Below are 46,479 nucleotides of genomic sequence, written 5' to 3' on the forward strand. Positions count from 1 at the left end.
ATTGCTTCTTTGACGGGATGGGAATTTATTTTAGAGGCTATATCTGTAGCAGAACTTTAGGAATTTGGTATTACAGCGAGTCCGTAACGCCCCCAAACCCAAAGCGTGAGATTCATAAATACCTGCTCAAACAAGACCTGGTTAACCGGTATCATAGTCGATCGCAGCTTATCAGGTGCGCTTTCCCTTCCTGCGTGCCGATTACATCGGGGGCATATTGTGCGATCGCACCCGCCGCTGCACGTAGTGCCACATCCTGCAAGGGCGATCGACCGCCTCGGATTTGCCTCCGCGAAGGTTAAAAGTCATAATTGTAATTTTTACGCTATTCTCAACTCAGTATTTTTAAATTAACGCTCCCAAACCTAGCATCTACTATTTTTTGATGTTTTATGAACCCCAACAAAAAACAATCCCACAAATCTATTTTTGTTTTTGCCCTGGGAATGCTCGGTGTGTTCCTCTTTTCCTTAACTCTGCGATTTTGGGAACTAGAACGATTTAACACTTTAGTATTTGACGAGGTTTATTACGCTAAATTTGCCAACGATTATCTCACAAAAACTCCTTTTTTCAACGCTCACCCGCCTCTGAGCCAATACATAATTGCGATCGGCATTTGGATCGGCACTCACCTTCCCTTCGGCAAAACAGCCGTCAACAGTATGGCTGGCTCCCTGCTTTCTCCTTGGGATTACCGCTGGCTGAATGCTCTTACAGGTTCCTTTATTCCCCTAGTTGTGGGAGGCCTGGCTTATCAGCTAGTTCGGCGCCGCACCTTTGCTTTTCTTGCTGCTTTGTTTATCGCCTGCGACGGTTTGTTTTTAGTTGAGTCTCGTTACGCGCTGAACAACATTTATCTAGTTTTGTTTGGAATTTTAGGTCAGTTATTTATTTTAAAATCCGTAGAAGCAGAAGGCAAAAAGCGCTGGCTTTTGCTGGTGCTCGCCGGTACTGGATTCGGCGCATCTGCGGCTATCAAATGGAACGGATTATGGTTTCTTTTCGGTACTTATCTAATTTTAATCTGTGCTTGGGCAGTTCGTTTTATCCAGGGTAACAGAGGAAATGAAGAACAAAGCCGCGAGGTAGATTCACCTCTAATTCCTGCCGAAAGTCCCGTACAAAAACTGACTAAACTCAATTTTATAGAACTCTGCTTAAGTCTAGCTATTATTCCTATTCTAGTTTACAGCATCTCTTGGATTCCTCACCTGCACTTTAATCCAACTCCCAATTTCTGGCAGATGCAAACGGAAATTTTGACTTATCACCAGCGGATTAAAAGCGGCCCAGATGTACATCCTTACTGTTCCACGTGGTACAGTTGGCCTTTGATGCTGCGCCCCATAGTTTACTTCTACAAAACTGCTAGCAGCAATGCCCAACCAGATCCGGTTTTGCCACCTTTACCTGAAGGTGCAACTCAGGCAATTTTTGACGTTCACGCAATGGGAAATCCATTGCTTTGGTGGCTGTCAACCTTAGCTTTACTGCTAGTAATAGGAGTTTTAGTTCACCGGATTTTGGTGTGGCTGCAAACGCGCAGCGAGGCTTCTGTTGACACGATAGAACAGCAGCGGCCAATTTTGTTTCCGCCGACTGCCCAAATGTGGCTGGCGTTATATTTAATAGTTAATTGGGCCGCTAATTTGCTGCCTTGGGTGAAGGTGACTCGCTGCATATTTTTGTACCATTATATGGGCTGTTCTGTGTTTGCAGCCTTAGCACTTGCTTGGTGGGTTGACAGGTGGCTGCACAGCCCTCAAACTCGACTCCGAGGGATGGGGGTAACAATTATTTTTCTGGTTTTGGGTGCTTTTATTTTCTGGATGCCTATCTATTTGGGACTGCCTTTGTCGCAAATGGAATGGAAAATGAGGATGTGGCTGGCGTCTTGGGTTTAAGTTAAAAATAATTCTTTTATTAACGGGCAAGATGCCCGTTCCACAAGAAAATTAAGTTTTGTGGAACAGGCAAGATGCCTGTTCCTAACAAAGGTGCAAGATGTAAGTTATAACATTTATGACAAAGGTGAGTTTGCAAAAGCGAGCATTATTTTTGATAGAGTGCTCGATAAACTGGTTCGCCCCGTTTCAGAGTAGCAATTTCTCTTTCAGTAGCAACAGGTAGGGGATTTTCGGCTAACCAGTTGTCGCCGTTTTGACGTTTAAAACTGGGGTGAGATGAAAAGCGATCGCACATTTCTCTTTCTACTTCTTCAATATCTGACTGAATAAAAACTTCGCCACCAATTCCCAGATAAATTGCCAATTCATTAACTAATTCCTGCTGCACCACGCGCCGTTTGTGGTGCTTTTTCTTGAACCACGGATCGGGAAATTGAATGCTAACTCGCTGCAAACTGCCAGCGGGAAAAGTTTCTAAAATGGGCTTCAGAGAACTATTCGCATTGCAAAACAAATAGTGCAAATTTGTCAAGCCTTTTTCGTCCCGCCAAAGATTCGCCTCCTCTACCAGAGGTTCCCGAATTTCTAATCCGAGAAAATTCCAGTCAGTTTGTACTTGCGCCATGTGCCACAAAAACCGTCCTCTGCCACAGCCGATATCTAAATGCAGCGGTAAATTTAAGTCGGCATAGATTTTAGCCCAATCCGGGGGACTTGCAGATGCTTGATATCTAATTGATAAGGGATTGACGTGTTCCCGCACTCTTACTCTTGCCAATTTTGCTGTCTCCTGAATGTAATTTTGAACCGCTGATGAAGGCAGATGAACGTGGATTTACGCAGATAAATATTGATTTTTGCGATGTTGTTCAATACTTTTTAGTTAATGAGCCATTAAAAATTTCAGAGGGACAATTTTAAATGGCTCATTATTGCATTAGACTTCTGGTTCAATGCCTGCAGCCCTTAATTGCGCGGCTAGTCGATCGGCCCGCTGTTGAACAGTTGCTTTTTCCTGCCTTTCCCTTTCTACCATCTCTGCTCCCCACAATAACATCTCTCCGCTCTCATCCCACCACCGCAACCAATATCCCGTTCTTTCGGCTTTTGTTCCCTGCCAAACCCCCAGAAATAACCCAACTCCTGCAATCCAATAACGGCCGTTTAAATCTGGTGGTTGTACTTCATACTTTCCTGATGAACCCAACTGGTAGATTTCTAGCAATCCTGCCGCAGGCTCAAAAAGTGCATAGATTGGAACTCGCAATACTTGTTCGTAAAAAAACCATTTACCGGGGGGATAAGTTTGTTTACTAGAATATTCATCGTTGGGACTAGCTGACAAAAATTCCATGACAATCGCCGGGACTTCCCCTTCTAAGTTGGGAGTGTAACTGCGGCGAATTTCTTGACTAGAAAGTGGCTGGACGTTGCGGGCATAAAACCAATCGGGAGCTTTGATAACTAGCTTGCCGTTTAATGTAGCGCAAATTCCCATGTTTGGGGCAACTAATATTCCTGCTACTATTAGCCTCGCGATTTCTAAGATTTCTCGCAAGGCGGCGGCTAGCAAGGGTTGGTCGATATTTTCCACAGGTTCCTCGTCTAAAATGAAGTCGTCTGGCAATTTTTCCCAGGTAATTTTCAAGTCGGCTGTAGTGGCTGTCACGGTATTTTACCTCTTATTCTTTTAGGCTTCTGGTTCAATGCCTGCCGCCCTTAATTGTGCGGTCAATCTTTCCGATCGTTCTCGTTCATGTTCTGCCCGTTCTCGTTCATGTTCGGCTTGCTGTTGAGCGATCGCCCTTTGCTGCCTTTCCCTTTCTACCATTTCTGCTCCCCACAATAACATCTGTCCGCTCTCATCCCACCAGCGCAACCAATATCCCGTTCTTTCGGCTTTTGTTCCCTGCCAAACCCCCAGAAATAACCCAACTCCTGCAATCCAATAACGGCCGTTTAAATCTGGTGGTTGTACTTCATAATTTCCTGATGAACCCAACTGGTATACTTCTAACACTCCAGCGGCGGGTTCAAAAAGTGCATAGATTGGAACTCGCAATACTTGTTCGTAAAAAAACCATTTTCCCGGCGGATAAGTTTGTTTACTAGAATATTCATCGTTGGGACTAGCTGATAAAAATTCCATGACGATCGCCGGGACTTCCCCTTCTAAGTTGGGAGTGTAACTGCGGCGAATTTCTTGACTAGAAAGCGGCTGGACGTTGCGGGCATAAAACCAATCTGGAGCTTTGATAACTAGCTTGCTGTCTACTGTCGCGCAAATTCCCATGTTTGGGGCAACTAATATTCCTGCTACTATTAGCCCTGCGATTTCTAGGATTTCGCGCAAGGCAGCAGCGAGCAAGGGCTGGTCGATATTTTCCACAGGTTCCTCGTCTAAAATGAAGTCGTCTGGCAATTTTTCCCAGGTAATTTTTAAGTCTGCTGTACTGGCTGTCACGGTATTTTACCTCTTACGGAGACTGCTGGAGCGCGGCTCGCAATACTTCGCGATGAAAGAGCGATCGCTCTACTATAAATTTTATCCTGTCTGGCGATAAGGCGTCGCCGTTAGCATAGTGTTCGATCCAGGTTTTGCTGATTAAATAAGGATCGTCTGGCAATTCTGATAATAAGTATCCCGGCATTTCTAGCTCTTCCATTAACTGGCTGACTTTGGGATCGTAGCTGAGAGCAAAACAGCGGCATTCTTCGGATGCGGCCATAATTAAACTGTGGTAGCGCATCCCGATCGCCATTTCGACTCCCCGGAAGACTCCTTTCAATTTTCTCGGATCGTCTAAACTGAGGATGCGGCTCCTTTTCGGCAGCGCTTCGTGCAAATGTTGGGCAATTTCTAAGTCGTGAGACGCTTGAAAAGGCAGCAGCAAAATTAAGGTGCGAGTTGCTTTTTGAAAGTCAACTAAAGCTTGAGTTAAGATTGACAAACGCGCGGGAGTTAGTGTAGAATGAGAACGCAAACAAACAGCAACTCTGGGCGCAGGTAAATCCCACAAACCCGACACGGGAGAATTCTCCAAAGCCCACACGGGATCGGGCGCTAAAGTAAAGGGAATTTGCCAATCTGCAAGTAAAGTAGCTGAACCTTTATCCCGCACGCTGACGGCGGTGCATCCAGCAAAACAGCGCTGAGATAACTTGCGAGTGATTTCGCGCTTCAAAGGCCCAATTCCCTGGGCCCAAGCAACAGTTTTTAACCCCATCCGCTGCGCTATTCCCATCAAACCCCCATAATAGAAAGGGCTCGCTATGCTAGTAGCGTCTTGGATTAAACTGCCGCCGCCCCAGATTAGGGCGTCGGAGGTGCGGAGTGCTTCGAGAACTTGAAACGCATTCATGCGATCGCGCGCAGCTACCCCGTACCGCTGATTTGTCTCGACAGGATTGCCAGACAGGACGATCGGCGTCACGCCATCTGGTAACATTTGCAGTAGCGATGCCAACAGCGCCTCGTCGCCGCCGTTGCCTTTACCGTAATAGCCGCACAAAATTGCTCGCATTTCTACTCTTTTGTTTGTTTGTGATGGGGAATGTAACTATTTTAGATTTTAGATTTTGGATTTTAGATTTTTTTGAGATTTGAAATTTGATAATACTAATACCCAAAAAAATGTTACTGTCAGCAAACTTCAAGGCTTTATGTCATCAGTCAGCTCAAATCGCCAATCTAATAAAATCTCAAATCGCTAATCTAAAATTGTTGTATGACCAGCCCAAAAACAGGTACAAGCCCCGACTTAAGTCGTGGATGCTCCTAAAATTTTAGACCAAAGCTCAAGCTCCAAGATTCATCTGTGGAGTAAATCTAAAATCTAAAATCTAAAATCTAAAATCGACTGACTCATCATACTTTATATGACAGTTGCGTAAGTCCCGATCGATAAATCTTTCATCTTCGTTCACGATACAAAAAATGCACGCTTTGTCAATTCCCACCTGGATTATTCACATCTCTAGCGTCGTCGAGTGGATTGCCGCCATCTGGTTAATTTGGACTTACGGCGAAGTCACTCAAAACCGAGCTTGGTGGGCCCTTTCCGCCGGAATGCTGCCCGCTCTTGTCAGCGCTATGTGTGCCTGTACATGGCACTATTTTGACAACTCTCCCGCCCTAGAATGGATCGTTACCCTTCAAGCGGCGATGACTCTCATTGGCAATTTTACTCTATGGGCGGCGGCTTGGTGGATTTGGCGATCGGCTCAACCAGAAAAAATTAAAGATTGAAAAAGAGGTAAATATTTTGAAAAAAATCACTATTTGGGTCAAATTAGCCGCGAGTTCGCTGTTGTTGACAGCCGGATTTTTGCTTCCCAGCAAAGCCAGCAACACTTCCTTGCAACTTGCCCAACAGCCTAACTGCAAAAGTCCTCAAACTACACAGGATCAGAATGCGTGTTCCAGTCAAGAGTTTCAGGCAGCAGACAGAAAACTCAATCAAGTATATCAGCAACTTCAGCCGAAACTCAACAGCAAACAAAAGCAAAGATTGATAGTAGCACAGCGTAGTTGGCTCAAGTTTAGAGATGAATCTTGCAATTATGAAATGGGGCAGTTTGAAGGTGGAACTTTGGCTGCTTCTACCTACGGTTATTGCAGAGCTAGGGTGACACAAGAACGGGTTAAAGACTTGGAGCGTTATTTGCAACAAGCAAGTTTGTAAAAGTTAGATCGATATTTAGTAATGCAATCGATACCCACCCTACGAGAGAACAACGATTGAGTCCCAAATTTTTTTATTTGATCTTTCTCTATCCGGATGGTGTACAATCTAAAATCTAAAATCTAAAATCCAAAATCGCTATGTCCTTCGTTGGTTTGCACATTCACAGCGATTATAGCCTGCTGGACGGGGCGTCTCAGCTACAGCAGCTCGCAGAACGGGCGGTGGAATTGGGGATGCCCGCGATCGCCCTTACAGACCACGGAGTGATGTACGGGGCGATCGAGCTAATCAAAGTTTGCCGAAATAAAAATATTAAGCCGATTATTGGCAATGAAATGTATGTCGTCAACGGCGACATTGAAGTAAAAGTTCGAGGTAGAAGAAAATACCATCAAGTTGTTTTAGCTAAAAATACCCAAGGTTATAAAAACCTCGTCAAACTAACCACAATTTCCCATTTAAAGGGAATGCCTGAAAGAGGTATTTTTGCCCGACCTTGCATCAACAAGGAACTGCTAAAACAATACTCCGAAGGCTTAATTGTCACCAGTGCTTGTTTGGGCGGCGAAGTTCCCCAAATGATTCTGCAAAACAAGCTAGATACTGCCCGCGAAGTTGCCAAATGGTATAAAGAAGTATTTGGGGAAGATTATTATATAGAAATTCAAGACCACGGTTCCCCGGAAGACCGGATTGTTAATGTTGAAATCGTCAAAATTGCCCGCGAACTCAACATTAAAATAATTGCCACCAATGATTCTCACTATATTTCCTGCAACGACGTAGAAGCACACGATGCTTTACTGTGCATTAACACCAACAAACTGATTGAAGAAGACAAGCGGATGCGCTACAGCGGTACTGAGTATTTGAAGTCCGCAGACGAGATGGCCCAACTGTTTCGAGACCATTTGGATGATGAAACAATCAAAGATGCGATCGACACCACTTTAGAAGTCGCAAATAAAGTAAAATCTTACGACATCATGGGGGAATCGCGCATTCCCAACTATCCAATCCCCCCAGAACACACAGCAGACACTTTTGTCGAAGAAATATCATGGAAAGGACTATTAGAACGCCTCAAAGCTAGAAGTCGCAATGAAATTACCGCCGTCTACAAAGAACGGCTGGAATACGAACTAAAAATGATTCAGCAGATGGGTTTTTCCACCTACTTTCTAGTAGTTTGGGACTACATGAAATATGCGAGGGACAACCAAATTCCCGTAGGCCCAGGACGCGGTTCAGCCGCAGGTTCCCTAGTTGCTTACGTCTTAAAAATTACCAATATTGACCCCGTACATCACGGACTGCTATTCGAGAGATTTCTCAATCCAGAACGCAAATCCATGCCAGATATCGATAGCGATTTCTGCATAGAAAGACGGGACGACATGATTAAATACGTTACTGAAAAGTATGGCGAAGAGCGCGTAGCGCAAATTATTACTTTCAACAGAATGACCTCAAAAGCTGTCTTGAAAGATGTTGCCAGAGTGTTAGGCATTCCCTACAAAAAAGCAGACGAAATGGCAAAATTAATTCCCGTGTCGCGGGGAAAACCGGAAAAACTAAAAGTGATGATTTCTGATGCAACACCTGCACAGGAATTTAAAGACAACTACGAAAATACAATTTGCATCAATGAAGAAACCGGGACAAAAGTCCCTGTTCGTCAGTGGATTGACATGGCAATTCGGATTGAAGGGACAAACAAAACCTTTGGCGTTCATGCGGCCGGCGTAGTGATTTCTTCAGACCCGCTCGATGAAATTGTACCGCTACAAAAAAATAACGAAGGTGCTGTGATTACGCAGTATTATATGGAAGATTTGGAAGCACTAGGTCTTCTGAAAATGGATTTTCTAGGATTGAAAAATTTAACAACGCTCCAGAAAACTGTTGATTATATTAAGCAAACCCAAAATCTAATTGTCGATCCAGAAATGCTACCTTCTGATATAGAGCGCAGAGCTCAAGAGACTTTTGGCAGAATCAAAAAGTTACCCGATGATGTAGATAAAACATATAGACTTTTAGAAAGAGGAGATTTAGAAGGTATTTTTCAGTTAGAATCATCGGGAATGCTGGATGTAGTCAAAAAACTCAAACCTTCCTGTCTGGATGATATTTCTTCTATTTTGGCACTTTACCGACCCGGCCCGCTGGATGCAGGTTTGATTCCTCAGTTTATTGACTGCAAGCACGGTAAAACAGTTGAGTACGATCATCCGCTATTAGAACCGATTTTAAAAGAGACTTACGGAACGCTTTGCTTTCAAGAGCAAATTATGCGGATGGCTCAAGATTTGGCGGGCTATTCTTTGGGTCAAGCTGACTTGCTGCGGCGCGCAATGGGCAAGAAGAAAGCTGATGAAATGCAGAAGCAAAAGGAAACATTTATCGACGGCGCAACTAAGAATGGAGTCAGTCAAAGAATTGCTGAGAAACTGTTCGCGCAGATGCTGCAATTCGCGGAATATTGCTTGAGCTATGACACGAAGATATTGACAGTGGAATATGGGGCGATGGCTATTGGCAAAATTGTTGAGGAAAAAATTGAATGTACTGTTTATAGTGTTGATAGCAACGGTTATATTTATACACAGTCAATTGCACAGTGGCATCGCCGGGGGCAGCAGGAGGTCTTTGAGTATTGCCTGGAAGATGGCTCGATAATTCGCGCCACAAAAGATCACAAGTTTATGACTGTTGGCGGTCAAATGCTGCCCATTGACGAAATCTTTGAACAAGGATTAGACTTAAAACAAATCAACTCTAGCTCAGATATATAAAATGTATCTCGACTATAGGCAGCTAAAATCGGAACACAAGGAACAAATCATTTCTGCTTTTAATCAGGGCATGGAGTGTCGAGACATTCCTAACTACCTTGGTGTGAGCGAAAGAGCAGTTTCAAGGGTTTTAAAAGAAGCGGAAATTAATACTAAGCGGCGAAACCGCTATACTTTAAATGAGAGCTATTTTGATGTAATTGACTCTCAAGCTAAAGCTTATTTATTAGGATTGATAGCTGCTGATGGCTGCGTTACTCAAACTAATTATGTAGCTTTTGAATCTATTGACAAAGAACTTACAGAAATGCTCAGCATAGAGCTACAATACTCTGGTGAAATTAGAGTTATTCAGCCTCAAAATTATGCTCCTCACTACCGAATAAATTTTTCTTCTGAACAACTGGCAAGCTCTTTACAGGGCTACGGCATCATAACAGGAAGAACTTTTTCGGAAGTTACCTATTTCCCTAACTTAAAATATTTAGGGTCTTATGTGTTAGGCTATTTTGACGGTGACGGTTGTGCTTATGCAAACAAAGGTAGAAGTGGCGGTTTAGTCTGCATTGTGGGTTCCTTTGAATTTGCCTGCGGACTAGCAAGGCGCCTAGGTATGGGTTCTGTACAAGAGCATCAATTAAAAAAAGTTTATTATTGGAGAATCTTTAGTCGAAAAAATATACAAGCATTCTATGATTTTGTGTATCAGTATCCCCGCTTGGGATTGCAACGAAAAAAGACTAAAATTGAGGATATTCTAAGGAGTTACAAACATGGTTAAAATTATTAGTCGAAAATCACTAGGAACTCAAGAAGTCTATGACATAGGCGTTGAACGAGAACATAACTTTATCCTAGAAAATAGTTTGGTGGCATCTAACTGCTTTAATAAATCCCATTCAATGGCCTATGCCTATATCACTTATCAAACTGCCTATTTAAAGGCGAATTATCCTCTAGAATACATGGCTGCACTGCTGACTGCTAACAGGGGCGATCAGGATAAAGTACAGAAATATATCGCCAATTGTCTCAAGCTGGGTATTGAGGTTGAACCGCCGGATGTTAATAGCTCTGAACTTACTTTTACACCGCTGCCCAAACAGATGACGGGCTCTGCAAAAGATAAAATTTTGTTTGGGGTTTCGGCGGTTAAAAATGTGGGAGAAGCGGCAATTGAAAATATTTTGGCGGCGCGGCAGGAAGGGGGTAAGTTTAAATCGCTGCCGGATTTGTGCGATCGTGTAAATCTCCATTCTGTCAACCGCCGCGCTTTAGAAGCATTAATTCAATGCGGTGCTTTTGATAAAATTGACAACAACCGCAATCAATTAATAAACGACCTGGAAGGGGTCATTAAATGGGCGCAAGACCGCAAAAGAGATCGAGAAAGTGGCCAAGGCAATCTATTTGATTTGTTGGGTACGAGCTTCGGAAAGTCGGCAAGTACGTATGACTCTGCTCCCAAATCAAAGCCTGTAAAAGATTTGGACAAACAGGATAAATTGCGTTTAGAAAAAGAATTACTGGGCTTTTATGTATCAGAACATCCCCTAAAGTTTCTCATGCAAGTAAACCCAGACCCCGATGTGGTGACTCTCGAACAGTTAGCCGATAAAAAGGGAAAAGTATCAGTTATTGTCATGCTCAGCGCTATCAAACTTGTAGTGACAAAAAAAGGCGATGCAATGGCAATTTTGCAATTAGAAGATTTGACACATCAAATAAAAGCTGTTGTGTTCCCCAAGGCTTACGAACAAGTGAAACCTTACATTGTAGAGAATGCTATCTTACAGATTAGTGGAAAAATCGAGAAAGATGGGGAGGAAATTCAGATAATTGTAGACACTGCAAAGCCGGTTGAAACAGTACAGGTTGCAGAGGAAATCGAGAGGGCGGAACCGGAAATAAACAACCCTTGGCCGGCGAAACCAGTCAACATTGTACGATCGACAAAACCTGTGGAAGTTTTAGAAATGGTCATTGTCAAGCTTACACTGCAGCAAGTACAAGACGGGGAAAAACTCAATGACCTCAAAGCCCTTTTGGAAGAACTTTCCTATCGGGGAGAAGATGCTAGCGTTTCTGTGGGGGGAATTGTTGTCGGTGAATATTCCTGTCAACCCTTTCGCATTAACCGTCAATTGTGGGTGCAAGATGGCGAGGGAACTGTTAGCCGTCTCAAGTCCGCTAAATTTGATGCTTGGGTTTTTCCTCTAGACAATGCCGGGGATGCTGCGGTGTTTCGAGAAATGCGATCGCAACTTAATGTACATTCTTGGGCCAGTCGTTTACTTGACACTGACGCCGATCGCCTTCACAAGTATCTCAATTATCTCGCCCAATTAAACAGACGCCCGCCAAACTAACACTTCGCCGCCATCGCCACCGGTGACTAAAGTTTGACCGTCAGGACTAAAAGCCACCGGATTGCACCCAGCCAGACTGCACAAACATTCTCCTGTTTCCAGATTCCAGAGTTTCACCGTACCGTCTCGACTGCCGCTAGCCATCGTTTCGCGATCGGGACTAATCGCCACCGAAATCACCGCCTCAGAATGCCCCCTCAAAGTATTAATCAATTCCCCTGTATCGGCATTCCACAATTTAACAGTAGCGTCGGCACTTCCACTGACAATCATCTTTCCATCTTGACTAAATGCGATCGCATAAACCCAATCTGAATGACCGACAAAAGTCCGTACACTCTCCCCAATACCTACAAACCACATCTTGATAGTTTTGTCAGCACTGCCGCTGGCAAGCATCATACTTTGAGGGCGAAAACTAACAGATAAAACCTTGTCAGAATGTCCCGAAAGTTTTTGAACCAATGCTCCGTTGCGCTGGTTCCACAATTTAATACTCTGGTCGCCGCTAGCACTCGCAATCGCTCCCGAGTCGCAACTAAAAGCCACCGAGTACACGGAGCCGTAGCGGTGACTGTAGGGCGAACCAAAATCGCTGTAAAATTCGCGAATCATCGCCTTTTTATCCAGCTTCCACTCAATGACTTTTCTGTCAAAACTGCCGCTAACCATCATTCTCCCATCTGGGCTGATTGCCACAGCATCAACCCTGGCGGAATGGCCGAAAAAAGTATGGATGAATTCACCTGTTTGCAGGTCCCACAGCTTAATTGTTTTATCGTCGCTGGCGCTAGCGAGAATATTGCCTTGAGGATTAATAACAACAGCATTAACCGAGTCTGAATGACCGTGGAGAATGCGCGCGCGCCGCCAGTTATTAGACAATAATTTCGGATTGCTAGCGGATGGCGCAACATGAACATTTTGGGCAGGCGCGGCCGATACGGCGGTTGCTGTATTTGGCTGCGAGTTAGTTAATGGCGAATTTATAGCTATTTTGGTTCGATAATTATAAGAAATTTGAGAGCGGGGATATTGCCCAAATTTTACCAAGTCTTGCAGCACTTCACCAGCGGACTGATATCGATCTTTTACCGAATCTTTGAGCAATTTATTCAAAATAGTTGCTAATTTTTGGCTGACTTTTATGCCTTTTTGCGCCAAGTGCGATCGCCAAATCCATTTGCATTCCAAAGCATCGAACAAATCATTCAGTACCGCCCCAGTTAGCAGGTGAATGCAGGTAACGCCCAAACTGTAAAGGTCGCTCGCCGGATACGCTTTGCCGCTGCGAATTTGTTCGATCGGCGCATAGCCAGCAGTTCCAGTTATCGTCCCCGTTTTCGCTTCAGAAATGCCGGTAATGTGCTTAGCAACTCCAAAATCTACTAGCACAAACTGACCCCCCCTCGCCTTCCCCTCTACAGCAGGAGATTCAGCGACAATTATCCCTTTCATACCACCAGAAGATTGAGGTAAATTTGCCCCTCGTTTTTCTTTACTAGGAGTTGAGGTGCCATATCCCGCCGCAGCCCACAAGGTTTGGGGAGTTCTTCGCACAATATTTTCCGGCTTAATATCCCGATGAATCACCTGCTGTTCGTGAACAAATTGCAAAACAGGCAACAAATTGATCAACAATTCCCAAATCTGTTCCTCGCTAAAAGCTCCCTGCTGCTGCAACTCCTGAAACAAATTATTTCCCTCGATTAACTCTTCCACAAGATACAGACGTTTTGCTTGTTCAAAAGAAGCCAGCAAACTTGGAATCTGCGGGTGTTCTCCGAGTTCGTGCAACCGGTGAGCTTCTTGTTTGAACAGTGCAGTTGCCTTTTCTAATTCGGCCTTTTCTTGCACTTGGGGGAAAAATTGTTTGATGGCGCAGCGAGTTTTCAACCTATCTTCATCGACAGCTAAAAAAGTTCTGCCAAATGTTCCTTCACCGATAGGTTGAATGGCGCGGTAACGCTCTTTCAGTAGCAATTTAGAGCCGCACGCCAGACAAAAATTGCTTGAGTCAGCATTCTGCGGCTTTTGGCAATGGGGATTGAGGCAATAGCTCATCTTTTTTCCGGCCTGGAGATTCCCACCACAGCTAAACTTAGCAACATGGTAGTCTGTTTCCACTCACGCCCAGAGCACCATTCTCGATAATACCTGAGAAACTCGCTTTCTAAACCCAAAATCTCGGCTCTCAGGTTGAGCCCGTGGCAAGAAACCAAGGTGAGGACACTAGAAGTGCTTGATGTGAGTTTCCATCTATTCTAATGCTTTCCTAAAATTTTGCAGGTTGGGGGAGCACCAAGTGGTATGTCAACAGTTCACTGTTAACTGCGGCTATTCTGGAGCATTTCTGCGGAGAGTAAATACAAAACTGAGATGATCCCGGCTATTCTCCCCCATCTAAAAGACACTCTTGCTCCTCGCCGCCCTTTTGTGACGATGCTTTGGCTTTAATCACCGCTTCTCTAAAGCCTAAAACTAATAAAATATTGGCAAGTGTTAAGAATAGTTCCGCAGAACCGTGCAGCCAATCGACATTTGCTAGCGACTCGTTGTAGGCAACTTTTGCGTAAATTGCGGCGGGAATAGTCACAGCCACAAAAACGAGAGTGCCGTAAAATCCCATCAGAGCTAAACGGGGTGTTTTTCCCGATCGAGTCAAAAACCAGAGAAATCCCAAGTAGGGAAATAGAGAGAGAACAAATAAAGTTTCTTTGGAAATCATTAGTAATTGGTGAGCAACCAGATACTATGATAAATTAAAAAATCCCAAATTAGTGTGAATAATTTTGAACTTTTAATTTTGAGTTTTTAATGTTTAATTCGACAGAGGCACCGGTTGCTCTCGAACCGCTAGAGAATCACCCAAGCCCATAGCTTTTAAGCAAAGCTGCCGCAGGTCGGAAGTATTCAAAACCCCTCACGCACATGGAGACAAAACCCGTCACTCGTCCCCTAACACCGTTTTTAGCATAACACATTTTCAACCGTGCCAGTCTTTTAATTGTCTCTCACTCCAAAGCTATCGAGCAATTATAAACTGAGAAAGTTCCCAAGTCTTCGGTCTGCTAAGCATTAAGCAAGCATGGTTCAAAACCTCTAAATCCAAGCAGCGTTTTCTATCTGCTGCGATAGTTTCCTTCAGCTTAGCATCAAAATCAAAATACGGGCCACAATCCAAAATTTTGAGTTCCAACCGTCCCTTAAACACCATAATTTCCAGTTGAACAGGAGTTTCAATTGGCAGATTTTTGTGAGCGTGGCGAACTGCATTAGTGAAACCTTCAGCCAAAGCTAACTGAAACTTCCACCAAACCTCATTAGGTATCGATAAATCTTTCAACTGCTCAAACCACTCCAAAACTAGAGTTAAAGCATTCACATCTGTGTTGACTTGCAGGCTAATGTGTTGAACATAACTGTCATGCAGTTCTTGTTCCTGCTGTATTTCATTCTGCCAATCCCAGGTATTTAAGCAATTCATTAACCCATCTAAAATGCTAGCATTTTTTATATTTTGCGATCGATTGCGACCTTCTACTTCGTAACTTTTGCTCAGCGACAAACAATTTCGACCGTCGAGAGTCCGGGTGTAACTTAGCTCGTCTGCAATCTGCCACATGAGTGTGATCCCCCTGCCGCCTTCTGCAAGTTGATCTATGCTGTTCGACATCTATTTTCCTCGTCTGAAAGTGTTAGCTGTACCCAATTTTATCACCCGCCGAGACACGTGGTATTTTTTTGATACTTGTTGGCTCGGTATTATTTCGGGGATCACACCAGAATGCTATCTTTTTTACAGAAGGTAACGCATCAGCAATATGTCTTAAAAGTCTAAGCCAATTGGCTTATTTACCGATCGCCTGTACGGAGAACGATCGCCCTACGCAGCACAATCCAACTGCACTGAGTACAAATACTTATCCGATGTCGGAGTCAGCCACTTGCTGCAGCCGTCGCAAGCTCCAGAATCCCTGGCATTCAGCGCCGGCTTCGGGCCGTGGGAAGCTGCAAGGGAGCCTTGAAGTGCGCGCTCTCATCCCCAAGGCGTAGGTAATATCCGCAAGCGTGAGCGCGATCGAACCTTACACCGTCGAGTCACGTCCATCCACTAGACTAGGACTTACGCAAACAACCCAGTTTCTGCTCAGAATATTGGGTTTGACAGCGAGGAATTAACGAGGAAACCGGGTTTTTGATCCCCCGCACGTAAGTCCAGCAGACAAATCGGTGATGAAAGGCAGTTACAGGACTTACCCAAACTATGACCAAAATCAACCTGAAAATTCTCGCTGCAGCGATAATGCTACTCCCATTGTGCGCCGCACTTCCCTTGCAAGCTCAAAATCTGTCTCTAGTCAAGCGGCTGCTAGAAACAAGAGGATGTCCCGGATGCGACTTATTTGGCGCTTCCTTAAGCCGTGCAGATTTGTTTGGCGCTTCCTTAAGCCGCGCCACTCTCAGCAGGGCTGACTTAGTTGATGCCGACTTGACTGCGGCTGATTTAATGGAAGCTAATTTAAACAACGCCAACATGAGAAACGCCTTTTTGGCCGACGCCGACCTCAGCAAAGCCGACATGAGCAGGGCAGACATCAGGGGAGCAAACTTAGAAAATGCCAACCTCAGCGAGAGTTTTCTGCGAGACGCATCCCTTCAGTTGGCTAACTTAAAATGCAGTAATTTGAGCGCCGCTAAACTCAGTCGAACCGACCTGAGAAATGCCGATTTAAGCGGTGCAAATCTCAGCGGTGCAGACCTCCAAGAAGCAGATTTAAGCGGTGCAAATCTCAGCGGTGCAGACCTTAGATCGGCCGACTTGAGGGATGCGAGATTGAACAAAGCTAATCTCACAGATGCCAATCTCTGCGGCGCCCGGATGCCGAACAGAAAAATATCTCGGCGAGGCTGCGAAGTTAAGAATGAACAAGCTATAAGCACGAACAATTACTGCAATTACTGCTATGCCTTAAATGATTGGTGGCTGAATGTATTAAGGTTGCAGTAAGCGGTATCATCGGGATAACTGCTCCGCTTTAGATATGTACAGTGAGAAGGGCGAGCAGGCGGTACAGATATCAAACTTAACCTGTTACCGCCAACAGCTTTTATCTAGTTTGAAGAACCTAAAAATTGGCTCAGTATTTGCAGATATTCTGCGCCCCCGATATGTGCCACATTAGTGTGACCTCCATCAGGAACTATGTAAAGCTGTTTGGGATCAGGTGCTGCCTCAAACATTTTTTTGCTCATTTCCACTGGAACTACATTGTCAGCAGTCCCGTGAATAAAGAGCACGGGGATTTGCAGGCGATCGACTTTTGAAAGAGAATCAAACCGCTGCGTCAGCAAAAAATCGATCGGAAACATCCAAAACAGCCCTTTTTGGAAATCCACCATCGCCCGCGTCGAAGTAAAAGAGCCTTCTACAATTAACCCCGCCGCCTCCGGGTGGCGCACGGCTAGATCGATCGCGATCGCCCCTCCCAAAGAATGACCGTAGATATAAATTTGATTCGGGTTAATCCCCCGCTGTTTCACCAAATAATCCCAAGCAAGTTGAGCATCCTCATAAACCTGAGATTCACTCGGAAAATCGCCCTGGCTTTTTCCATAACCGCGATAATCCATCACAAATACCGACAAACCTAATCGATGAAATCGATAAGCGTGTTCGACATTTGATCCCACATTTGAAGCATTGCCGTGCAGGTACAAAACTACCCCCCCTAACCCCCCCTTGTTAAGGGCGGGAACCGCAGCGATGACCCGTTTGTCACTTTGGGGCGTAGCCAGAAACGACTCCCCCTTTCTGGCTCCACCCCTTGCTAAGGGGGGGCTGGGGGGATTTTCCGAGGCAGGAATCCACCACCCGTGAACGCTTTCCACCGCGCCTTTTTTAGTTGGAATTGGCAGCCAAACATCTTGATATCTCAACTGAAAATCGTCAGGGGTAGTTTCGATCGCGCGCGCGGGAAAAAAGATAAACTTACCTTGGGCTACAAAGAGGAATACACAAGCAGCGGAATAAGCGACCGCCAAAACTATCCCAAAAGCTATTAGCGATTTAGACAAAAGGAATACTAGCAACTTGTTCATAGATAGAGCACGCGGGAAATTAGATATCGGTCAAAAGCTAATGGCAAATGATTAATTCAGACAATTAGCCAAGATCGATTACTAACTTCCGCCGCCGTATTCCGCCGATTTTCAAAAATTAATCCAATTCCGGGTGGTGCAAGTGCCAATTCGTAGACTGTTCGTAAGCGTGAGCCACTTGAAACAGGCGAGATTCTTGCAAAAGATTACCAATCAGTTGTATGCCCACCGGCATTCCTTTATCATCAAATCCGCAAGGCAAACTCAAAGCTGGCAAACCAGCAAGATTCACCGGAATAGTCATCAAATCTGACAAATACATACTCAGGGGATCGTTAAATTTTTCGCCTGCTTTAAATGCGGTAGTAGGAGCTGTGGGACACACTAAAACATCAACTTGAGAAAAAGCTTTTTCAAAGTCTTCTTTAATCAAAGTCCGAACTTTTTGAGCTTTTAGATAATAGGCGTCGTAATATCCAGCCGACAAAACGTAAGTGCCGATCGCAATCCGGCGTTTAACTTCCGCACCGAACCCTTGAGAGCGAGTTTTGGCATACATATCCAAAAGATTATCGGAGTCTGGAGACCGAAAACCGTACTTGACTCCATCATATCGCGCCAAATTTGCCGAAGCTTCCGAGGGAGCAATAATGTAGTAAGTGGGCAAACCGTAGCGGAACCGGGGACAAGAAATGACTTGAATTTCTGCGCCCAATTGTTGAAATTGCTCGATCGCCTTAGTAACAGCGTCTTTAACCCCCGAGTCCAACCCGACACCAAAAGTTTCTTTAATTACACCAATTCTAATCTGACCCTTCGGTCGCAAACTGGGTCTTAAAGCTTGGGCGTAGTCAGGAATTGGGACATTCAGACTCGTGGAATCTCTCGGATCGTAACCGGCGATCCCCCCCAACAAAATCGCCGCATCCTCAACAGTCCTGCCAAAGGGCCCGATTTGATCGAGAGAAGAAGCATAGGCGACCAAACCGTAGCGAGAAACCAATCCATAAGTCGGTTTCAGCCCCACCAAACCGCAAAAAGCAGCAGGTTGGCGGATTGAGCCGCCTGTATCCGAACCCAAACTCACGACACATTCTCCGGCGGCTACCGCTGCGGCAGAACCGCCAGAAGACCCTCCGGGCACGCGCTCCAAGTCCCAAGGATTCGCGGTAACTTGATAAGCAGAAGTTTCTGTCGAGCTCCCCATTGCAAACTCGTCCATATTCGCTTTACCCACAATCACCGCACCGGCTGCTTGGAGTTTCGAGACGACGGTTGCATCGTAGGGAGGCACAAAATTCTCCAAAATCCGAGATGCACAGGTTGTGGGAATGCCCTCGGTACACATATTGTCTTTAACGGCGATCGGGATGCCGGCCAACAGGCCAATTTGCTCTCCGGCTGCGATTTGGGCATCCACTTTGTGGGCCTGCGCCAATGCGCTGTCTGCTGTCACGCACAGAAAGCTTTTCAACTTCGGCTCTAGCTGGGTAATTCGGTCTAATGCTTCTTGAGTAATTTCCACAGCCGAGCGTTCTTTATTGACCAGTTGTCGGTGCAACTCGCGGATGGATGCCATGCTCGTACCTTTATCATTTCTACTTTGAGACAATACAGTTAATATAGCTGGCAATTGCACGCACTTACAGCTATTCGGCAAAGTCCGTTATTTTTGTGGCTTTGTTCGATCGCGCGATCGACCCTTTTACATACAATAGATTAAATTCTCAAAATCGCACCAGACAAAAAATAGCGCTAGAGCTTTTTACCTAATGTTTTAAACAACAAAGAATGCAACTGTATTATAACTTATGCAAAAAGTAGTTTGACGTGCCAATTATCAGGGTAAGGCGCGCAAGGCGCAGCCTACATAATTAGGTTCTGCTTCCACACCTATGTATGCAAGATTAAAATCCTTAGAAAATCACCCATTCCGAATGTTTTAATCTAAAACATCAAAGAAAATTAGTCTTTTTTCATTATTTAATCTAAAATATAACATTTAAAATATCTCACCCAGGTTATCTTCTACGCAACAATGATTTAGCGTAGAAAAATATCAAAATAAATAAATTCATTCCCGATTATTGCTGCTACCCTTTATGGGGAATGTAACCAGATAATCTTGGCAAGATCGATCCTGAACTCTTACTCCTTTCGCTAGATACAATTAATCCATGGTTTAAAACCATATTTAGATATCAAGCGGATTTCAACTTGGATTACCCTCCTGATAGCCCTGAAAAAACTCAAGAAGAAATAGAAACTTATTAGCCAATACGCTTGGGTCACACTGTTTATTGCCCGCAGATCCCTCTCGTATACCCCCAATCGTTGGGGGGATGCAAGATCGAGTTCTTGTTGCCTCCTTGGTTCGGGGGGCTAGCGAGGATCGGGCTTAACTGAACCGTATTGACTTATGAGCAACAAGGTATTAGCTTGTTGCTGCAACTTCAAAAAGAATTATCCCCAGATAATAAAGTGCGCTATTCTAGCCAAAAATTACGAAAAGTTATCAGTCATCCGAGTGAATTAATGGCTGCAGCGTAATTACAGAAAAGATCGAGCTTTTCGCATCCACGCCCATTGTGCCACGGGTCAAAAAGCCGCTCAGAAATGTGGGGTTCACAAAAAAGCTCGGAACGCTCACCGCCACGCCGAGGTCTTTTGTTAGGCGCACCTGCAAAAAAACAGCAGTGCTTCCTCACCTGTATCTATCTGCGTGCATCAGCAGCAAAAAAAGCTAAGTATTTGCCCCCACGATCCCCAGGAAAACAATTTCATCCGGAATTATCCCCAAAACCAAAGATATATGGTAAGAAGTTCCCGATGCCCCGTTGGAGGAATGCCACCTAAAGCTCACTTAGAATCCCACCTGACGGCAGAGGAACTCAAACTTCGCTACCGGCAGGCACAAAACACCACAGAGTCGCGCCGCTGGCACTTGCTGCTCTTAGTTTCCCGAAATTGGACTATCAAACAAGCAGCCCAAGTCGTAGGTCTCAACTACGACTACGCCAAAGAAATTGTCCAGCGCTACAACCGAGAAGGCCCTAACTCTGTCAGGAACCGCAGCGGAGACCGCCAGCCCCCTCCTGCGAAATCCTTGCTGGATCCTGAACAGCAAGAAGAACTGCGACAAGCGCTGCAAGGATCTGCCCCCGACGGCGGAGACTGGACAGGCCCCAAAGTAGCTCGCTGGATTGCCGAAAAAATCGGTAGCGATCATGTCTGGCCCCAACGCGGCTGGGATTACCTCAAGCGGTTGGGTGCTGACTGGCGACGGCGGCGCAGAAAGTAGATAGTTTGCAATATTTAGAGGGGGTTGATTTCCTTCGTGCGATCGCTCCCTTTATTTTGGTTATCTTAGCGCAGTGGCGCGATCGAACCATTTTAGATTTTAGATTTTAGATTTTAGATTGGAGAACAAATCTAAAATCGTTTGACTCCTGTAACAATAGCTGCTTATATTGAATTTGGTTGTGTTGAGGATGTTGAATATGCGAGGGATCAGGCCTTTTTTGTCGATCGCCAACAAGACTTTGGCAGTAGTAGCTGGCATCGGACTGGTTCAGATGTTAACAATCGCAACTTCATTCTCTCAATCATCTAACCCGCGTTCCTTAGACGAACTCTACAAAATTCGCGATCGGCTCGTCAGCGAATTAGAACAGCCCCCCTCTCCCTCCCCAGAACCAACCCTGCTCTCCCGCTTAGTTCCCGTCGCCACAAATCCTCAAGAACAAGTCCTACAGCAGTTGCAGGCGGTGGAAGCTCAAATATTAGTAGAACAGAGGGCTAACGACAACTTACAGCAAGCAGTCCGTTTAGCCAACCGAGCCGTAGAAACTACACGGCAGCAAAATCAGTCGATCGAATCTTCGCAGCAAACTCAATTTTTCTGGCATCAGGCCCTCAACAACTTGCAGGAAGTTCCTCAAAATTCATTTTTAGCTTCCCTCACTGCCTCAAAAGCTCAAGAATACCGGGAAAATTTAACGGCAGCAACCTCTCAAGTGCAGCAAGCAAAATCAGATTTTTTGGCTGCGGTTGCCCGGGAAAGCGGTTTGTCTGGGCAAGCTTCGATCGGCATTTGCAACCTTTCTAGAGAGTGCGTGCACCTGCGGGGTGATGTACCTCCAGTGAGTCCAGCCAGCTTAATTAAACTGCCGATTGCTGTCGCCCTGATGCAAAAAGTGGAAAAAGAGAAAATAAGTTTGAACAAGGAAGTATTTGTCAATCGCGGTAATTTTACCGAAGACTCATCGACGCAGATTTTGTCCCCTAAAAATTACCCGCTACAGCTACTGTTAGAAGAAATGATCGATCGCAGCAGCAATACCGCCACCAATCAACTTATTGATTATTTGGGTTCCGATTACATCAATCAATTCTTAGAAAATCGCGGCTACCAAGTCACCCGGGTAAACTTCAAATTAATGGGGGAAAAGATTATGCCCGCCAACCCCGGTTCCGGTCCCAACCGCTTGACTGCTAACGAACTCACCGAAATGATGGTGCAAATTTACAATGGCGAAACACCTGGTGCTAAACTGTTAATAGAAACTCTCAACCGCCAGTACGATCGCGCTCTGGGATTTGCAGCCTTGGAAGGAACTAAAGCTCAGTGGTTGGGCGAAAAAACAGGCCAAAATTCCCTGGTTCTGGGCACAACTTTAGCGATGAGCATTGATGGCGAAGCCTATGTGATGACTGTGATTGACACCCGCAGCAGCGATCTGCAAATGCGCCAGTCTATTTCTAAAATTGCCGATTACATTGTCCGAAACCCCAGCTTTTAACGGCTGGAATATAAAATTTATAGCTGGGGAAAACGCACCGCCCAAACAGTTAAAAAATGCCGCATCAAAAACTCAGCGTTTCCGTCAAAGGCGAAGGATTTCCCATCCTCTGCTTGCACGGCCATCCAGGTTCCGGCGATTGTATGTCCGTCTTTACAGAACACTTATCCAAGCGGTTCCAGACGATCGCCCCAGACTTGCGCGGATATGGCAACAGCCGCACCTCAACTTTCTTTGAAATGACCGACCACCTCCTTGATTTAGAAGCACTTTTAGACAGATTGGGAGTCGATCGGTGTTTGGTGATCGGATGGTCTTTGGGAGGGATTTTAGCCCTGGAATTAGCCATGAAATATCCCCAGCGAGTCACCGGTTTGATTCTACTGGCATCCGCAGCCAAACCGCGAGGAAGTCACCCTCCCATCTCTTGGCAAGATAACCTTTACACCGGTTTAGCCGGAATTATCAATTGGGCGATACCCGGTTGGCAGTGGAATATTGATACTTTTGGTAGGCGATCGCTCTTTCGCTACTTGATACAGCAGCAGAAAGCCACCCCTTACCGCTACTTAGCACAGGCAGGTACCCCCGCCTACCTCAAAACTTCCAACACGGCCACCAAGGCTTTAAATACCGCTCTGAGGGCTGGATACGATCGACTGATCCACCTCGGCGACATTCAATGTCCGTCCTTGGTGTTGGCCGGAGAGGGCGATCGGCACATCACCTCGGCATCGAGTTTAGAAACAGCCCGCCACCTCCACAATAGTCAGTGGCAGTGCTATCCAAATACAGCCCACTTGTTCCCTTGGGAAATTCCCGATCGGGTACTCGCAGACATCGATCGTTGGATTGAGAATTTCCCCCAAGCAGTTGGTAATTGCTAGTCTTAAGTTTGGAGTTTGTCAGAAGCAATTAATCACCCAACAGTCAAGAATTTTGAATTTATATCGTTGCCGTTTACCTCCGAATCATCATTTTCGGAGTGCAGTGCGAGCTTCCCGCTCCCTATCAGGGCTCGCAAGCAAGGTATAATTCCGTAGTTACCGGATTTTAATTTACAACTCAAAACTCAAAACTCAAAACTCAAAATTCCCCTGCTTCTACTGACCGCTCAAAACAGGCAACAGCCCTCCCTCACTCAGCTTTCCCAAATCATCTGCAACCGTCAAAGTAAGAGGTTTGCAGCGATGAATTGAAACACGAAGACCTTCTGCCCCTTCATTTTCTATGTCTTCTACATATCCTGCTTTTGCAGCTTCCGCTTCTGGAGCCGTCAAAAACGGCCCAAAATAGTAAATGCACCGTGGCGCTGAAGTTTTCACTTCAACCCACCAAGCCAATCCGAAAAAATTGAGCAAGCTAATCAAGAATTCTTTCATGTGCTTTTCTAATGTATTTGACGGTGTTTTCAGGGTGCTGCGAACACGCCTAGGCTTTTGTTATTTACACGTGGCTGACTGCTACCAAGAACCTATCCAAACCTATTTAAAGCTGATATTTAAATAGATTGGTATTGAATTCCTGTTTGAACTTAGGGAAGGCCCCTTCTACTTTCGCCTGTCCGTAACGAAAGCCGATCGGCTTTCATTACTTGTTCAGGGTGTGCTGCCGCTCAATTCTGGGCGGCATCCACAATAAACTACTCTGTTGTGCTCTTTTTTTCAACCACCTTTAGGAGCCGTGTACGTGAAACTTTTTGGGCCCGCGCTGGCGGTAAATTTCGTATAAAGCCATCCCCGTTGCTACCGAGACATTCAGGCTAGGAGTCTTCCCCCTTAAAGGAATTGAAACTAATCCGTCACAGCCGCGCTGTATCAAAAGGCTCAAACCGTCAGCTTCACCCCCCACAACTAAAACAGTAGGCCCAGAGAACTTGATTGTCTCTACCGAGTCACCCACGCCTGCGGCAGTGCCATAAATCCAGAATCCAGCCTCTTTCAATTCTTCCAGCGCCCGGTTAAGATTGACAACCCTCGCCACTGGCAGGCTTTCCAATGCCCCTGCTGCCACTTTTCTCACTGCCGACGTAATCCCAACAGCCCGCCGCTGCGGAATCACCATGCCCTGAGATCCCAATGCTTCTGCGGTGCGAATGATCGCCCCTAGATTGTGGGGATCGTTGAGTCCTTCTGCCACCACAATTACTGGATCTTCGCAAGCAGACTTAGCCTTTGCGATCAGTTCGCTCAAATCCAGGTATTCGTAAGCTGATACTTGAGCCGCTACGCCTTGGTGGTTGGCTTTGCGCGTGATGTAGTCGAGGCGCAAATCGTCAACTTCATCAATGATGCTGCCGTTGGCCTTGGCTTCGGTTAGCAAGCTGTGAAAGCGGGGATCGTACCGCAGGTGCGGGACAACCCAGATCCGGTTGAGGACTTGGTTTGTTTCTAAAGCCGCTTGCACCGCATGGCGGCCGTAAATCATGTCTGTGTCTGTGTCTGGTTGCACGACTGTATTTGAGGCCGTGTCAACAGGGCGAGTGTCTCTGTCTTTGTCTCTGTCTCTGAAATGGTTGCCCCGAAATTCCTGCGGGCTGCTGTCTCTGTCTCTGTCTTTGTCTTTGTAATAATTCCCCCGGGATTCCTGCGGGCTGCTGTCTCTATCTCTGTCTTTGTAATAATTGCCCCGGGATTCCTGCGGGCTGCTGTCTCTGTCTCTGAAATTGTTGCGGGCCGGCTGCGGGCTGCTGTCTCTGTCTCTGAAATTGTTGCGAACTGGCTGCGGGCTGCTGTCTCTGTCTCTGAAATTGTTGCGAACCGGCTGCGGGCTGCTGTCTCTGTCTCTGTCTCTGTCTTGGTAATAATTGCCCCGGGATTCCTGGGGGCTGCTGTCTCTGTCTTTGAAATGATTATTTCTGCGAATTTCCGGTTGGCTGTCGGAATTGGCTCTCCGTTTGAAAATTGCTCGCACGGGCATTTCTCGGGATTGGGGGGCGAAGGTCGATCGCTTTTGAGGCGCATCTACTCCGCGAGTGTCGGGACGGGGCTTGCGTTCAAAGCGGGGAGAGGACGGTTGTGAGTCCTGACGGCGGCCTTCGCTTTTGAATGGCTTGCTGTCGGAATTTGAGCGCGAGGAGCTTGGTTTGGTAAATTTTCTCATGGGTTTTTTGTGGCAGTCAAAACGATTTTTGATTTTCGATTTTTGATTTTCGATTGAAGAATTGACGGAGCAATCTTGTTTGGGGCTGTGAGATTTTAGTTGGGCTGGGGAGGAAGCATCGATTGAAGAATTGAAGAATTAACGGATCGATCTTGGGGCTGTGAGATTTTAGATTGGGTGGGGAGGGAGCAAGGATTTTGCTGTGCTAAAGTTGCTAATTAATGGCTGATAAATCCTGTTTGCCCGATCGAGATTTTTGCTGTTTTAGGTGGGCCGCCGTGCAAGGGTTGTTAATTAATCCCTCCTCATTCCCAACTCTTAACTGCTAAATCATTTCATTCTCAAGTTCTAAAAGTGCCAAAAGTTCGGTCAATCTTTCGGGATCGGTGAGGTACAAATATCCGACCAAGGTTTCTAAGCTGCTGGCTTGTTGGTATATTTCTGGATCGGCTCGCTTAGAACGGCCCGATGCGGCATTGCGGCCGCGCTTGACAACTGCTAATTCTATACTGTTCAAGTAAGGAGAGAGCGATCGCAAGTGACGCGCTTGAGTTTCGGCTCGTACTTGCCCCACCACCAATTCATGATAAGCTTGCAATCTTCTGGGCGGCATTAAATACAAACTCCGAATGTAGAGTTCGTATACTGCATCCCCCAAATATGCCCAGGCTGCGGGCGAAATTCTTTCTATTTCTGCTGGTGTAGCCCTCGCAGGATGCACTCGATTTAAACTGATATCCGTCAGACTCAGTTTGAGCCCGTCATCTGCGATCGGCAACATACTTTTTTAAATAAAACTTCCGCACAGCTTGGTTTTTCTAGTCACTGACTTATTTCGTCTTTCGTCACTTCAGCAATTATAGCTTTCACAGGAGTGTTCGCTGTCAGAGCACGAAGCGAGATATATAGGCAAAGCTTTGCGCGACGCTCGCAGTCCTAAAAAAGGCTTTTTACACTCATCGGGATGCTCTACTTCTTATACCATTTTTCCGCGTTTTTGCAACACATATTTTACTGCCCTGCCACCGGAGTTCAAAGCATCGGGGGAAATAGCGGTAACACTTGTCGCAGCTTCTGGGAAAATCGGTATTTTTACCAGCACAACAATAAAAATTTGCTATCCAGCGTTGAGAACCGGATAGCTAATTTAATCCACTTTGGCGTCAAGCATCCTTGACGTTTTTTACCGCCTCATCAACCGAAGGCTGCAAAGACAAAAATTTCTCTAAGCGAACCAGTTTAACAGTCTGAGTTACGCGGGGATTTGAGACAATTTGCAATGTCCCCTCCAAGGTTTGGGCTTTTTTGACAAGTTGCACAAGTGCGCCCAAGCCTGAACTATCCACAAAGTCTATCTGAGACAAGTCCAAAATTACGTGTTTTGGGCCCTCGTCAATACATTTGCTCAGTACCTTCCGAAAAGTTGCCTCAGAAAAAGCGTCCAGCAGGCCAGTCAAGCGAAATAACTGATAGTTATTCTTGACTTCCCGAGTGCCTCTGAGGCTAACGGTCAGGGTCAATGACTCAGGAATGACACCCTCCTAGCTAGATATGGCTTAAAGTCGAGGCTTCATTATAGGAGTTTTTTGGTCTTTTGTCTACAGTTTTTTTAGTCAGCGGTTTTGAGTTTTTTTTGAGGCAGCAGTCATTAGCGGACTGCTGACTGCTGACTGCTGACTACTTTCTGCTGGCTACTTTCTGATTGTCTCGCATTGACTGCACGAATCGATCGAACAAATAGTCAGCATCGTGCGGGCCGGGACTGGCTTCTGGGTGGTACTGGACTGAGAACAATGGCAGAGTTTTGTGCTTCAATCCGGCTACGGTGCGATCGTTCAAATTGAGATGAGTAATTTCTACTTCGGGGACTAGGGAATCGGGGTCGATCGCAAAACCATGATTTTGGCTAGTAATTTCTACTTGCTGAGTTAAACCCGCTGGATGATTCAATCCCCGGTGCCCGAACTTAAGTTTAAAAGTTTCTGCACCCAAGGAAAGTCCCAAAATCTGGTGTCCCATGCAGATGCCGAATACGGGTTTGTCCGACTTTAACAAAGCTTTCGCAGTCGCGATCCCTTCCGTTACCGCCGCCGGATCTCCGGGACCGTTGGACAGAAAAATGCCGTCCGGGTTGTATTTGAGGATTTCCTCTGGCGACGTGTCAGCCGGTACAACGATGACCCGACACCCGTAACTCGCCAGACGCCGCAGGATGTTGCGCTTGATCCCAAAGTCTAGCGCCACCACCGTCCACATTTCGCCGTTAGCAGGTTTGACTGTAGGACTGAACTCCCAAACCGAGTCCGTGGCTTCAGACCACTCGTAAACCTTGCGGGTGCTGACTTCCTGGACCAGATTCAGCCCGTCCATGCTGGGGGCATCTTGCACTTGCTCCAAAAGCTCCGCCTGGTCGAGAATCGTGGTCGAAATGCCACCGTTGATCGCTCCTACCGTGCGAATTTTGCGAGTGAGGGCCCGGGTGTCGATGCCGTAAATTCCGGGGATATCGTACTGTTTGAGGTAGTCTTGCAGAGATTGCGAGCAGCGCCAGTTGCTGGGGCGGCTGCATACGTTCCGGGCGATCGCACCTCGAATTTGCGGGCGCGAGGATTCTTCGTCTTCGAGATTTACCCCGGTATTGCCCAATTCTGGATAAGTAAAAGTTACAATTTGCCCGCAATAGCTGGGATCTGTCAAGACTTCTTGGTAGCCCGTCATTCCGGTATTGAATACTACCTCCCCGACGACGGTAGCGTTAGCGCCAAAGGACCAGCCGCGGTAAGCAGTACCGTCAGCCAGGACTAGGAGAGCGGGTTGTGCAGTTGAAAGTGACATGGCATCCTTAATTACTTTCGTTTGGTTTAATTCTTACCACTGCCTGGGATTTGATGCTAGCCGGCAATATACAGATATTATTTGAATTTGTGCAAGGGCTCGCGAAAGCAAGGCACTTATGCCGGAGGCCGGAGTTATGCAACAGGTAATCAAAAAGCAGCAACAAGTGCAAATTCTCCCACTCCCCACTCTCGGCATCTCCTACTCTCTCCCTCTCCCCCCGCGCCAGCAATTTATCTACCAGCAGCTTATGAGGGCGGGCGGAAAGTCTAAATCTATACCAAAAGGCAGTTGTCGCTGTTACGATCGAGCTACACCGTTTAATCAAACTATGGCTAGCAAATCTCCCTTGCCTTTACTCTCAAACTTATACAAGCATCTACTGAACGCTCAAAACCTGCGCCAACCGTTACTGGTGTTAACAACAGTTATTTCTCTGAGCAGTTCAATTTTAGTAGGGACTGTTGCCAACTCCTCGCGAGCAGTGGCTCAAGAAAGTGAGGGATGCTTCATGCGGAGCTCCTCAGGCAGAACCCTCAACCTCAGCCAATCAGTCTGCGGTTTTCTCCCCGAAACATTGAATCCCGCTACTTCGCGCGCGGCGGCCAAGTCTGGAGTATTTCAGGCAAAAATCAAACGCAGAGAGGCTAATATTCCCGTCATAGAAGTCACATTTAACGGCAAACAAAAGTTTGAGATGATGGTAGATTCGGGAGCTAGTGGCACAGTAATTACACCAGCAATGGCTCAAGCCTTGGGCCTTGTTCTCCAGGGAACAGTGCAAGCACAAACTCCGAACGGAGTGGCTACTTTTCCCCTCGGTCGTTTGACTTCTATTGAAGCTGGGGGTCTGGCGGTTCAAAATGTAGTTGTTGCCATCTCGCCATCCCTAGAGATCGGACTGTTGGGTCACGACTTTTTTGGTAATAAAGACATAACGATTAAGCAAGATGTGATTGAATTTCGATCGCGCTCTTAACAAGAAGTCAGCAGTTAGTTGTTATTTGTTAGTTGTTATTTGTTATTGGTTACTGGTTATTTGTAGCAACTTCTTTCCTAACAACTACCAACAACTTTCGGGTCAACTAACAACTAATATCATGTCCGATAGATCGCGCATCATACATAGTAGGGGCTGGTTTTTGAGATTGTCGGTTTTTGGCGACTATTGCTGGTGAACCCGCCCCTATAGGAATCATGGTCAATCGATCGAATATGATATAACAACTGTCAACTCCCAACTGTCAACTCCCAACTGCCAACTCCCAACTGACAACTGACTTCATTTCAAAAACTCAATCAACTGCTGCAACTTCACCCAAGATTCGCCGCTCAATAAAATGTCCTTAGCCAGAGAAACTCCTGCTGCGTGAGAACCCATAGGAATTGCACCTCCCACCTGAAAAGCCAAAGACGCATTCAAAGCTACAACATCCATTTGTGCTGGCGTACCTTTGCCTTGCAAAACATTCCGCAAAATCTCGGCGTTTTCCTCAACATTTCCGCCTTTTAACGAGCCGATCGCACTTGGTGTCAATCCTACCTTTTCAGGATCTAAAGTAGTGAGTTCGACTTTGCCATCCGACAAAACCGCCAAATCAGTCACATCACCCAAACCCGCCTCGTCCAATTTTTCTCTGCCGTGAACGACTACAGCTAACTCAGTCCCCAACTCGCCCAAAGCTTGAGCAATAGTTGATACCAGACTGGGATCGAACACCCCGATTACCTGCCCTGTAGGGCGCATAGGATTGACGAGAGGCCCTAAAAGGTTAAAAACAGTCCGCACCTTCAAAGTGCGCCGGAGCGACGCTACAGCCTTAAGTGCTGGATGCCACCCCGGCGCAAATAAAAAGGTGATACCCACGGAGTCTACCGCAGCTCTTACCTTCGCGCCATCGGCGTTGAGGTTGACTCCGAGTGCTTCCAACACGTCAGCAGAGCCCACTTTGCTTGATGCCGATCGATTTCCGTGTTTGGCGACTCGAACTTTGCCGGCGGCGGCCACAAAAGCTACAGCAGTGGAAATGTTAAACGTGGATGCGCCGTCGCCGCCTGTGCCGCAAGTATCAATTAATTTGAGATTGGAGATTGAGGATTTGGGATTGAAAATGCTCTCCGACTCGCCTGCAAGCGACTGAGAATGCAATACATGAGCCATTCCTGCCAATTCTTGCGCAGAGATGCCTTTGGCTTGGAGGGCCGCTAAAATTGCTCCTGAAAGGACGGGGGGAATAGATTCTGCTAGCCATCCCTGCATCAAGTCGGCTGCTTGGGCGCGTGAGAGAGATTGTCTGTCTAACAGTTGTTGCAGCAGGGCCGGCCACAGAGGAGAATCCGCCGTCTGGGTTGAAGCAGGAGATAACTCTGGCGTTGCTAGTAGAGGGGAATCTGTCATTTATTAGTTCGTTCTAGTCAAATTTAGCCCGATCGAGCTTGGCGGCCAAACCGAGAATCGATCGGGATTTTACCAGACTTGCCGACCAAATTTTGCGCGCCCGGGCCCAGGTTTTTGCCCAAATGCCAGCACCGCAACAGAATTTGTCCGTCCGCAGTCGCCGAATATGAATTTTTTGATACAACAATTACCCTCTTGTTGTGCCAACTTTACAGAGAAACCCCAGATCGTACAACTGCCAGCAGTCCGCTGTAATTATCTATCAGCAAGAATACTTAACAGTAACTCAGAGCACCCAAAGACCGATAAAAGTTTCCGACAGGAGTTGTGGAGAACCAAAAATTTTAGACTTTAGGAGAGCCCCAGATTCATCTATGGAGTCAATTCTTTAATCTCAAATCTCAAATCTCAAATCGACTGACAGCACGGACAGGGAGTGTTTAGCTTATACAGGCGGGTTAGTTGTTTTGGGTAAGAGTCGATCGCACTCTCACCCAAATCATAAAAATAGACTTTTGCGGTTCTAGAAGTCCCTGCTTTTTATTGTAACAACAGCCTTGCCACTAATTTATTTCAGGGTATTCAACTGCTAATATATTTCAGGGAGATTTCAACGAGCGGGTTTTGCTCGAACACCTGCAACGCAGGCCGATGGATTTGCCAGTGCGATCGTGACAGCCAGTCAAGCCTCAAACAAAGACAGACCGGATCAACTAAACTTTCATCAACAACAACTAACAACTAACAGCCCAGTAGGACAGATGAATAAACACACTCATGTCCGGGCGGCACAGCATCTTTCTGCCTAATTAATGGCTCAAGAATAACAGGCGCTAGACCAAAAATATTCAACTCAAACGCAAGAGCAGGGTATTCAAAAGTGGGAAATCAAAAATTAGGAAATAAAGCGATAGAATGCCTGAATGTCGCGGAGGCACTGCACGAAATGGAAGCCAAATATTATAGTATGTTTGAAAATGCTGTGTCGGGGATTTTTCAAACAACCCAAGACGGTCGCTACATCAGCGCTAACCCAGCTTTGGCCCGCATCTACGGATATAATTCCGCCGAAGAATTGAGGGGCTGTCTGACTGATATCAGCGATCAGCTTTACGTCAACCCCGATCGGCGCGATCAGTTTGTTTCTGCTTTGCAAAAACAGGGCATCGTATCTGATTTTGAGTCGCAGATTTATCGCCGAGACGGAACAATAATTTGGATCGCTGAAAATGCGCGGGCTGTCTGCGATCAAGCGGGGAAATTGCTCTACTATGAAGGTTTTGTAGAAGATATCACCCAGCGCAAGCAGGCCGAATCTGCACTTCGAGAAAGCGAAGAACGCCTGCGCTTAATAATTGAAGGCGTTAAGGATTATGCTATATTTATGTTAGATACAAGTGGATATGTAGCTAGCTGGAATTCTGGTGCAGAACGCATTTTGGGATACAAAGCTAATGAAATAGTCGGTAATAATTGCGAGTGTTTTTTCACGAAAGAAGATCTTGAAATCGGCAAGCCCCAAGAAAAATTAATCAGGGCGGTGGCAGAAGGTCGATACGAAAATGAAGGCTGGCGGCTTCGCAAAGACGGCTCGCGATTTTGGGCGAATATTATTGTTACTCCTTTGCGCGATGAAAGCGGAAAGTTGCAGGGCTTTTCTCAAGTAATGCAGGATATTACCGAGCAAAAGCGGGCGGGTGAGGAAAAGATGCAGTTGATTGCTTCTTTGCAGGCGTCGGAAAAAAAGTTTCGCACTTTGTACGAATCGACTACTGATGCGGTTATGCTGCTAGATGAAGAGGGTTTTTTGGATTGCAATCCGGCAACTTTAGAGTTATTTGGATGCAGCACTTTATCGGAGTTTTGCGGCAAGCATATTTCAGAATTCAGCCCGTCGTTGCAACCGGATGGACAAGATTCTATGAGTCTGGCTCAAGAGCGAATTAATATGGCTCTGCGATCGGGAAATTGCCGTTTTGACTGGCTGCAATGCCGTTTGGATGGTTCCGAGTTTCCGGCGGAAGTGCTGCTAAATTCTATGGATATCGGCGGCCAAATGGCACTGCAAGCGGTGGTGCGCGATATCACTTATCGGGTGCAGGCTGAGGAGGCTTTGAAGCAGGCTAATGAGGTATTGGAATGCCGGGTTAAAGAGCGGACAAGTCAGTTGGAAGAGGCTATTAAAAAGTTGAGTTTATCGGAAGAAAAGTTTTCTAAGGCTTTTCGATCGAGCCCAGACCCGATGATTATTACTACTTTTGCTGAGGGTCGTTTTATTGAAGTTAATGATAGTTTTCTGTCGATGACTGGTTATGCTTTAGAAGAAACGACCTGCAATACAGTACCGGGGTTAAATCTTTGGGTAAGCTCTCAAGACCGACTTAATTTTAGGCAAAGTTTGCACGAACAAGGTGTTGTTCGCAATCAGGAATGCGAGTTTCGGATGAAGTCGGGATCGGTGGTGGTGTGTTTGCTGTCAGCGGAATTGATTAACTTGGACGGCGAACTCTGTATGCTGGCGGTGATGACGGATATTACCGATCGCAAACACGCCGAAGAAGCCCTACGGGAAAGCCAGCGGGCCTTGGCGACGCTGATGAGCAATTTGCCGGGGATGGCCTACCGTTTTCGCAACGATGCCGATCGCAGTATGGAGTTTGTCAGCGAAGGTTGCTATCAGTTAGCAGGCTATTCTCCTGAAGAATTTATTGGCACTCGGCAAATTTCTCTCTCGGAATTGACTCACCCGGACGATCGCGATAATTTGTGGAATGCCGTGCAAGTTGCCTTGCAAGAAAATCGACCCTATCAGCTAAATTACCGAATTACTTCTAAAAACGGCGAATTAAAATGGGTTTGGGAGCAAGGTTTGGGGGTGTTTTCCGACTCTGGAGAGTTGATAGCTTTGGAAGGGTTAATTACTGATATTTCCGAGCAGAAACGCAGTGAAGAAGCTTTGCTGCGATCGCAAATAGAGTTAACCCAACAAAAACTTCAGCTCGAAAATACTTTGCACGAGTTGCAGCAAACTCAAGCGGTATTGATTCACACTGAGAAAATGTCTACACTCGGTCAAATGGTAGCTGGTGTTGCTCACGAAATTAACAATCCAGTTAGCAGCGTCTGCGGCAATCTCGTCCACATCGGCCACTACACGGAAGATTTGCTGAATTTGATCGATATGTACCAGAAGCACTGCCCGCAGCCGCCGGCAGCAATTAAAGATAAAATTCAGGATATCGAGCTAGAGTTTCTGCTAGAAGATTTGCCGAAAGCGATGTCTTCGATGCAGGTTGGGGCCGATCGCATTCGGGAAATCGTGCGATCTCTCAGGAATTTTTCCCGCAAAGACGATTCTCAAATGAGCAAAGTTAACCTGCACGAAGGGATTGAAGGAACGCTGCTGATCCTGCAAAGCCGCCTGAAAGCCAGAGGCAACTATCCGGAAATTGCGGTAATTAAGGACTATGGAAATTTGCCTTTAGTTGAGTGTTATGCGGGGAAAATCAATCAGGTATTTATGAATTTGATCGGAAATGCGATCGACGCGATCGAGGAATACAACGAAGGGGATTCAGTTCCCGAAGCCAAAGCTAATCGCAGCAAAATTAAAATTAGGACAGAAGTCCAAAACTCCAATGCTGTAATTAGGATTTCTGACAATGGCCCCGGTATGCCAGAAGAAGTTTCCCAGCAGCTATTCGAGGCTTTTTTTACCACCAAACCTGCCGGCAAAGGCACCGGTTTAGGCTTGTCAATTTCCTACAAAGTTGTCCAAGAACACGGTGGCAAACTGAGCTGCGTGTCTGCACTGGGCCACGGAGCCGAGTTTATCATAGAATTGCCGATCGAACAAATTAGCGATCGTTGACCGACTGAACCGGGAATTAGATGATAGTGAGCGAGACGCGACAGCAGGACTGAACAAATGGTTCTTCCGTACTTAGTATGCTAAAGTTTTAGGAAAATGCCAAAACAATAAGGCGCGAGCCTGAAAGTTATGAAAACTCCTAAATCCAAAGTCACAGCGTTTTAAGAGCTTTAATTTATTATTGATTCCTTCGACAACGCCTTTGGTGGTTCTTTGTTCAGGCATACCCAGCTACCTCTGCCGATCCTTCGCTCGATGGTTTTCACGGTTTTTTTGTAGTAAGGTTCTGCCTTCTTTAACCAATCGATTCATTCTCTAATCCCTTGCCCTTTGTTGAATTTTTTCTACTACAACTCCAGGTAGATTAAGAATTTTGGTTATTAATTTGTTCACAATCATTTAACGGATGAGGGGGGATGACTTGACTGCAGTAGTGCAACAATCTGTCAGTCCTGCCCGAGTGCGGGACTGACAGATTGTTGCACAAAGAGAGGATTCAGATTGGCTAATATTTTAGCACACTAAGTAAGGAAGAACCTGGCTCTGGTGCAAGATGTGAGCAGACACAAAAAAAACAAGGTATGTCAACGAATGTTTTGAGCCTAAAATCTTCTTCCCTTCTGCCTTCTGCCCTCTGCCTTGCCTCAACAGTCAATATTAATGCCGACCTACTTAATTATCTCTGTGCAAATTGTCGATCGAACACTGACTTGAGCTTGCTGCGTAATAACCGTTGAATATATAGATGCTTGCCTGGTTTCACCCGAGTCATGGTTCGGATAACCAGATTGTCGGCATCAAAATTTTCTAGTCCTTCAATTCGCGTGGGTTCCAATACTTCTGGGCATTCACTCTGAAGCTGCCGTCCGGCCTCATTAATTAATGCATACACTGCATCCAGATCCAAACCTGGTGGAACTGGAACATCTACCTTGGCATAGCTGTATTGTTTGGAGTAATTGACGATTGAGCCGATTTCTCCGTTGCGGATAATCTGTAACTGTCCGTCTGGGTGACGAACATGAGTAGTACGGAGTTCGATGGCTTCAACTTCTCCCTCCAAAATCCGGTCTTCTCCCTTCCCTACCTCTATGTAGTCACCCACAAGATAGTAGTTTTCAAACAAAATGAAGAAGCCGCAGACAATATCGTTGATTAAGTTTTGTGCCCCAAACCCCACAGCTAAACTGACTATACCTGCTCCAGCCAGAATGGGAGCTGGATTGATGCCGACTAAATTCAGAACAATAATTCCTCCGACAAAATAAGTCAGATACTTTAAGATACTTTTGAAGAGGGGAATGATAGTAAGACGCCGCTGCCGCTGCAAATCGGTAAGATGATCGGTTTTGAGGACTAAATCTTCTAAGATGATATTAGTAAATTCAATAAAGACTCCGCACAGGAAATAGAGTCCAATTATCTGGATGATTTGACCTGAATAATTCGTAATCCAAGCGATGGAGTCGATGTCTTGAATAATTAGAGTTGCGATCGCAACATACAAAATGTATTCCAGTGCCTTCTTCAGTCCTGGCACTAAGTGTCGAAAGCGTTCATAGTGACGCAATACATTTTCGCTGCTGGAGTAACGCAGACTCAGAGCATCCAGCGTGTCGATCAGCACAGACAGCACTTTGATGAGCAACTGCCCTAGAGAAACTGCCAAATAAGCTTTGAGTCCGACTCTGAGATACTTGGTGACGACAGCCGGTGCGTTCAGAAAATTGCTGCAAAAAATCAACGCCAGCAGCCAAGTTCCATTTGATACAACCTTTTTGAGCGAGTTGAAAAATACCTCAACGCTTTCGTCGTTGGCGGTGATCTGATCCGAGCCTTGAGCCAGCACGCTGCCCCGATCCAGCACCTTTAGTAGATAAGGTAGACTGAGCTTGACCAGCAATAGTAGGCTAATGCACTTCAAGAAGGCGATCGCTAGTTGGTTCCAAATTTTGCGGGGAATGCTGCTCAGCAAACCCAGGTAAAAGGACAACAGACTTTTCCCCTGAAAAATCAGCGCCCCATTCACTCCTGCCACCAGCAAACACAGAGCGACGCAGGTCACGAGTAATATGACCGTGATATTTTGTCGCAGGTTCGTGACTTTTGGAGAGTGATTCCGAAACCGGGTTGACTCTAGCGCTTTCAAGCTAAAACCAGCCAGCCAGTTCAAAAACACGAACCCAGCCACAAGCCCAGCAATGCCGAAAAGGGTAATGGCTATATCTACCACCATGGGTAGTTTATGACTTCCAAACATTTGACTTTTTCCTGCTCTAAACTATCTAGACTGGTAGGGAAGTACCCGACTCTGGCAATTCCCTCATATGATTGGGTGAGATAAAAATTATAGAATGAAGGCATCACACAAAACAAAACTCCACAATTTGGCGAGGTTAAGTTGCAAGATTTTAATAGTTAGTGAAGAGTTAAAGCTGACGGGGTAACACAGGGAGCTACAAAGCAGACAGAATCAGGGACATAGCCCGTTGACCCCGTTGATGCTAAAGCTTAGGCGCTCGATCGAGTGCTTTGTGATAGTTGTGAGTGCGGAATGTAGGTAGGAACAGGGTGGCAAACAAGTGAGGAGTGAGGAGTTAGAACCCACATTCCGCACCCCCAACTGGCACATAGGCGGATTGAGGGGGTAAAAGTGAATCATCCGAGACAATCTTGAGTATTTTTTACTCAAGATTTTGGTTGCGCTCGTATCACCTAGTTAAGAACTCCTGACCAGAGACGTGAGGGCATGAGTTAAATCTGATATCAGTTAAAATTGCGAGCGGCAAAAAACCAAGTTTATTACGTATCCCTAACTCAATCGCCTGACCAAAATGCGTTCATCGCGATCGCCAGAAGTAACCAATCATCACCAAAAATAGTGTAAACTTGCGATCGCGATGAACGCTCAAATCAGGATTCAGTAGCCCATGCAGAAAGCATCCCAGATGACAGTAGAAAACTTAGACCATCTGGGACTGGTAGCCGGTCTAATTGATGACCTAGGAATTGTCCAAAAAATCAATGAATTAGTAGGCTCTCAACCGGGCGAAATAGTTAGTTCCGGCCTAGTAGTTAAAGCCATGATTATCAATGGATTAGGGTTAGTTTCTGCCCCCTTATATTTTTTTTCTAAATTTTTTGAAGGGAAAGCAATAGAACATTTACTTGGCGAGCGGAATTCAAGCATCACATCTAAATGATGACCGTTTAGGCCGAGTATTAGATAAATTATATTTAGCAGCACTCAGCGAAATATTCACAACCGTTGCTTTGTCAGCAGCTCAAAAATTCGAGATAAATACTGACACAGTTCACTTAGACTCAAGTTCATTTCATCTGCATGGCAAATACGATAGAGAGTCGCCATCAGTATCTTTTTCTAGTAGAGAAATGGATAGCAATCAGTTGGATAATTTATTGCTATAAAATCAAACATCCCCAATACCAATTCAGCTCACGTAAGGCTATTCTCAAGGGCCAAGCGCCGACTTAAAACAGTTTATTTTAGACCTAATTTGTAGTGGAGATGGAGATGTACCACTATTTTTACGAGCAGCTTCGGGAAATGAATCAGATAATACTGTCTTCGCCTCAATTTGTCAAAAATTTAAACAACAGTTAAATCTCGACAGTTTAATGGTAGCAGATAGTGCATTATCTAGCGCCGAAAATTTAGAAATGTTAACTAATTTAAAATGGTTGACTCGCGTACCTCGGAGCCTTAAACAAGCGCAGCAACTGGTATCCCAGCTAAATGAATCAGAATTTCATGAAAGTTATGTGACAGGATATCGTTGGTCTGAACACAAAAGTAATTATGGTGGAATTGCACAAAGATGGTTAGTAGTAGAGAGCAGTTTGCGTCGTGATGCTGACCGACGTAAAATAGAAAAAAACCTCAAAAAAGCTGAAGTTGAGGGTCAAAAAAAGTTGCGAGAGTTATCAAATATTGAATTTGCTTGTGAAGCCGATGCTGTTTCAGCAGCCCATCTTTTATCTCAACAACTAACATATCACAATTTAACCCAAATTAGCAGCAATAAATGACAGCAAAACCAGCTACTAATTCGACCATTTATCATGAGAAATATCGCTCTAGATTGATATTTAAAGTTCAAGCAAAACTCGAATTAGATGCTAGTGCGGTCGCTAAAGAAACCAAAGCTAGTGGCAGATTTATCTTAGCTACTAATGTGATGGATGCCTCACAATTAAATCATAAAGAAATGATTGTGAAATATAAGGAACAGCAGGCAGCAGAGAGAGGGTTTGGGTTTTTGAAAGACCCGCTATTTTTTACGGATAGCGTATTTCTCAAGTCGCCGGAAAGAATCGAGGCTTTAACTTTGGTAATGGGTTTGTGTTTGTTGGTTTATACTTTAGGTCAAAGGTTACTGCGGCAAAACTTACAGCTCGCTAATCAAACGATAAAAAACCAGTTGGATCGAGAAACCAATCGACCTACTTTGCGTTGGATTTTCCCAAAGTTTCAATCAATTCATACCGTTTATCTTCAAGGACTTCAACAAATTTATAATTTGACAGTCGAACGGTTAGCGATATTAAACTTGTTTCCTAATAGCTGTAAATCTTATTATTTATTACTGTGAAGCCACGGGAGTGTTACCTATGTAAAGTAGAGTTAAATTGAATTAATTGTCAAGGCAGCAGTACGTCGCCGCGAGTGCATTGCTGAAGATATTTGCTAAAAACTAATAGTTAGTAAAGATGAAATTTGTGAGTCCTTCACAAATTCCGAAGATTGAACTAATGCCCGAAGGTCTATTCTCAGAAATGGACAACTTACTCATACTTAGTTGTGTAAAATTTTCGGTGTTTTTACTCACCCTTGCTCTCGGACGAGCCACCCTTTCGCCCGAGAGCTCCGTGTATGTGCCAGTTGGGGGTGCGGAATGTGGGTTAAAATCTCAAGGGAACTCTTAACTCGAAACCGGGAACAAAAAAAAGGGAAGAGTGTTTGTAAAGCAGGCGGTTGCAAACCGCTGTCTCAATCACGAATAAGGTGCGGGCGGAGGATAAGGGAATTAGTATATTCTTTCTTTCCCTAGTCCCAAGTCGCTAATTCCTAGCAAGAGAACCTCTAGTCGGTTCCTCGTTCCCTATTTCCCGTTCCCTCTTTCTTCTAATAACTGGGCTCGTAGTTGCGAGGCGGCGCTAATTGCGCTAAATCGCTACTACGAGATCCTCACTCCGGAATACAAATTACAAACTCCGAACCCTGTCCGAGAGAGGAATTTACTACTAATGTACCTCCATGTTTTTCCACAACAATTTGGTGGGCTATAGACAATCCTAATCCTGTTCCTTGACCCACAGGCTTGGTTGTGAATAAGTGGTTAAAGATGTTTTCCTTGACTTCGTTCGACATCCCCACTCCATTATCTTTAATGCGAATCAAAACCTGATTGTTGGATTCGCTCAGAACAGTTTGAACCGTGATTTGATTAGGTAGGGCTTTAATTTCACTAAAACTGCGCCCCTTATTTGACTCCTCCAGAGCATCAATGGCATTGGCCAGTACATTCATAAATACCTGGTTCAACTGTCCGGGAAAGCATTTCACTAGGGGCAAGTTACCATACTCTTTCACAACTTCAATGGCAGGGCGGAACTCGCTCGCTTTTAAACGGTGCTTGAGAATCAGCAGAGTGCTCTCTAGTCCATCATGAATATTAAAAGCAACTGGTCGATCGCTATCTGCCCTCGAAAACGTTCTCAAACTCGTACTGATATTGCGGATGCGATCGACTCCCTCCTTCATCGAGCCAATCAATTTCGGCAAATCTTCTCGCAAATACTCCAAGTCCATCTCCTCAATTTCTGCTTCAATTTCCACTCCCGGAGCGGGAAATTTTTCTTGATACAAATCAATCAAGTTGAACAAATCCCCCACGTAGTCTTGAGCCGGTTGCAAATTGCCGGCAATAAAACCTACGGGATTGTTAATTTCGTGGGCTACCCCTGCGACTAAATTTCCGAGTGCAGACATCTTCTCACCCTGCACCAATTGCAACTGCATCTGTTTGAGATTGTTGATAGAGTGCTCTAGTTTTTGCGCATAATCCTGAGATTGTTGATAAAGCTGTTGAGATTCCTGATACAAGCGGGCGTTTTCCAGCGAGATGGCAGCTTGGGAGCAGAGGATGTTGAGGAGGGCGACGCGATCGTGAGTGAATGCCCCCGTTGTCAGATTATTTTCCAAATACAGAATTGCCATCATTTTGCCTTGATGGATAATCGGAGTACATAGGATGCTCTTAGGTTGCTGCTGCTTCATATAGGGGTCAGAAGCAAATATTAATTCTGTCTTGACATCATCGAAAACTAGGGTTTTTTGGGTGCGTTTAACGTAATTAATGACACTCTGGGGAATTGATTGGCTCTCATCGAGCGCAATACTTTCTTGCAGAAGACAGCCTTGGCGATCGCTACAGTGGACAGCGATTTTCCAGTTCTCCTCTTCATTCAAAATCAATACTCCTGTTTGAGCGCCTGCATTCTGAATCGCCACTTGCATCAGGGTAGTGAGCAATTGTTCAAGCTTAATTTCGCTAGACAGAGCTTGATAAGCTTTGATAACCGTCGGTAAATCTATGACTGCGATGGTGGTACTCCCAGCAATTGTTTGGCGATTAGTAGAAATTAATGAAGTCTTATGGGAGGTAGTACCTTCCTCGAACGAACGAGCTTTTTCTTGTTTTAAGATAAGAGCCAGAAGTTGGGGATAGCGTTTTTCTAGATCGTCGATTTTTGCTTTCGCTCCCCAACGAGCATAAGCATAATAAGCATCTATTAGATATACCTGGGCAAGTTTGTCTTTCCCCCATGCCACGTAGAATTTAGCAGCCAATTCATTCGCCAGAGCTTGTTCGTTAAGATAATCGTTTTCTTTAGCAAGAAAAATGGCGCGATCGTAAGCCTCCATCGCCTGCACATTTTCACCCAGCACTCGGAACAGTTCGGCTTCCACTAGGTAAAATTTGTGCGAGAAATTCATAGGGGCATGATGCGCCCATTTATGAAGGGTTTCCTGGTTGCTTTTCACTTTTTGCAGATGTTCTTCTTTCTCTTCAGAGGAACCCACATCGCTACAAACTCCCAGCCGTGCTAGAGAGTCATAAAAGTAGAACATCGGCACGTTGAGCATACCCGTCACCGCGTCTAAATACTGTTCGGCTTGCCGAGCATTTTCTAAAGCTTGCTCGGTTTCTCCAAACAGGTAACACACAAGCAGTTTATGGAAGTACAAATAGTGGAGTCCGTTTCTATCGTTTGCTTGGATGTGAAATGGGAGCATTGTTTCTTCATTGTAGGCATCACCCACGAACCGACAGGGATTTGCCGATCGCCCCAGCAAGTTTAATAAAGCCTGATGAACGATTTGGGTATAATTTAACGCTGCTTCTTGTTTGAATTGAACCAGGGCATTGCAGTAGATGGCTACTTCCTCTTCGAGTCCCACAAGTTCCCGACCGATTAAATATGAATATTGAGAGATTTCTTTGGCTGAATATCCCAATTCTAGCTCTCCGGTTTCCAGTCCTATCGCGTAACCCTCTTTTAAAAGAGGGATGGTTTCTTTAACATGATGTTTACCATGTATGATGTGAACGCCGACCGTATAAAATACTTTGGTTTTGAGGTAATTGGCATTAAATAGATCGACAATGTTTAACGCCAATTGCCCAAATTCAAACCCTGTTTCAATGTCTTGAATTACACCGCTTAATACCAATCCATACAAGCCGTAAGCAAAGGCAGATAAGGGAGCATTCCCATAACTAACCGACAAATGAACCATTTCCACAATAACCAGTGGCAGGAGAAGTGGAGCCGTAATGTAGGCGGGAGAAACTAAACCTGATAGAATCCGCAAAGCTGCTTGTTTTTGGAGATTTTCCATTTCTGGCAAATCAATAAAGTCTGCGATTTTTTTACCTGCAAAAAGTGAGGCGGTTTGTTCTAGTCCCTGCTGAATATCTGCCGGAGTTGGATTTTCGGGAAAGCAGACTCCCAAGAGTTTGAGAACTGCTAACCCCATCTCAATGGCTTGTTTAAGTTTGACTTGGGCCGTATAAGCAGAAAGCTCGATTTCATACACTTTTACCTTATCCAGCAGCGTTTTGGCATTGTGCAGGACTAAATCGGCTAATTCCTCCATGTCCTGAAAATCATAGCTCAGGTATGCAGTTTCTGCCCCTAATACGTGCAGATCGAGGGCTGTTTCATAATGAGTTTGCCAGGTATCGGAAGCTAGGATTTGCCTGCCAAAACTTAAATATTTGCGTGCCGCAGCATAAGCGGTAGCAGTCTTCGCCTTGCGTCCCGCGATCAAATTCAACTGAGCCAGTTGATAACGCTCGGTTGGTTCGGCAATTAAATCAATACCATAATTCAACTGGTTGACTATGTTAAAAATTTTCTCTTCCCTTTCCGTTGTCGGAGTATTAATCAATAAAAGTTGACCAATATGGAGGTGAGTGGATTGTTTCTGGGATTCGGGAATCAGAAGGTAAGCTGCTTGCTGTACGCGATCGTGCAGAAACTTGTAAGAACAGGAGTCTGGAGTCTGGAACCACGAGTCAGAAGTATGGCTTTCTGCTTCTAAATTTTGATTACTGAATTCAAACTCCTCTGAAGTGAAAAACTTATAAATTTCAGTCAGTGGGAGAATCAACCCTGCTTGCAAAGCAGCCCACAAGCTTGCTGCCGTCTCTGAAGACGATTTTTCACAAACGACTGCCAGCGTTGCTAAATCGAATTGGTTGCCAATGCAGGCAGCTAACTTTAAAACTTCTTGCGTTGGCTCAGGCAACTTTCGCAATTGAAGCGCCATGAACTCTACAACATCATCTGTCAGGGCCAAGGTTCGGACTGTGGCAATATCACACTGCCAATACCGAGCTTCAAAGTTAAATTGAATTAGCCCATCTTCATGCAAAGATTTGAGGAATTGTGTACTGAAAAATGGATTGCCTTGGGTTTTCTGAGCAATTAATTCTGTTAGGGGCAGAGCCAACGCTGTAGAACAAGCTAAGGTATCGGCAATCAGACAATTCAACTCCGATCGATCGAGCGGCCCGAGGGTAATGGTGTTGACTGTGGCTCCGGTTTGTTGAATGTCGGATAATGTCAGCACCAAAGGGTGTACGGGACTGACTTCGTTATCTCGATACGCTCCAATTAACAAGAGATAGCGCCGATCGCGATCGCTCGTCAGAAGTTGAATCAACTTCAATGAAGCTGAGTCGGCCCATTGCAAGTCGTCTAAGAAGATGACGAGGGGATGTTCTTTGGTTGTGAAGACTTGAATGAACTTCTCAAATAACCAATTGAATCGATTTTGGGCAGCAGTGGCGACGAGTTCTGGTGCGGGGGGTTGCTCTCCGATAATCCGCTCCAGTTCGGGAATTACCTCAACGATTACCTGAGCATTTTCGCCCAATGCTGCCAGGATTTGAGTCTTCCACTGCTCAACTTTAGCATCTGTTTCCGATAGCAATTGTGCCATTAAATCGCGAAAAGCTTGGACAAAAGCACTAAAGGGAAGGTTGCGTTGGAATTGGTCAAATTTGCCTTTAATAAAGTAGCCGCGCTGCCGGACAATTGGTTTGTGAACTTCGTTGACAACAGCGGTTTTGCCAATGCCTGAGAAGCCAGCCACGAGCATCATTTCGGCGCTTCCGGCACTGACGCGAGCGAAGGCTGCCAGTAGGGAGAATACTTCGCTCTCTCTACCATATAATTTTTCGGGGATGAGGAAGCGATCGCACAAATCTCGCGCTCCCAATTTAAACGAAGCAATTTTACCTGTTTCTTCCCACTCGTGCAAACAAGTTTCCAAATCAAACTTGAGTCCTAGGGCACTTTGATAGCGATCTTCAGCATTCTTTGCCATCAGTTTGCTAACAATTTCAGACAGCACCAATGGAACGCTTTTGTTGAGGTGATGCACTGGGATAGGCTGCTGGGCTAGGTGACAGTGTACTAACTCTATCGGATCGTCGGTTTGGAAAGGCAACTGTCTCGCGAGCAGTTCGTAGAATGTCACTCCCAGCGAGTAGAAATCTGTGCGGTAATCAATGCCTCGGTTCATCCGCCCAGTTTGTTCGGGAGATATGTAAGGTAAGGTGCCTTCAAGGACGTTGGGATTTTGAATTTCTTGGGTTTCGCGCGGCAGCAGGGAAGCGATGCTGAAGTCAATCAGCTTGACTTGTTTACTGCTGGGGTTAATTAGAATGTTGGCGGGTTTGAGGTCTTTATGGATGACTCGGTGGCGATAAAGTCCGTCGAGCGAGTTAGCAATTTGAATTGCAATGGGAAGAAACTCGTTAACGGGCAAGCCTTCTAGGGGTTCGTTGCTTGCGAACACGAGACTAGCGAGGTAGCTACTTAAGGAAATTCCGCCAAAGTCTTCCATCACCAGAGCATAGTGGTTCTGGTAAGTCTCCAGGCTGTATGCCTTGACAGTGCCGGGGATCTCTAAGTTTTTAGTAATGACGAACTGGTTGCGGAAGTGAACCAGTTCGTTGAAGCGGGGAAAGTCATTTCGCAGCATTTTGATCACGACAGGCTGCCCATTTTCCGTGCGAAGACCGCGATAAACTAGAGTTCGATTTCCTGCGTATATTTGCTCGTTAATGTGATATCCTAGAAAAAGATTTGTTATGCTAGCCATATCTACGTATTCCTATTTCTTCTGTCAAGCCTGAAGCTTTTTAGAGTTACTATCTACTATTTTCGCTCTATCTGCCGTGCTATTGATTAACTATATTTAGTTTAATCTACTTTGTAGCTAAAATTATGAAAGCGCGATTGGAAAACAAGACTTAATATTTTATCTAAGAGCTGTTGATACTTGAGGTGAGACTAAGAACAAAATGATTTAGCTAACGCTGATTGAACGATAGCCGTTCATTGAAGAACAACTTAAGAGGCTAATCAGGTACTGAAGAGTGTTTTTGAAACCGATGCTTGAAGGCGATCCCCTATAAAATCTAATTTCTAGTTTAGATCGTAATTTAATGTCATCAGTACAAGTGGGGCGGATCTGGATTTAAAGCTGCAAGCAGACGAAATCGACTTGGTGCGCCAGAAGATTGCGCATCACTTGGGGGTTGCCCGATCGCAAGCTGAATTATTTGCCCAGATGCCACAACAAGCTGCCCAACTCTCACAAGTGAATCAGCTATTAAATGCCAAATTTCAGAAGCGGACAATGAAACTAGCCCAAGTCAATCACGCACTGCAAGCAGAGATTAGGGTTCGTCAACGATCCTCGCGGGATCAGGCAATTGAGGCAGCGCCGCAGGCAGTCGGCTAAGTTTTTTTTACAAGTTTTTTTTACTTATATCGCTACGCCAACGGACGATCGCCCCGACGCTTTCCGATCGCGGTTTTCATTTCGGTGAGCTAAAAAACCCGCTTGCTGAGCCTCGCAGTGCCTCCAGGAGGGGCACAAATCTCTCAGAAAGGGATTTTTTAGCTTTTGCCTACAATCCTGTCTGATACATTTACGCGACACTTACCCGGCTATTACCGGACAAAGTAACGATAGCGCTATCGCCTTCATAGGAGATA

33 protein-coding genes and 1 pseudogene are annotated in these 46,479 nt (G+C 45.5%); 15 read left to right on the forward strand and 19 right to left on the reverse strand.

Features of this window, described 5'->3' with window-relative positions; genetic code table 11:
- Nucleotides 1–302 (forward strand): hypothetical protein (locus tag QUA78_RS21110; RefSeq protein WP_333306963.1); only part of this gene is annotated, 302 nt, incomplete at its 5' end.
- A gap of 90 nt (nt 303–392) precedes the next feature.
- Nucleotides 393–1,907 carry a phospholipid carrier-dependent glycosyltransferase gene (locus tag QUA78_RS21115; protein WP_333306965.1) on the forward strand — a complete coding sequence of 505 codons (1,515 nt, stop codon included), beginning with the start codon at nt 393–395 and terminating at the stop codon, nt 1,905–1,907.
- A gap of 148 nt (nt 1,908–2,055) precedes the next feature.
- Here the strand turns inward: QUA78_RS21115 and trmB are convergent, their stop codons facing one another.
- The 4 genes from trmB to csaB form a co-directional block, all read right to left on the reverse strand.
- Complete coding sequence (gene trmB / locus QUA78_RS21120) at nt 2,056–2,688, reverse strand: tRNA (guanosine(46)-N7)-methyltransferase TrmB (protein ID WP_333306967.1); 633 nt, start codon at nt 2,686–2,688, stop codon at nt 2,056–2,058.
- 159 nt (nt 2,689–2,847) lie between these two features.
- Nucleotides 2,848–3,579: a Uma2 family endonuclease gene (locus QUA78_RS21125; RefSeq protein WP_333306969.1), complete on the reverse strand. Its 732-nt coding sequence runs from the start codon at nt 3,577–3,579 to the stop codon at nt 2,848–2,850.
- A 21-nt stretch (nt 3,580–3,600) separates the two neighbouring features.
- The gene (locus QUA78_RS21130) at nt 3,601–4,374 is read right to left on the reverse strand and encodes a Uma2 family endonuclease (protein ID WP_333399001.1); all 774 of its coding nucleotides are present in this window, start codon (nt 4,372–4,374) and stop codon (nt 3,601–3,603) included.
- A gap of 13 nt (nt 4,375–4,387) precedes the next feature.
- Nucleotides 4,388–5,434 carry a polysaccharide pyruvyl transferase CsaB gene (gene csaB / locus QUA78_RS21135; protein WP_333399002.1) on the reverse strand — a complete coding sequence of 349 codons (1,047 nt, stop codon included), beginning with the start codon at nt 5,432–5,434 and terminating at the stop codon, nt 4,388–4,390.
- Nucleotides 5,435–5,847: 413 nt separating this feature from the next.
- Here csaB and QUA78_RS21140 point away from each other — a divergent pair, with 413 nt between their 5' ends.
- The 5 genes from QUA78_RS21140 to QUA78_RS21160 all read left to right on the forward strand — a co-directional run bounded on the left by QUA78_RS21140 (nt 5,848) and on the right by QUA78_RS21160 (nt 11,765).
- On the forward strand, nt 5,848–6,159 hold the full coding sequence (locus tag QUA78_RS21140; RefSeq protein WP_333307520.1) for a DUF2499 domain-containing protein: 312 nt from the start codon (nt 5,848–5,850) through the stop codon (nt 6,157–6,159).
- Nucleotides 6,160–6,175: 16 nt separating this feature from the next.
- Nucleotides 6,176–6,595 (forward strand): lysozyme inhibitor LprI family protein, encoded by a 420-nt coding sequence (locus tag QUA78_RS21145; protein ID WP_333399003.1) that lies wholly within the window; start codon nt 6,176–6,178, stop codon nt 6,593–6,595.
- 140 nt (nt 6,596–6,735) lie between these two features.
- On the forward strand, nt 6,736–9,396 hold the full coding sequence (locus QUA78_RS21150; RefSeq protein ID WP_333399004.1) for a DNA polymerase III subunit alpha: 2,661 nt from the start codon (nt 6,736–6,738) through the stop codon (nt 9,394–9,396).
- 1 nt (nt 9,397) lies between these two features.
- On the forward strand, nt 9,398–10,177 hold the full coding sequence (locus QUA78_RS21155) for an LAGLIDADG family homing endonuclease (protein ID WP_333399005.1): 780 nt from the start codon (nt 9,398–9,400) through the stop codon (nt 10,175–10,177).
- Nucleotides 10,170–11,765 (forward strand): helix-hairpin-helix domain-containing protein, encoded by a 1,596-nt coding sequence (locus QUA78_RS21160; RefSeq protein ID WP_333302211.1) that lies wholly within the window; start codon nt 10,170–10,172, stop codon nt 11,763–11,765. The genes QUA78_RS21155 and QUA78_RS21160 overlap by 8 nt, the downstream gene beginning before the upstream one ends.
- Here QUA78_RS21160 and QUA78_RS21165 read toward each other — a convergent pair.
- The 3 genes from QUA78_RS21165 to QUA78_RS21175 form a co-directional block, all read right to left on the reverse strand.
- Entirely contained in the window at nt 11,742–13,829 is a 2,088-nt protein-coding gene (locus QUA78_RS21165; RefSeq protein ID WP_333302210.1) for a serine/threonine-protein kinase, read from the reverse strand. The two genes, QUA78_RS21160 and QUA78_RS21165, sit on opposite strands and share 24 nt — an antisense overlap.
- A gap of 325 nt (nt 13,830–14,154) precedes the next feature.
- Nucleotides 14,155–14,493, reverse strand: coding sequence for a DUF3593 domain-containing protein (locus tag QUA78_RS21170; protein ID WP_333073253.1), 339 nt, complete (start codon nt 14,491–14,493; stop codon nt 14,155–14,157).
- A 297-nt stretch (nt 14,494–14,790) separates the two neighbouring features.
- Nucleotides 14,791–15,441, reverse strand: coding sequence for an ATP-binding protein (locus QUA78_RS21175; protein ID WP_333302209.1), 651 nt, complete (start codon nt 15,439–15,441; stop codon nt 14,791–14,793).
- A gap of 630 nt (nt 15,442–16,071) precedes the next feature.
- On the opposite strand from QUA78_RS21175, the gene QUA78_RS21180 reads away from it, so the two are divergent.
- Nucleotides 16,072–16,776, forward strand: a complete 705-nt coding sequence (locus QUA78_RS21180) for a pentapeptide repeat-containing protein (protein ID WP_333399006.1) — start codon at nt 16,072–16,074, stop codon at nt 16,774–16,776.
- 104 nt (nt 16,777–16,880) lie between these two features.
- On the opposite strand, the gene QUA78_RS21185 is transcribed toward QUA78_RS21180, so the two are convergent.
- Nucleotides 16,881–17,867 (reverse strand): alpha/beta fold hydrolase, encoded by a 987-nt coding sequence (locus QUA78_RS21185; RefSeq protein WP_333302206.1) that lies wholly within the window; start codon nt 17,865–17,867, stop codon nt 16,881–16,883.
- Between the two features lie 118 nt (nt 17,868–17,985).
- Nucleotides 17,986–19,446: an Asp-tRNA(Asn)/Glu-tRNA(Gln) amidotransferase subunit GatA gene (gene gatA, locus QUA78_RS21190; RefSeq protein WP_333302205.1), complete on the reverse strand. Its 1,461-nt coding sequence runs from the start codon at nt 19,444–19,446 to the stop codon at nt 17,986–17,988.
- Between the two features lie 1,266 nt (nt 19,447–20,712).
- On the opposite strand from gatA, the gene QUA78_RS21195 reads away from it, so the two are divergent.
- The 3 genes from QUA78_RS21195 to QUA78_RS21205 all read left to right on the forward strand — a co-directional run bounded on the left by QUA78_RS21195 (nt 20,713) and on the right by QUA78_RS21205 (nt 23,556).
- Entirely contained in the window at nt 20,713–21,168 is a 456-nt protein-coding gene (locus QUA78_RS21195; RefSeq protein ID WP_333302203.1) for a helix-turn-helix domain-containing protein, read from the forward strand.
- 199 nt (nt 21,169–21,367) lie between these two features.
- Nucleotides 21,368–22,669 carry a serine hydrolase gene (locus QUA78_RS21200; protein WP_333302202.1) on the forward strand — a complete coding sequence of 434 codons (1,302 nt, stop codon included), beginning with the start codon at nt 21,368–21,370 and terminating at the stop codon, nt 22,667–22,669.
- A gap of 56 nt (nt 22,670–22,725) precedes the next feature.
- Nucleotides 22,726–23,556, forward strand: coding sequence for an alpha/beta hydrolase (locus QUA78_RS21205; protein ID WP_333302201.1), 831 nt, complete (start codon nt 22,726–22,728; stop codon nt 23,554–23,556).
- 216 nt (nt 23,557–23,772) lie between these two features.
- On the opposite strand, the gene QUA78_RS21210 is transcribed toward QUA78_RS21205, so the two are convergent.
- From QUA78_RS21210 to carA, 5 genes are all read right to left on the reverse strand, one after another.
- A complete protein-coding gene (locus QUA78_RS21210) occupies nt 23,773–24,051 on the reverse strand; it encodes a DUF1816 domain-containing protein (protein ID WP_333302200.1) in 279 nt (92 codons plus the stop codon).
- Between the two features lie 292 nt (nt 24,052–24,343).
- Nucleotides 24,344–25,771, reverse strand: coding sequence for a 23S rRNA (guanosine(2251)-2'-O)-methyltransferase RlmB (gene rlmB, locus QUA78_RS21215; RefSeq protein ID WP_333399007.1), 1,428 nt, complete (start codon nt 25,769–25,771; stop codon nt 24,344–24,346).
- Between the two features lie 325 nt (nt 25,772–26,096).
- Nucleotides 26,097–26,552: a ribonuclease III domain-containing protein gene (locus QUA78_RS21220; RefSeq protein ID WP_333302198.1), complete on the reverse strand. Its 456-nt coding sequence runs from the start codon at nt 26,550–26,552 to the stop codon at nt 26,097–26,099.
- Nucleotides 26,553–26,934: 382 nt separating this feature from the next.
- Nucleotides 26,935–27,291: an STAS domain-containing protein gene (locus tag QUA78_RS21225; protein WP_172186150.1), complete on the reverse strand. Its 357-nt coding sequence runs from the start codon at nt 27,289–27,291 to the stop codon at nt 26,935–26,937.
- Between the two features lie 157 nt (nt 27,292–27,448).
- The gene (gene carA, locus QUA78_RS21230; protein WP_333302197.1) at nt 27,449–28,606 is read right to left on the reverse strand and encodes a glutamine-hydrolyzing carbamoyl-phosphate synthase small subunit; all 1,158 of its coding nucleotides are present in this window, start codon (nt 28,604–28,606) and stop codon (nt 27,449–27,451) included.
- 136 nt (nt 28,607–28,742) lie between these two features.
- Between carA and QUA78_RS21235 the strand changes: the two genes are divergently transcribed.
- Nucleotides 28,743–29,585: a retropepsin-like aspartic protease gene (locus QUA78_RS21235; protein ID WP_333302196.1), complete on the forward strand. Its 843-nt coding sequence runs from the start codon at nt 28,743–28,745 to the stop codon at nt 29,583–29,585.
- Nucleotides 29,586–29,888: 303 nt separating this feature from the next.
- Here the strand turns inward: QUA78_RS21235 and trpD are convergent, their stop codons facing one another.
- The gene (gene trpD, locus QUA78_RS21240) at nt 29,889–31,004 is read right to left on the reverse strand and encodes an anthranilate phosphoribosyltransferase (protein WP_333302195.1); all 1,116 of its coding nucleotides are present in this window, start codon (nt 31,002–31,004) and stop codon (nt 29,889–29,891) included.
- 13 nt (nt 31,005–31,017) lie between these two features.
- Nucleotides 31,018–31,191, reverse strand: a complete 174-nt coding sequence (locus tag QUA78_RS21245; protein WP_333399008.1) for a hypothetical protein — start codon at nt 31,189–31,191, stop codon at nt 31,018–31,020.
- A gap of 693 nt (nt 31,192–31,884) precedes the next feature.
- Between QUA78_RS21245 and QUA78_RS21250 the strand changes: the two genes are divergently transcribed.
- Complete coding sequence (locus QUA78_RS21250) at nt 31,885–34,875, forward strand: PAS domain S-box protein (protein ID WP_333302193.1); 2,991 nt, start codon at nt 31,885–31,887, stop codon at nt 34,873–34,875.
- Between the two features lie 72 nt (nt 34,876–34,947).
- Here QUA78_RS21250 and QUA78_RS21255 read toward each other — a convergent pair whose 3' ends face one another.
- Both QUA78_RS21255 and QUA78_RS21260 read right to left on the reverse strand, forming a co-directional pair.
- Nucleotides 34,948–35,100 (reverse strand): transposase, encoded by a 153-nt coding sequence (locus QUA78_RS21255; protein ID WP_445302360.1) that lies wholly within the window; start codon nt 35,098–35,100, stop codon nt 34,948–34,950.
- Nucleotides 35,101–35,551: 451 nt separating this feature from the next.
- A complete protein-coding gene (locus QUA78_RS21260; RefSeq protein WP_333302192.1) occupies nt 35,552–37,135 on the reverse strand; it encodes a mechanosensitive ion channel domain-containing protein in 1,584 nt (527 codons plus the stop codon).
- 670 nt (nt 37,136–37,805) lie between these two features.
- Here QUA78_RS21260 and QUA78_RS21265 point away from each other — a divergent pair.
- Nucleotides 37,806–39,488: pseudogene (locus QUA78_RS21265) on the forward strand (IS1634 family transposase).
- A gap of 596 nt (nt 39,489–40,084) precedes the next feature.
- On the opposite strand, the gene QUA78_RS21270 reads toward QUA78_RS21265, so the two are convergent.
- On the reverse strand, nt 40,085–45,577 hold the full coding sequence (locus QUA78_RS21270; protein WP_333302191.1) for an AAA family ATPase: 5,493 nt from the start codon (nt 45,575–45,577) through the stop codon (nt 40,085–40,087).
- 408 nt (nt 45,578–45,985) lie between these two features.
- Here QUA78_RS21270 and QUA78_RS21275 point away from each other — a divergent pair, with 408 nt between their 5' ends.
- Nucleotides 45,986–46,222: a hypothetical protein gene (locus QUA78_RS21275; protein ID WP_333302190.1), complete on the forward strand. Its 237-nt coding sequence runs from the start codon at nt 45,986–45,988 to the stop codon at nt 46,220–46,222.
- Nucleotides 46,223–46,479 lie beyond the last annotated feature (257 nt).

Source organism: Microcoleus sp. K4-B3 (genome assembly GCF_036704615.1).
Taxonomy (GTDB): domain Bacteria; phylum Cyanobacteriota; class Cyanobacteriia; order Cyanobacteriales; family Microcoleaceae; genus Microcoleus.

Excerpts from the sequence above, each read along its gene's own strand:
- QUA78_RS21115 (WP_333306965.1), top strand. The coding sequence starts at position 393 with ATGAACCCCAACAAAAAACAATCCCACAAATCTATTTTTGTTTTTGCC.
- csaB (WP_333399002.1), bottom strand. The coding sequence starts at position 5,434 with ATGCGAGCAATTTTGTGCGGCTATTACGGTAAAGGCAACGGCGGCGAC.
- QUA78_RS21140 (WP_333307520.1), top strand. The coding sequence starts at position 5,848 with ATGCACGCTTTGTCAATTCCCACCTGGATTATTCACATCTCTAGCGTC.
- QUA78_RS21150 (WP_333399004.1), top strand. The coding sequence starts at position 6,736 with ATGTCCTTCGTTGGTTTGCACATTCACAGCGATTATAGCCTGCTGGAC.
- QUA78_RS21155 (WP_333399005.1), top strand. The coding sequence starts at position 9,398 with ATGTATCTCGACTATAGGCAGCTAAAATCGGAACACAAGGAACAAATC.
- QUA78_RS21160 (WP_333302211.1), top strand. The coding sequence starts at position 10,170 with ATGGTTAAAATTATTAGTCGAAAATCACTAGGAACTCAAGAAGTCTAT.
- QUA78_RS21165 (WP_333302210.1), bottom strand. The coding sequence starts at position 13,829 with ATGAGCTATTGCCTCAATCCCCATTGCCAAAAGCCGCAGAATGCTGAC.
- QUA78_RS21170 (WP_333073253.1), bottom strand. The coding sequence starts at position 14,493 with ATGATTTCCAAAGAAACTTTATTTGTTCTCTCTCTATTTCCCTACTTG.
- QUA78_RS21175 (WP_333302209.1), bottom strand. The coding sequence starts at position 15,441 with ATGTCGAACAGCATAGATCAACTTGCAGAAGGCGGCAGGGGGATCACA.
- QUA78_RS21180 (WP_333399006.1), top strand. The coding sequence starts at position 16,072 with ATGCTACTCCCATTGTGCGCCGCACTTCCCTTGCAAGCTCAAAATCTG.
- QUA78_RS21185 (WP_333302206.1), bottom strand. The coding sequence starts at position 17,867 with ATGAACAAGTTGCTAGTATTCCTTTTGTCTAAATCGCTAATAGCTTTT.
- gatA (WP_333302205.1), bottom strand. The coding sequence starts at position 19,446 with ATGGCATCCATCCGCGAGTTGCACCGACAACTGGTCAATAAAGAACGC.
- QUA78_RS21195 (WP_333302203.1), top strand. The coding sequence starts at position 20,713 with ATGCCACCTAAAGCTCACTTAGAATCCCACCTGACGGCAGAGGAACTC.
- QUA78_RS21200 (WP_333302202.1), top strand. The coding sequence starts at position 21,368 with ATGCGAGGGATCAGGCCTTTTTTGTCGATCGCCAACAAGACTTTGGCA.
- QUA78_RS21205 (WP_333302201.1), top strand. The coding sequence starts at position 22,726 with ATGCCGCATCAAAAACTCAGCGTTTCCGTCAAAGGCGAAGGATTTCCC.
- QUA78_RS21210 (WP_333302200.1), bottom strand. The coding sequence starts at position 24,051 with ATGAAAGAATTCTTGATTAGCTTGCTCAATTTTTTCGGATTGGCTTGG.
- rlmB (WP_333399007.1), bottom strand. The coding sequence starts at position 25,771 with ATGAGAAAATTTACCAAACCAAGCTCCTCGCGCTCAAATTCCGACAGC.
- QUA78_RS21220 (WP_333302198.1), bottom strand. The coding sequence starts at position 26,552 with ATGTTGCCGATCGCAGATGACGGGCTCAAACTGAGTCTGACGGATATC.
- carA (WP_333302197.1), bottom strand. The coding sequence starts at position 28,606 with ATGTCACTTTCAACTGCACAACCCGCTCTCCTAGTCCTGGCTGACGGT.
- QUA78_RS21235 (WP_333302196.1), top strand. The coding sequence starts at position 28,743 with ATGCAACAGGTAATCAAAAAGCAGCAACAAGTGCAAATTCTCCCACTC.
- trpD (WP_333302195.1), bottom strand. The coding sequence starts at position 31,004 with ATGACAGATTCCCCTCTACTAGCAACGCCAGAGTTATCTCCTGCTTCA.
- QUA78_RS21255 (WP_445302360.1), bottom strand. The coding sequence starts at position 35,100 with ATGCCTGAACAAAGAACCACCAAAGGCGTTGTCGAAGGAATCAATAAT.
- QUA78_RS21260 (WP_333302192.1), bottom strand. The coding sequence starts at position 37,135 with ATGTTTGGAAGTCATAAACTACCCATGGTGGTAGATATAGCCATTACC.
- QUA78_RS21270 (WP_333302191.1), bottom strand. The coding sequence starts at position 45,577 with ATGGCTAGCATAACAAATCTTTTTCTAGGATATCACATTAACGAGCAA.